At 65.8% G+C, this 57,671-nt stretch carries 49 protein-coding genes (1 of these 49 running past the window's edge); 32 read left to right on the top strand and 17 right to left on the bottom strand.

All coding sequences use genetic code 11. The features are described from left to right. Both yaaA and Q0P59_RS12585 read right to left on the bottom strand, forming a co-directional pair. Window positions 1–551, bottom strand: partial view of a peroxide stress protein YaaA gene (gene yaaA / locus Q0P59_RS12590; RefSeq protein ID WP_295006811.1) — the 5' portion only. The gene continues 223 nt to the left of window position 1, outside the view; 551 of the gene's 774 nt are visible here — the first part of the coding sequence; it begins with the start codon at window positions 549–551; the stop codon falls past the left edge of the window. Window positions 552–689: 138 nt separating this feature from the next. Next, window positions 690–1,055: a hypothetical protein gene (locus tag Q0P59_RS12585; protein WP_295006810.1), complete on the bottom strand. Its 366-nt coding sequence runs from the start codon at window positions 1,053–1,055 to the stop codon at window positions 690–692. Window positions 1,056–1,250: 195 nt separating this feature from the next. On the opposite strand from Q0P59_RS12585, the gene Q0P59_RS12580 reads away from it, so the two are divergent. From Q0P59_RS12580 to bioD, 9 genes are all read left to right on the top strand, one after another. Then, window positions 1,251–3,593 carry a fatty acid cis/trans isomerase gene (locus Q0P59_RS12580; protein WP_295006809.1) on the top strand — a complete coding sequence of 781 codons (2,343 nt, stop codon included), beginning with the start codon at window positions 1,251–1,253 and terminating at the stop codon, window positions 3,591–3,593. A 105-nt stretch (window positions 3,594–3,698) separates the two neighbouring features. Next, window positions 3,699–4,871 carry a DUF2863 family protein gene (locus Q0P59_RS12575; protein ID WP_295006808.1) on the top strand — a complete coding sequence of 391 codons (1,173 nt, stop codon included), beginning with the start codon at window positions 3,699–3,701 and terminating at the stop codon, window positions 4,869–4,871. Continuing rightward, window positions 4,871–6,217: an adenosylmethionine--8-amino-7-oxononanoate transaminase gene (gene bioA, locus Q0P59_RS12570; protein WP_295006807.1), complete on the top strand. Its 1,347-nt coding sequence runs from the start codon at window positions 4,871–4,873 to the stop codon at window positions 6,215–6,217. Before Q0P59_RS12575 ends, bioA begins: the two co-directional genes overlap by 1 nt. A gap of 134 nt (window positions 6,218–6,351) precedes the next feature. Then, window positions 6,352–6,615 carry a hypothetical protein gene (locus tag Q0P59_RS12565; protein ID WP_295006806.1) on the top strand — a complete coding sequence of 88 codons (264 nt, stop codon included), beginning with the start codon at window positions 6,352–6,354 and terminating at the stop codon, window positions 6,613–6,615. Continuing rightward, window positions 6,612–7,016 carry a PIN domain-containing protein gene (locus tag Q0P59_RS12560; protein ID WP_295006805.1) on the top strand — a complete coding sequence of 135 codons (405 nt, stop codon included), beginning with the start codon at window positions 6,612–6,614 and terminating at the stop codon, window positions 7,014–7,016. The genes Q0P59_RS12565 and Q0P59_RS12560 overlap by 4 nt, the downstream gene beginning before the upstream one ends. A gap of 1 nt (window position 7,017) precedes the next feature. Then, window positions 7,018–8,187, top strand: a complete 1,170-nt coding sequence (gene bioF / locus Q0P59_RS12555) for an 8-amino-7-oxononanoate synthase (protein ID WP_295006804.1) — start codon at window positions 7,018–7,020, stop codon at window positions 8,185–8,187. Further along, the gene (locus Q0P59_RS12550) at window positions 8,184–8,897 is read left to right on the top strand and encodes an alpha/beta fold hydrolase (protein ID WP_295006803.1); all 714 of its coding nucleotides are present in this window, start codon (window positions 8,184–8,186) and stop codon (window positions 8,895–8,897) included. Before bioF ends, Q0P59_RS12550 begins: the two co-directional genes overlap by 4 nt. Then, window positions 8,890–9,651 carry a malonyl-ACP O-methyltransferase BioC gene (gene bioC / locus Q0P59_RS12545; RefSeq protein ID WP_295006802.1) on the top strand — a complete coding sequence of 254 codons (762 nt, stop codon included), beginning with the start codon at window positions 8,890–8,892 and terminating at the stop codon, window positions 9,649–9,651. The genes Q0P59_RS12550 and bioC overlap by 8 nt, the downstream gene beginning before the upstream one ends. Next, entirely contained in the window at window positions 9,648–10,313 is a 666-nt protein-coding gene (bioD, locus tag Q0P59_RS12540) for a dethiobiotin synthase (RefSeq protein WP_295006801.1), read from the top strand. The genes bioC and bioD overlap by 4 nt, the downstream gene beginning before the upstream one ends. Here the strand turns inward: bioD and Q0P59_RS12535 are convergent. Together Q0P59_RS12535 and Q0P59_RS12530 are read right to left on the bottom strand one after the other, a co-directional pair. Beyond that, window positions 10,299–10,637, bottom strand: coding sequence for an Hpt domain-containing protein (locus Q0P59_RS12535; RefSeq protein ID WP_295006800.1), 339 nt, complete (start codon window positions 10,635–10,637; stop codon window positions 10,299–10,301). The genes bioD and Q0P59_RS12535 overlap by 15 nt on opposite strands. Before the next feature lie 46 nt (window positions 10,638–10,683). After that, window positions 10,684–11,736: an HD domain-containing phosphohydrolase gene (locus Q0P59_RS12530; RefSeq protein ID WP_295006799.1), complete on the bottom strand. Its 1,053-nt coding sequence runs from the start codon at window positions 11,734–11,736 to the stop codon at window positions 10,684–10,686. Between the two features lie 52 nt (window positions 11,737–11,788). On the opposite strand from Q0P59_RS12530, the gene Q0P59_RS12525 reads away from it, so the two are divergent. The 6 genes from Q0P59_RS12525 to nosD all read left to right on the top strand — a co-directional run bounded on the left by Q0P59_RS12525 (window position 11,789) and on the right by nosD (window position 16,488). Further along, the gene (locus Q0P59_RS12525; protein WP_295006798.1) at window positions 11,789–12,397 is read left to right on the top strand and encodes a septation protein A; all 609 of its coding nucleotides are present in this window, start codon (window positions 11,789–11,791) and stop codon (window positions 12,395–12,397) included. Next, window positions 12,397–12,699 (top strand): YciI family protein, encoded by a 303-nt coding sequence (locus tag Q0P59_RS12520; protein ID WP_295006797.1) that lies wholly within the window; start codon window positions 12,397–12,399, stop codon window positions 12,697–12,699. Before Q0P59_RS12525 ends, Q0P59_RS12520 begins: the two co-directional genes overlap by 1 nt. Continuing rightward, window positions 12,696–12,965 (top strand): BolA family protein, encoded by a 270-nt coding sequence (locus tag Q0P59_RS12515; RefSeq protein WP_295006796.1) that lies wholly within the window; start codon window positions 12,696–12,698, stop codon window positions 12,963–12,965. The genes Q0P59_RS12520 and Q0P59_RS12515 overlap by 4 nt, the downstream gene beginning before the upstream one ends. A gap of 34 nt (window positions 12,966–12,999) precedes the next feature. Then, window positions 13,000–13,791, top strand: a complete 792-nt coding sequence (locus Q0P59_RS12510) for a peptidyl-prolyl cis-trans isomerase (RefSeq protein ID WP_295006795.1) — start codon at window positions 13,000–13,002, stop codon at window positions 13,789–13,791. Window positions 13,792–13,881: 90 nt separating this feature from the next. Further along, a complete protein-coding gene (locus tag Q0P59_RS12505; protein WP_295006794.1) occupies window positions 13,882–15,210 on the top strand; it encodes an HDOD domain-containing protein in 1,329 nt (442 codons plus the stop codon). A gap of 69 nt (window positions 15,211–15,279) precedes the next feature. Further along, a complete protein-coding gene (gene nosD / locus Q0P59_RS12500) occupies window positions 15,280–16,488 on the top strand; it encodes a nitrous oxide reductase family maturation protein NosD (protein ID WP_295006793.1) in 1,209 nt (402 codons plus the stop codon). Between the two features lie 24 nt (window positions 16,489–16,512). Here nosD and Q0P59_RS12495 read toward each other — a convergent pair whose 3' ends face one another. Together Q0P59_RS12495 and Q0P59_RS12490 are read right to left on the bottom strand one after the other, a co-directional pair. Then, the gene (locus Q0P59_RS12495) at window positions 16,513–17,358 is read right to left on the bottom strand and encodes an HDOD domain-containing protein (protein ID WP_295006792.1); all 846 of its coding nucleotides are present in this window, start codon (window positions 17,356–17,358) and stop codon (window positions 16,513–16,515) included. Window positions 17,359–17,425: 67 nt separating this feature from the next. After that, window positions 17,426–18,367 carry a CysB family HTH-type transcriptional regulator gene (locus Q0P59_RS12490; RefSeq protein WP_295006791.1) on the bottom strand — a complete coding sequence of 314 codons (942 nt, stop codon included), beginning with the start codon at window positions 18,365–18,367 and terminating at the stop codon, window positions 17,426–17,428. A 137-nt stretch (window positions 18,368–18,504) separates the two neighbouring features. Between Q0P59_RS12490 and Q0P59_RS12485 the strand changes: the two genes are divergently transcribed. The 6 genes from Q0P59_RS12485 (at window position 18,505) to Q0P59_RS12460 (ending at window position 27,011) form a co-directional block, all read left to right on the top strand. Further along, entirely contained in the window at window positions 18,505–19,281 is a 777-nt protein-coding gene (locus Q0P59_RS12485; RefSeq protein WP_295006790.1) for a sulfite exporter TauE/SafE family protein, read from the top strand. Between the two features lie 18 nt (window positions 19,282–19,299). Next, a complete protein-coding gene (locus tag Q0P59_RS12480; protein WP_295006789.1) occupies window positions 19,300–20,973 on the top strand; it encodes a nitrite/sulfite reductase in 1,674 nt (557 codons plus the stop codon). Beyond that, on the top strand, window positions 20,973–21,479 hold the full coding sequence (locus Q0P59_RS12475) for a DUF934 domain-containing protein (protein ID WP_295006788.1): 507 nt from the start codon (window positions 20,973–20,975) through the stop codon (window positions 21,477–21,479). Before Q0P59_RS12480 ends, Q0P59_RS12475 begins: the two co-directional genes overlap by 1 nt. A gap of 16 nt (window positions 21,480–21,495) precedes the next feature. Continuing rightward, window positions 21,496–22,221 (top strand): phosphoadenylyl-sulfate reductase, encoded by a 726-nt coding sequence (locus Q0P59_RS12470; protein WP_295006787.1) that lies wholly within the window; start codon window positions 21,496–21,498, stop codon window positions 22,219–22,221. A gap of 272 nt (window positions 22,222–22,493) precedes the next feature. Then, window positions 22,494–25,523: a transglycosylase domain-containing protein gene (locus tag Q0P59_RS12465; protein WP_295006786.1), complete on the top strand. Its 3,030-nt coding sequence runs from the start codon at window positions 22,494–22,496 to the stop codon at window positions 25,521–25,523. 168 nt (window positions 25,524–25,691) lie between these two features. Further along, complete coding sequence (locus Q0P59_RS12460) at window positions 25,692–27,011, top strand: diguanylate cyclase (protein WP_295006785.1); 1,320 nt, start codon at window positions 25,692–25,694, stop codon at window positions 27,009–27,011. On the opposite strand, the gene Q0P59_RS12455 is transcribed toward Q0P59_RS12460, so the two are convergent. After that, window positions 27,008–30,112, bottom strand: a complete 3,105-nt coding sequence (locus Q0P59_RS12455) for a PAS domain S-box protein (protein WP_295006784.1) — start codon at window positions 30,110–30,112, stop codon at window positions 27,008–27,010. The two genes, Q0P59_RS12460 and Q0P59_RS12455, sit on opposite strands and share 4 nt — an antisense overlap. 229 nt (window positions 30,113–30,341) lie before the next feature. Here Q0P59_RS12455 and Q0P59_RS12450 point away from each other — a divergent pair, with 229 nt between their 5' ends. Further along, window positions 30,342–32,663, top strand: a complete 2,322-nt coding sequence (locus tag Q0P59_RS12450) for an acetate/propionate family kinase (RefSeq protein WP_295006783.1) — start codon at window positions 30,342–30,344, stop codon at window positions 32,661–32,663. Window positions 32,664–32,712: 49 nt separating this feature from the next. On the opposite strand, the gene Q0P59_RS12445 is transcribed toward Q0P59_RS12450, so the two are convergent. Together Q0P59_RS12445 and Q0P59_RS12440 are read right to left on the bottom strand one after the other, a co-directional pair. Continuing rightward, window positions 32,713–35,583 carry a PAS domain-containing protein gene (locus Q0P59_RS12445; protein WP_295006782.1) on the bottom strand — a complete coding sequence of 957 codons (2,871 nt, stop codon included), beginning with the start codon at window positions 35,581–35,583 and terminating at the stop codon, window positions 32,713–32,715. A gap of 141 nt (window positions 35,584–35,724) precedes the next feature. Continuing rightward, complete coding sequence (locus tag Q0P59_RS12440; RefSeq protein WP_295006781.1) at window positions 35,725–36,237, bottom strand: superoxide dismutase family protein; 513 nt, start codon at window positions 36,235–36,237, stop codon at window positions 35,725–35,727. Between the two features lie 189 nt (window positions 36,238–36,426). Here Q0P59_RS12440 and cysD point away from each other — a divergent pair, with 189 nt between their 5' ends. Then, a complete protein-coding gene (gene cysD / locus Q0P59_RS12435; protein WP_295006819.1) occupies window positions 36,427–37,377 on the top strand; it encodes a sulfate adenylyltransferase subunit CysD in 951 nt (316 codons plus the stop codon). Then, window positions 37,377–38,645, top strand: a complete 1,269-nt coding sequence (cysN, locus tag Q0P59_RS12430) for a sulfate adenylyltransferase subunit CysN (protein WP_295006780.1) — start codon at window positions 37,377–37,379, stop codon at window positions 38,643–38,645. The genes cysD and cysN overlap by 1 nt, the downstream gene beginning before the upstream one ends. 81 nt (window positions 38,646–38,726) lie before the next feature. Here cysN and Q0P59_RS12425 read toward each other — a convergent pair whose 3' ends face one another. Next, on the bottom strand, window positions 38,727–39,266 hold the full coding sequence (locus Q0P59_RS12425; RefSeq protein WP_295006779.1) for a YfiR family protein: 540 nt from the start codon (window positions 39,264–39,266) through the stop codon (window positions 38,727–38,729). Between the two features lie 8 nt (window positions 39,267–39,274). Next, complete coding sequence (locus Q0P59_RS12420) at window positions 39,275–41,233, bottom strand: TonB-dependent receptor (RefSeq protein ID WP_295006778.1); 1,959 nt, start codon at window positions 41,231–41,233, stop codon at window positions 39,275–39,277. Between the two features lie 337 nt (window positions 41,234–41,570). On the opposite strand from Q0P59_RS12420, the gene Q0P59_RS12415 reads away from it, so the two are divergent. The 4 genes from Q0P59_RS12415 to Q0P59_RS12400 all read left to right on the top strand — a co-directional run bounded on the left by Q0P59_RS12415 (window position 41,571) and on the right by Q0P59_RS12400 (window position 47,144). Next, complete coding sequence (locus Q0P59_RS12415; RefSeq protein ID WP_295006777.1) at window positions 41,571–42,728, top strand: efflux RND transporter periplasmic adaptor subunit; 1,158 nt, start codon at window positions 41,571–41,573, stop codon at window positions 42,726–42,728. A 9-nt stretch (window positions 42,729–42,737) separates the two neighbouring features. Beyond that, a complete protein-coding gene (locus tag Q0P59_RS12410) occupies window positions 42,738–45,839 on the top strand; it encodes an efflux RND transporter permease subunit (RefSeq protein WP_295006776.1) in 3,102 nt (1,033 codons plus the stop codon). 35 nt (window positions 45,840–45,874) lie between these two features. Then, complete coding sequence (locus tag Q0P59_RS12405; protein WP_295006775.1) at window positions 45,875–46,462, top strand: DUF4124 domain-containing protein; 588 nt, start codon at window positions 45,875–45,877, stop codon at window positions 46,460–46,462. 127 nt (window positions 46,463–46,589) lie between these two features. Then, the gene (locus Q0P59_RS12400; protein ID WP_295006774.1) at window positions 46,590–47,144 is read left to right on the top strand and encodes a response regulator; all 555 of its coding nucleotides are present in this window, start codon (window positions 46,590–46,592) and stop codon (window positions 47,142–47,144) included. Between the two features lie 41 nt (window positions 47,145–47,185). Here the strand turns inward: Q0P59_RS12400 and Q0P59_RS12395 are convergent, their stop codons facing one another. After that, window positions 47,186–47,503 (bottom strand): hypothetical protein, encoded by a 318-nt coding sequence (locus Q0P59_RS12395; protein WP_295006773.1) that lies wholly within the window; start codon window positions 47,501–47,503, stop codon window positions 47,186–47,188. A gap of 68 nt (window positions 47,504–47,571) precedes the next feature. Next, window positions 47,572–48,714, bottom strand: a complete 1,143-nt coding sequence (locus Q0P59_RS12390; protein WP_295006772.1) for a GGDEF domain-containing protein — start codon at window positions 48,712–48,714, stop codon at window positions 47,572–47,574. 145 nt (window positions 48,715–48,859) lie between these two features. Here Q0P59_RS12390 and Q0P59_RS12385 point away from each other — a divergent pair, with 145 nt between their 5' ends. The 3 genes from Q0P59_RS12385 to Q0P59_RS12375 are packed head-to-tail and all read left to right on the top strand — an operon-like array spanning window position 48,860 to window position 51,787. Then, on the top strand, window positions 48,860–49,552 hold the full coding sequence (locus tag Q0P59_RS12385) for a DUF599 domain-containing protein (protein WP_295006771.1): 693 nt from the start codon (window positions 48,860–48,862) through the stop codon (window positions 49,550–49,552). Window positions 49,553–49,556: 4 nt separating this feature from the next. Continuing rightward, window positions 49,557–50,444 (top strand): EamA family transporter RarD, encoded by an 888-nt coding sequence (gene rarD, locus Q0P59_RS12380; protein WP_295006770.1) that lies wholly within the window; start codon window positions 49,557–49,559, stop codon window positions 50,442–50,444. Next, window positions 50,444–51,787 (top strand): fused MFS/spermidine synthase, encoded by a 1,344-nt coding sequence (locus tag Q0P59_RS12375; RefSeq protein ID WP_295006769.1) that lies wholly within the window; start codon window positions 50,444–50,446, stop codon window positions 51,785–51,787. The genes rarD and Q0P59_RS12375 overlap by 1 nt, the downstream gene beginning before the upstream one ends. Here Q0P59_RS12375 and Q0P59_RS12370 read toward each other — a convergent pair. The 3 genes from Q0P59_RS12370 to Q0P59_RS12360 all read right to left on the bottom strand — a co-directional run bounded on the left by Q0P59_RS12370 (window position 51,784) and on the right by Q0P59_RS12360 (window position 54,042). Beyond that, the gene (locus Q0P59_RS12370) at window positions 51,784–52,662 is read right to left on the bottom strand and encodes a DMT family transporter (protein WP_295006768.1); all 879 of its coding nucleotides are present in this window, start codon (window positions 52,660–52,662) and stop codon (window positions 51,784–51,786) included. The genes Q0P59_RS12375 and Q0P59_RS12370 overlap by 4 nt on opposite strands. A gap of 3 nt (window positions 52,663–52,665) precedes the next feature. Further along, entirely contained in the window at window positions 52,666–53,397 is a 732-nt protein-coding gene (gene rlmB, locus Q0P59_RS12365) for a 23S rRNA (guanosine(2251)-2'-O)-methyltransferase RlmB (RefSeq protein ID WP_295006767.1), read from the bottom strand. 75 nt (window positions 53,398–53,472) lie between these two features. After that, window positions 53,473–54,042 (bottom strand): hemerythrin family protein, encoded by a 570-nt coding sequence (locus Q0P59_RS12360; RefSeq protein WP_295006766.1) that lies wholly within the window; start codon window positions 54,040–54,042, stop codon window positions 53,473–53,475. 200 nt (window positions 54,043–54,242) lie between these two features. Here Q0P59_RS12360 and Q0P59_RS12355 point away from each other — a divergent pair, with 200 nt between their 5' ends. Continuing rightward, entirely contained in the window at window positions 54,243–55,109 is an 867-nt protein-coding gene (locus Q0P59_RS12355) for an HDOD domain-containing protein (protein ID WP_295006765.1), read from the top strand. A 14-nt stretch (window positions 55,110–55,123) separates the two neighbouring features. On the opposite strand, the gene rnr is transcribed toward Q0P59_RS12355, so the two are convergent. Then, entirely contained in the window at window positions 55,124–57,601 is a 2,478-nt protein-coding gene (rnr, locus tag Q0P59_RS12350) for a ribonuclease R (RefSeq protein WP_295006764.1), read from the bottom strand. Window positions 57,602–57,671: the final 70 nt, after the last annotated feature.

Below are 57,671 nucleotides of genomic sequence, written 5' to 3'. Positions count from 1 at the left end.
ATCTTGCGGCCGACGGCCGCCTTGAAATACTCCTCCGACGCCAGATTGACCACCACCGGCCGCGGCATGGCCTCCAGTTCGGCATTGATCGCATCGAGCAGGGTCTCGCCCCAGAAAGCGTACAAGTCCTTGCCGGCCCGGTTGGCGAATTTCGTTCCCATCTCCAGGCGGTAGGGCTGGATCAGGTCGAGCGGCTTCAGGATGCCGTAGAGCCCGGACAGGATGCGCACATGCCGCTGGGCAAACGCCAGGTCGTCGGCGCTCAGGGTCTTCGCCGCCAACCCGTCGTACACGTCGCCATCGAAGGCGAGCACCGCCTGCTTGGCGTTTTCCGGCGAAAAGGGCAGCGACCAGTCGGCATAGCGGTTGAAATTGAGCAGCGCCAGCGGGTCGGAGAGGCTCATCAAGCCGGCGATGTCGGCCGGTGACAAGCGTCGCAGGCTGTCGATCAGGGTTTCCGAATGCGCCAGATAGGCTGGCTGCGTGAAGGCGTCGACATGCGCCGGCGTCTTGTAGTCGAGCGATTTGGCGGGGGAAAGGAAGATCAGCATGGAGGGCGGGCCATTGTTGGACAGCGCGACATTCTAACGCCCCCGTCGTGAGCCGACCGCAGGTGTTGCAGCCCCGGGACATGCGCCCGGAGGCCGGAAGCCGCCCCTTAGCCGGCTCCCGGAATCGCCTTCCGACGCTTACTGGACCGGGGTGATGGTCGCTTCCTCGATCAGCAGTGGGTAGCTGTAGCCCATGCCGAAATCGCGATTCAGCGTCACCTTGCCGGCGACCCTGACGGTCTGGCCGACGGCAGCGGTCTGCTTGCTGGTGGCGATCAGGTTGTTGGTCGACGCATCGCCCGTACCGTCCTGAACATGCACGAAGTTGCGCTGCATGATGCCGTTGTTCACCTTGACGACCTTGCCCTGAAAGGCGACTTCCTTGCCCGACAGCGCAGCCTTCTCCTTGTTGATCGACTCGACCGACTTGAGCGCAGGATCGGCGGCCAACGCGCTGCCCGCCACCAACAAGCCCGCCAAGGCCAGGGCAATGATCTTCTTCATGTGCATTCAACTCCCGTAGGCAAATGGGGGCGAGTGTCCTCCGCGCATCCCCGGGTGTCAATCGCCAATTGCGGCGCCACGCTCTCCCCCGGGCCTCGCTGCGCCGCCGATCGCGAGCAGGGCCCCGGATTTTGGTAGGATGCGCGCGTCGGTGTGCATGACAGGCACATCCCCCGTTGCTCCGCGGAGACTGCCTTGCGCTTCCTCACCCCACTGCTGCCCCTCTTTCTCGCGGCCTGCGCCACCGTGGCCACGCTGCGTCTCGACGACCGTTTCGGCCCGGCAGACCCAGCCCGTTTCGACCGTCTTCCGCCGGCATCGACCGCCGCCCCCGACTACTGGCGGGACGTCCGCCCGGTGCTCGACAGCCGCTGCGTCAGCTGCCATGCCTGCTACGACGCCCCCTGCCAGCTCAACCTCGCCAGCTACAGCGGCCTGACGCGCGGCGCCAGCACCAGCCGCGTGTTTGCCGACCGCCTGCTGGCCGGCGCGCCGACCCGCCTCGGCATCGATGCCCAAACCAACGCCCAATGGCGCGACATGGGCTTTTTCCCGGTCCTCAACGAACGCCAGCCGACGCCGCAGGCCAACCGCGAAGCGAGCGCGATGGCCCGCCTGCTCGCGCTCAAGCAGAGCCATCCCGGCCCGGACGGCGGGCCGCTGGACGACCCGGATCTCGACTTCTCCCTCAACCGCGCGCAAGTCTGCACGCCGGCCGAAGGACTGGACGAATACGCGCGCCGCCACCCGACGCGCGGCATGCCCTTCGGCCTGCCGCCGATCAGCGCCGACGAACACGCCACGCTGACCCGCTGGCTGGAAGCCGGCGCCCCCTACCGCCCGGCGTCACCGCTGCCGGCCGTCCTGCACCGCCAGCTTGCCGACTGGGAGGCGTTCTTCAACGCCGACGACGCCAAAAGCCGGCTCGCCGCCCGCTACATCTACGAACACTGGTTCATCGGCCAGCTGTGGTTCGCCGAACAGCCCGGCACCTATTTCGAGCTGGTGCGCAGCCGTACGCCGCCGGGCCAGCCCATCGACCTGATCGCCACCCGCCGCCCCTACGACGACCCCGGCGTCGACCGGGTCTGGTATCGCCTGCGCCGCATCGAATCCACCCCGGCCGCCAAGACCCACATGCCGATGCTGCTCGACGCCGCGCGCATGGAACGCCTGCGCGACTGGTTCCTGAAGCCCGACTACAGCGTGACGCGCCTGCCCGGCTACGATCCGGAAAGTGCCGCCAATCCCTTCGTCACCTTCCGCGAACTGCCGCTGGTCGCGCGCTACCGCCTGATGCTCGACGAAGCGCAGTTCACGCTGGCCGGCTTCATGAAAGGCCCTGTCTGCCGCGGCCAGTTCGCGCTCAACTCGATCAACGATCACTTCTGGGTCTACTTCGTCGCCCCCAACGACAAGGGTTCCCGATTCATGCAGGCGATCATCGACGCCGCCAGCCCGGTACTGCGCCTGCCGGCCGAGCGCGACAGCACGGCCGGCCTGCTGGCCTGGCAGGAATACTCCCGCCTGCAACGGAAATACACCGAGGAACGCAGCCGCATCACCGCCAAGTTCAAGTACGGCGACACCCGCCCGACGCTGAACGACATCTGGGACGGCGACGGCGGCAACCCCAACGTCGCGCTCACCGTCTTCCGCCACTTCGACAGCGCATCGGTGATCAAGGGTCTGGCCGGCGAACGGCCGCAAACCAGCTTCGTCATCGGCTACCCGGTGCTCGAGCGCATGCATTACCTGCTGGTCGCCGGCTTCGACGTCTACGGCAACATCGGCCACCAGCTGGCGACCCGCCTGTACATGGACTTCCTGCGCATGGAGAGCGAGCTGAATTTCCTCGCCCTGCTGCCGATCAAGGATCGTCAGCCCATCCTCGACCACTGGTATCGCCAGCGCAGCAAGCCGCACAACGACTACCTCGCCGATGCCGCGCGCTACTTCCCGGTGGAAACCGGCATCCGCTACCGCAGCAAGGACACGCTGAACGAACTCTACGAGCTGCTCGGCCAGCGCACCGCCAGATCCCGCGACCGATCTCGCGAGCTGGAGGCCGGCGGGCTGCCGGAAAGCGAGCTGGCCGCCCTGCGCCGGCTATCCGCCATCCGCGGCCTGGCCGCGGCGCAGATGCCGGAGGACAGCCTGATCGTCTATCAGCCGGCCGCCGGCAAACCCCGCATCTTTTCGCTGATCCGCAACAGCGCCCACACCAACGTCGCCGAAATCTTCAGCGAGGCCGACCGCCGGCTGCCGGAGGAAGACACACTGCTGGCCATGAGCGGCATCGTCGGCGCCTATCCGAACGCGATCTTCGCCATCGATCCGCAAAACGCCGGCCGCTTCGCCGACGCGGTCGCCGCCCTGCGCAGCGAGGCCGACCTGGTCCGCCTCACCGACAGCTACGGCATACGCCGCACCGACCGCCGCTTCTGGCCGACCAGCGATGCCATCCACGACGCCTACCGGGCGGCACGCCCGGTCGAATTCGGCATCCTCGACTACAGCAGGCTGGAGAACCATTGACCGGGACCGGCGTCTCGACGGGGAAGCATTCCCATGATGCCGATTGAGCCGCGCAAGCCGATACGCGGCTGGTAAAATCCTATTTTTGTATTTTCTGGATCACCGATGAAACGCACCCGCTTTGGTTCGCGCGACCGACTTTCCCGCGAAGCGGCAGAACTGCAACGCCTGGCCACCGGCCTTTCCGAATCCGGCGGCAAGCTGGAAGACAGCTACTGGGAAGCCCAACTGGCCGACACCGTCGATGGTCTGCTCAAGAACGGCGCCGAAGACGACATCAACACCGCCCTCGACCGCCTGTTCGAAGCCAACCCGCGTGCCCACGACGAACTGGCCGACATGGTCGAATCGCGCGCCGAAACGCATCGCGTGGAAGCCCATGGCCAGGAATTCGACATCCAGCTCTTCGCCGCCCCGGTCCTCGCCTGGTCGCGCTTCTCCATCCCCGCCAGCCCACTGTCCCCAAACACCCTGCAGGCCCTGGCCGTGCAGCTCGGCGCCCATGTCTTCGGCGGCCAGGCCAAGCTGGCGCTGGCCGATTTCCTGTTCAGCCCCGACCAGCTGCCGCGCAGCTTCTGCGACACCTGGCAGCTGACCAGGCAACTGGGCGAAGCCGCGCTGGCCGGCAGCCACCTTGGCATCGACGCCGCCGGCATGCCGGAAACCAACCGCTTCCTGTCCGACGTGCGCTACCTCGTCGGCACCATCGCCATCCCGCGCGGCAAGCCGCTGTTCCGCTGGAACGAAGCCGACGGCAACCGGGAAACGGCACTCAAGGAATGGCTCAAGCAGGGCAGCCCCAGCCTCGAGCCGCTGCTCACCGGCTGCGCCTGGCAACCGCTGCTGCCGGACGCCTACCACGCCGCCTGCCGCAATGCCGACCGCCTGTCGCGCCCCTACTCGGTGAAGGCCTCGGTCGCCTTCCTGCAGACCATGCTCGGCCTCATGCCCGCCGACATCCGCGCCGTCGTCGGCCCGTGCTACGACCGCCGCATGGAGGAATACCGCGTCAGCCTCGGCCCGACCACCGGCGACGAGGTCTATCACGGCATCGTCTGGCCGCTGCTCGGCGCCGAGGACGAAGCCACCGACGCGGCCGGCGAGATCGAGACCGTGCTGCGCGAAACCGGCGTCAAGGAAGTGCTCTTCCTCGATCACCATTTCCCGATGGAATTCTGCGACGACTGCGGCGCTCCGCTCTTCCCCAACCGCGAGGGCGAGCTGGTGCATGCCGAAATGCCCGAGCAGCCGGCCACCGGGTCGCAGATCCTGCACTGATGGGCATGTCGTCGAACGAAGACTGGCTGGCCCGCAGCCAGGCCGCCGTCTGGCACCCCTGCACGCAGATGCAGCACCACGCGCAGCCCGGCTCGCCGGCCTACCTGCCGCTGGTGCCGATTGCCCGCGGCCAGGGTGCCTGGCTGTTCGATTTCGACGGCAGGCGCTACCTCGACGGCATCAGCTCGTGGTGGACCAACCTGTTCGGCCACGCCAACCCGCGCATTAATGCGGCATTGAAGGAACAGCTGGAAACGCTGGAACACGTGATGCTCGCCGGCTTCACCCACCAGCCGGTGGTCGAGCTGTCCGAGCGCCTGTCGGCCCTGACCGGCGGCGCCCTCGGCCACGCCTTCTACGCCTCGGACGGCGCCTCGGCGACCGAGATCGCGCTGAAGATGAGCTTCCACTACTGGCGCAACGTCGGGCGCCCTGAAAAGAGCGAATTCCTGTGCCTGGCCGGCAGCTACCACGGCGAAACGGTCGGCGCGCTGGCCGTCACCGACGTCGCCATTTTCAAGGATGCCTACGCGCCACTGGTCCGCGCCGCGACGGTCGTGCCGTCGCCCGACTTCCGCCTCGCCGAAGCCGGCGAAACGCCGGCCGATGTCGCCCGGCGCGCCGCATCCGCCCTTGAGAAACACCTTGAACGGCACGGCGAGCGCATCGCCGCGCTGATCGTCGAGCCGCTGGTGCAGGGCGCTGCCGGCATGGCGATGTACGACCCGGAATACCTGCGCCTCGCCCGCCAGCTGTGCGACCGCCACGAGGTGCACCTGATCTGCGACGAGATCGCCGTCGGCTGCGGCCGTACCGGCACTTTCTTCGCCCATGAGCAGTCGGAGATTCGCCCCGACCTGATGTGCCTGTCGAAAGGCATTTCCGGCGGCTACCTGCCGCTGTCCATCGTGCTGTGCAGCGACACCCTCTACGCCGCCTTCCTCGACGACTCGGTGGCCCGCGCCTTCCTGCATTCGCACAGCTACACCGGCAACCCGCTGGCCTGCCGCGCCGCGCTGGCCACCCTCGACATCTTCGAGGAGGACGACGTGATCGCCGCCAACCGGAGCAAGGCGCAGCGCATCGGCGACGCCCTCGCGCCGCTGGCCGATCATCCGCAAGTCCGCCACCTGCGCCAGCGTGGCATGATCGCCGCCTTCGACATCGCCACCGACGACCCGCATTTCTCCCGCCGCTTCTACCGCGCCGCCCTGGCCCGCGAGGCGCTGATCCGCCCCATCGGCAACACGGTGTACCTGATGCCGCCGTACATCGTCGGCGACGACGAGATTGCCCGTCTCACCCAGGCCATCCAGGGCGCGCTGTGCGAAGCGCTCGGCCGCTAGTGGTCTGCTTCGTCATTGGCGGAACTGAATGAAAACGTCGACCGGATGCCGCCGTTCCACCCGGGCCATCCGGCAGGCTTGCCTTTCCATCGGGCATGTATTACCGTTAATACACGCTTAACGGGAGTTCGCCCATGACCACCACCGTCCGCATTCCTCCGCGCCTCGAACAGGCCTTGGCGCGCTATTGCGTCGAAACGCGGCGGAGCAAGTCCGAGGTCATCATCGAACTGCTGGAAAAGCATTTCATCGCCGAAGCCCCGCCCCGCACGCCGTACGAACTGGCCTGCGAAACCGGCTTCGTCGGCGCCCTGGAGCTCGACGAGCAGGCCGCGGAAAACAGCCGCCATGCCGTGCGCGCCGCCATCGCCCGCAAACACGGCCAGGTCGGCGAATGAACCTGCTGCTGGTCGACACCGGCCCGCTGGTCGCCCTGGCCAACCGGCGCGACAAGCACCATGCCGCGTGCACGGCCCGCCTCAAGCAGCACCGGGGGCGCCTGCTCACCACCTGGGCCGTGCTGACCGAGTTCGCCCACCTGACCGATACGGTGGGCGCCACGCTGCCGCTGTACCACTGGATCGAACGCGGCGGCCTCGAGCTGCTGCCGCTCGGCCGCGAGGAACTGGTCTCGGCCATCGACTGGATCGAACGCTATGCCGACCGCCCGATGGACCTGGCCGATGCCTCGCTGGTCGTCGCCGCGCTGAAAACCGGCTGTACCGATATCTGGACGCTCGACCGCGCCGATTTCGAAACCTACCGCCTGCCCGGGCGCAAACATTTCACACTGGCCTGACATGAGCGCATCCCACCTTGACACCCAACTCGGCGCAGAGCTGGCCGACATCGCCGCCGCCGGCCTGACCCGCCGCCGCCGCGTGCTGGATTCCCCGGCCGGGCGCATCGCCACGGTCGATGGCCGGCAGCTGCTCAATTTCGCCAGCAACGACTATCTCGGCCTGGCCGGCAATGCCGACATCGCCGCCGCCCTGGCCGCCGGGGCGACGCAATGGGGCGCCGGCAGCGGCGCCTCGCACCTGGTCAGCGGCCACCTGACGCCGCACCAGCAGCTGGAAGAGGAAATCGCCGCCTTCACCGGCTTTCCGCGCGCCCTGACCTTCTCCACCGGTTACCTGGCCAACCTCGCCGTCACCCCGACGCTGGCCGGCCGCGGCGACGCGGTGTTCGCCGACAAGCTCAACCACGCCTCGCTGATCGACGCCATGCAGCTGGCCAAGGCCAACGGCGCCGAGGTGCAGCGCTACCCGCACAACGACGTCGCCGCGCTGGAGCGCATGCTGGCCGCCAGCACGGCGAGGCGCAAGGTGATCGTCACCGATGCCGTGTTCAGCATGGACGGCGACCTCGCCCCGCTGCCGCTCATCTTCGATTTGGCCGAACGCCACGACGCCTGGCTGGTCATCGACGACGCCCACGGTTTCGGCGTGCTCGGCCGGCACGGCGAAGGCAGCCTGGCCCATTTCAACCTGCCGGCCTCGCCGCGCATCCTGCTCATGGGCACGCTGGGCAAGGCGGCAGGCGTCGGCGGCGCCTTTGTCGCCGGTTCGGACACGGCCATCGAATACCTGCTGCAGAAGGGGCGCAGCTACATCTTCACCACCGCCGCCCCGCCCGCCGTCGCCTGCGCGCTGTCGGCCAGCCTGCGCATCATCCGCGACGGCGACGCCCTGCGCGCCAAGCTGATGGCCCGCATCGCCCAGTTGCGCGACGGACTGGCCGGCAAGCCGCTGCTGCCCTCGGCCACCGCCATCCAGCCCTACATCGTCGGCGCCAACGAGCCCGCCGTCGCCCTGTCGAAAGCCCTGTGGGAGCGCGGCCTGTGGGTGCCCGCCATCCGCCCGCCGACGGTTCCCAAGGACACGGCGCGGCTGCGCATTTCCGTCTCGGCGGCGCATACCGCCGCCGATATCGACCAACTGCTGTCCGCCCTGAAGGAACTTGCATGAGCGCTCCCTTTGTCTTCCTGCCCGGCTGGTGCGTCGGTCGCACCCCGGTTGCCGCCGCCGTCAACGCCTTGGGCGGCAGCATCGTCGACCTGCCGGGCTACGGCAGCGCAGCGCCGATCGACGACTTCGACGCCGCCATCGACGCCTATGCGGCCCGCCTGCAACCCGGCACCACACTGGGCGGCTGGTCGCTCGGCGCGCAGATGGCGCTGGCCATTGCCGCCCGCCACCCGGACAAGGTCGGCAAGCTGCTGCTGGTCGCCGGCACCACCTCCTTCGTCCAGCGCGACGGCTGGCCGCACGCCATGCCGCCGGCCATGCTCGCCGAGTTCGCCGCCGGCATCGCGGCCGACGCCGAGGCCATGCTGCCGCGCTTCGTCGGCGGCTTCAACCGCGGCGACGCCCGCGCCAAGGCGGTGACCGCCGAACTGCTCGAACTGGCCGATCCCCGGCCATCCGGCGCCGTGCTGGCGAGCGGCCTGAACTGGCTGCGCGACGTCGATCTGCGCGCCGATGCCGCCAAGGTCGCCTGCCCGACCCTGCTCGTCCATGGCGCCGCCGACCCGCTGATGCCGCTGGCTGCCGCCGAAGCCCTGGCTGCCCTGATCCCCGGCGCGCAGCTCGCCCGCTTCGACGACTGCGCCCACGCCCCCTTCCTGTCCCGTCCGGACGATTTCCTGGCCCGGGCCCGCAGTTTCCTGAATGACTAAACCGAGCAAGGCGCGCATCCGGCAATCCTTCGAGCGGGCGGCCGGCACCTACGACAGCGCCGCCGCCGTCCAGCGCCGCATCTGCCACGACCTGGTCGACCGGCTGCCGCCCCGGCCGGTACTGCGCCTGCTCGACGCCGGCTGCGGCACCGGCTACGCCCTGCCGCTGCTGCGCCGGCGTTTCCCGCAGGCCCATGCCGTCGGGCTCGACCTGTCGCCGGCCATGCTGCGCCATGTCGCCGAACCGTGCTGTCGCGTCGCGGCCGACCTCGAACATCTGCCGCTGGCCGCTGCCAGCTGCGACCTGTTCTGGTCCAGCCTGGCCGTGCAGTGGTGCGACCTTGCGGCCACCCTGCGCGAGGCCCGGCGCATCCTGAAACCGGGCGGCACATTGGCGCTGGCCAGCCTCGGCCCGGCCACCTTCCATGAGTTGCGCCAGGCTTTCGCCGGCGTCGACGATTACCGGCACACGCTGGCCTTCCACGGCATCGATGATGTCCGCCGCATGGCCGACGACGCCGGGCTGCAGGCCGCGTCGCTCGAGCAATACCCGCAGGTCGCCTGCTACGCCGACTTCAAGTCGCTGCTGCGCGCCGTCAAGGCCATCGGCGCCAACCAGGTCGGCAGCGGCCGACGGACCAGCCTGATGAGCCGCAGCGCCTTCGAGAAAGCCGAAGCGGCCTACGAAACGCAGCGCACGCCCGACGGCCTGCCGCTGACCTACGACGTCATCACCCTGATCGCCCACGCATGAACCGAGCGTATTTCCTGACCGGCACCGATACCGAGATCGGCAAGACCTTCATCACCTGCGCCCTGCTCCACCTCGCCCGCCGCCACGGCCTGCGCGCCGCCGGCCTGAAGCCGATCGCCGCCGGCACCGATGCCGACGGCCGGAACGAGGATGTCGAAAACATCCGGGCGGCCAGCAACGTCGCGTTGGCCGACGAGTTGATCAATCCGTATTGCTTCGCGCCGCCGATCGCGCCGCACATCGCGGCGGCCGAAAGCGGCCTGGCCATCGATTTCCCGACGATAGAGCGGACGGTCGAGCAGGCCCGGCGACAGGCCGACCTGGTCATCGTCGAAGGGGCCGGCGGGTTCTGCGTGCCCCTGAGCGAGGACAGGGGCTTCGACGATCTCGCGGTCGGCCTCGGGCTTCCCGTCCTGCTGGTTGTCGGCATGCGCCTGGGCTGCATCAACCACGCCCTGCTGACCGCCGAAGCCATCGCCGCCCGCGGCCTGGCGCTGGCCGGCTGGGTGGCCAACCGGATCGACCCGGCAATGTCGCGCTTCGATGAAAACCTGGCAGCGCTGCAGGCCCGTCTGCAGGCCCCGCTGCTCGGCGTGGTCCCCCACGCCCCGGTGGGCGGCGCTGAGGGCGCCGCCGCTTACCTCAAGCTACCCGGCGCGTAGCGCGTTAGCCACTTCGCGCAAACGGCGCTGGAGATCGCCGACGGCGTCGCCCAGCCTGGCCAGGTCGCCGGCCCTGGCCTTCTTTTCCACAGCCAGCGCCTCGGCAGCCCCGTCGTCGTCGGAAAAAGTGGCCAGCAAACCCTTGATGGTGTGCGCCTCGCGCTGGACCACCGTCGCCTCGCCGGAGGCGAAGGCGCTAGCCAGCGCGGCGCTGTTGGCCTCCACGTCGTCGAGGAACATGTCGACCATCATCGAATAGATTTCCTCGTCCCCGCCCAGCCGGTCAAGAATGGATGCGCGATCAAGAACGAAAGGTCCCGCCATGTCTCCCTCCACTGAATTCTTTTTGTAGCTGCCGCCCCGGTCCGGATCAGATCTGGGGTATTTCCTCGTCGCGAAAACGCTGGCGCACCTCGATGACGTCTTCCCAGCCGGCGAGAAAAGCCTCGACGCACATCGGGTCGAAATGCTTGCCCCTCCCGTCTTCGAGAAAGCGGCAGGCATCGTCCAGGGACCAGGCGCGCTTGTAGGGGCGTTCCGACGTCAGCGCATCGAAGACATCGGCCACCGCCACAATGCGGCCGAACTGGGGAATCTGGCCGCCCTTCAAGCCTTGCGGATAGCCGGTGCCATCGTATTTCTCGTGGTGCGAAAGCGCCACCTCGGCGCCGGCCCGCAGGATTTCCGAGCCGCTGTCCTTGAGCAGCTCGTAGCCGATCCGGGCATGGCCCTTCATCACCTCGAACTCCTCGGGCGTCAGCTTGCCCGGCTTCAGGAGAATGTAGTCCGGGATGCCGATCTTGCCGACATCGTGCATCGGCGCCGCCTCGAGAATCAGCTTCTCCATGGCCGGGCCGAGATCCAGCCCGCGCGCGATGATCTGCGAGTAGTGCGCCATGCGCTGGATATGGGCGCCGGTTTCCGGGTCGCGGAACTCGGCGGCCCGCGACATGCGGAAGATCAGTTCCTTTTCCCGCTGGCGGATGTCGCTGGTTCGTTCATCGACCAGCTTTTCAAGATGCTTGGCGCGATCCGCCAGGAACTTCTGGCCGGTGCGCAGCGACAGCATGTTGCGGGCCCGCGCCGAAAACTCGACGCGGTCGATCGGCTTGGTCAGGAAATCGTTGGCGCCGCCGAGCAGCGCTTCGTAACGAACGTCCTTCTGGTCGTTGGCGGTGATCATCAGCACCGGGATCTCGTCCCGGCCGTGCAAGGCGCGGAAGGCGCCGATGAAACGGAGACCGTCCATCTCCGGCATCATGTAGTCGACAATGACCAGATCGGGCTCGTTTTCCCGACACCACTCGAGCGCCTTGAGCGGATTGTCGAAAAGCACCGGGCTGCACTCGCCAAGCTTGAGCACCAGAGCCTTGATCAGGGTCAGGTTGATGTCGCTGTCGTCGATGATCAAGACGGTGTGCATGGCAAATTCGGCTTGCAGGGGAGTAATCGCTGCGAGTATATAATGCCCCGCCATGAAACTGCTCTTCGATCTCTTCCCCGTCATCCTCTTTTTCGCGGCTTTCAAATACTCGGAAAAGAATCCGGAAACCGCCGCCAGCTGGGTCGCCACGCTGCTCGGATCGGCCCTGGTCGATGCCAAGCAGGCGCCGATCCTGCTCGCCACCGTCGTCGTCATCGCGGCCACCGTCGCCCAGATCGTCTGGGTGCACTTCCGCCACGGCAAGGTGGACAAGATGCTGTGGATCAGCCTTGGCCTGGTCGTCGTCTTCGGCGGCCTGACCCTGGCTTTCCAGAACGAAGCCTTCATCAAGTGGAAACCGACCATCCTCTACTGGGTGTTCGCCGTCAGCATGGGCTTCAGCGCGCTGGTCCTCCGGAAGAACCCGATGAAGGCGATGCTCGGCGAGCAACTGACCCTGCCCGACGCGGTCTGGGGCAAGGTCAACCTGTCGTGGATCGCCTTCTTCACAATCATGGGCGTGCTCAACCTGGTGATTGCCTTCAATTTCCCGACCGACACCTGGGTCAATTTCAAACTCTTCGGCGGCATGGGCCTGATGCTGGTCTTCGTGCTCGCCCAAGGCATGTTCCTGTCCAAATACATGGAGGAAGAAAAGTAATGCTCTACGTCATCATCGGTGAAGACCGCGCCGGCAGCCTCGATCAGCGCCTGGCCTCGCGCCCGGCCCATCTGGAGCGCCTGCAGGCCTTGCAGGCGGAAGCTCGCCTGATCCTGGCCGGCCCCTGCCCGGCCATCGACTCGCCGGACCCCGGCCCCGCCGGTTTCTCGGGCAGCATCATCATCGCCGAATTCGCCTCGCTCGATGCCGCCAAGGCCTGGGCCGACGCCGACCCCTACATCGCGGCCGGCGTATACGAGAAGGTCACCGTCAAACCGTTCAAGAAGGCCCTGCCGGCGTGAGCAGCGCGACGGTCGAACTGCTCCGCCAGCGCCTGAGCGTGCTGCAACCGGCATCCCTGGCCATCCGCGACGATTCGCACCTGCATGCCGGCCATGCCGGCGCCCGCGATGGCGGCGGCCATTACCATGTCGACATCGTCGCCATGGTTTTTGCCGGCAAAAACACCGTCGCCCGCCATCGCTTGATTTATGATGCTGCCGGTGATCTGATGCGCGGCCCGATCCATGCGCTCAGCATCTGCGCGGAAGTGCCCGGCGCAGTATAATTTTCAGGTTGTTCTCCACCCAAGGATAAGATACATGCATAAGCTCTCCCGTTTGGCCGCCCTGCTCGTCGCCGGCGCCATCGTTTCCGCCCCGGCACTGGCTGCCGAAAAGGGCAAGGCTTTCGCCACCGTCAACGGCCAGCCGATTTCGCAAACCGTCTTCAACGCCTTCACCGCCGAGCAGCAGGCCCAGGGCGCCCCGGATTCGCCGGAACTGAAGGACGCCATCAAGGAAGAACTGGTTCGCCGCGAAATCCTCGCCCAGGAAGCCAAGAAGAAGGGCCTGGACAAGAACCCGAACATTCAGGGGCAGATCGAACTGGCCAAGCAGGCCGTGCTCATCCGCGCCTTCCTCTCCGACTACGTCAAGGCCCACCCGATCAGCGAAGCCCAGCTCAAGGCCGAATACGAACTGATCAAGACCAACCTCGGCAGCACCGAGTACAAGTCCCGCCACGTCCTGGTCGAAAAGGAAGAGGACGCCAAGGCCATCATCGCCAAGCTCGACAAGGGCGAAAAGTTCTCCGAACTGGCCAAGCAGTCCAAGGACCCGGGTTCCAAGGACAAGGGCGGCGACCTCGGCTGGAGCTCCCCGGCCGCCTACGTCAAGCCGTTCGGCGAAGCGCTGACCAAGCTGAAGAAGGGTGAATACACCAAGGCTCCGGTCAAGTCCGACTTCGGCTATCACGTCATCCAGCTCGAAGACTCCCGTCCGGCCACGCCGCCGCCGTTCGACCAGGTCAAGCCGCAACTGCAGCAGCGCGCCAGCCAGCAGCAGATCGAGACCCTGGTCAAGGAACTGCGCGGCAAGGCGAAGGTCGACTAAAACCCGGCCCCGCGTGCGAAAATCGCCACACCCAGTGTGGTCCGGAAAATGCCCACCCTCGGTGGGCATTTTCTTTTGGGAGAGAAGATCGTGTTCAGCCGCCTGAAAAACCTGTTCGGCAAATCCGCCGACACCCGCAGCGACAACGAAACCGCCGACGGCGGCAACGGCGGGCCGGGCCTGGCCAGCCAGACGCCCTTCCTGCGCCGCGAAGCCGTGTTCGATCGCAACAACCGCCTGGCCGGCCACGTTTTCCGGCTGCAGCACGCCTCCACCGCGGCCGATGCCGCCGCCAGCCTGCAACGCGACCACGACGACGCCCTGCTCGCGGCGCTGCTCGCCAGCGACGAGGCGTGGAACAAGACCCTGGCCTACCTTCCGCTCAGCTCGGCCAGCCTCGACTCGCCCGTGCTCGAGAAGCTCGCCGGCAGCAACGTGATGCTGCTCATCCAGCTTGCCCCCGATGCGGAAGCCGACCTGGTTGCCGAGGCCATCGCCCGCCTGCGCGAACGCGACTACCGCTTCGGGCTGTTCCGGCAACCGAAGAATCCGGCCTTCACCAAGATCATCCAGAAAGTCGATTGCGCCGCCATCGACGTGGCCGGCAGCGAACCCGGCTCGATCCGCGACTTTTCGGCGGCGGTGCGGGCCGGTGTCCGGGAGAACGCCATCCACCTCCTGGCTTGCAACATCGATACCGACGACGACCTCCAGCTCTGCCTGCAATGGCATTTCGACGCCTGCCATGGGCGCTTCGCCGAACGCTCCGCCACCCGGCAGCAGGACCCCGGCGGCGACCCGCACAAGGCGCAATTGCTGAACCTGCTGCGTCTCGTCCAGGGCGATGCGGAAACCGCCGAGATCGCCGACGCGATGAAGCAGGACCCGGTACTCAGCTTTCGCGTCCTGCGCTATCTCAACTCGCCGATGCTCGGACTGACGCGGCGGATCGACTCGCTCGAGCAGGCCTTGATCATCCTCGGCCGGCAGCGCCTCACCCGCTGGCTGGCGGTGCTGCTGTTCTCGGTTCGCGAACCGCAGATGAGCGACTGGTTGCTGGTCGAGAACGCGCTGACCCGCGGCCGCCTGATGGAACTCCTGGCCGAACGCCTGGTGCCGGGGCAGGCGCACGATCCCTTCTTCCTGACCGGCATCTTCTCCTGCCTCGATCGCCTGCTGCACCGTCCGCTCGCCGACATTCTCGCCACCATGCCGATCGCCGACGAAATCCGCCAGGCGCTGCTCGAACGCAGCGGCCCCTACGCGTCGCTGCTGGCCGTCGCCGAACAATCGGAAGCGCTCGACCAGTCGGGCATGTCCGCCGCGGCGCAAGGCGCCGGGGTCGGCCCGGACATGGTCAACCGCGCCCTGCTCGCCGCCACGGCGTGGGCCAGCGAAGTGACCGAGTACTGGGAATGACCGGCCGATCGGCAGAAACTTGATTCAGATTGCGGCGAATCGCCGAGGCAAACGGCACAATCCCGCCCGATGCGCCTCCGATTCCTCCTGATTCTCCCGCTGCTCGGCCTGCCCCTGGCGGCAGCCGCCGAGCAGTCCCTGCAGACATGGCTGGACATGGCGCTGCCGGGCACTGTCCTGCGCCTGCCCGCCGGCCAGTACCGCGGCCCGGCGACGATCAGCAAGCCGCTGACCCTGGAAGCCCAGGGCAAGGTCGTCATCGACGGCGGCGGCAAAGGCACGGTGCTGACCATCAAATCCGACCGGGTCACCGTGCGCGGCCTCGTCATCCGCGGCAGCGGCGGCTCGCATGACAGCATCGACGGCGGCATCATGGCCGAAGGCAACGACCTGCTGATCGAGAACAACGTGGTCGAAGACGTGCTGTTCGGCATTTCGCTGCACAAAACCAAGGACAGCGTCGTGCGCGGCAACCGCATCCGCTCCCGCCCCGTCGATTCCGCCGACCGCGGCGACGGCATCCGCCTCTGGTACAGCACGGGAAACCGCATCGAGAACAACGACATCGCGCAGATCCGGGATGTCACCGTCAGCAATTCGCCGCGCAACCGCTACACCGGAAACACCATCCGCGACAGCCGGCGCGCCTTCAACTTCCTGTTCGCCCACCGCAGCCTGATCGAAGGCAACCTGCTCGAAAAGAACTCGACCGGCATCGTCGCCCTCAATTCCGACGGCCTGATCATCCGCAACAACCGCATCCTGCATGCCATGGATGCCTCGGGGGCCGGCGTCGCCCTCAAGGAAACCTCGGCTGCGCTGATCCAGGGCAACGAAATCGTGCATTGCGCGCACGGCATCATGGCCGACTCGCCGATGAACCCGATCAACCGCATCGTCTTCATCGACAACACCATCGCCCACAACATCACCGGCATCTATTTCTATGGCGCCAAGGGCGGCCACATCGCCATCAACAACACCTTCAAGAGCAATCTGTGGCCGGTCACCATCATCGGCGACGGCGACCCGATGAACGACACCTGGTGGGGCAACCGCTGGGACACCTACGAAGGCTTCGACCTCGATGGCGACGGTTTCGGCGACAAGCCGCACGAGTTGCACGCCTGGGCCGACCGCATCTGGATGGAAACGCCGAGCGCGACCTTCTTCCGGAATTCGCCGGTGCTGGAACTGCTCGACTTCCTTGAACGGCTGGCCCCCTTTTCGACGCCCAGCCTGATTCTCAGGGATACCGCCCCGCGCATGCGCAAGTAAGCGCGCGGCGCCGGGAAGGCGGACTCAATCGAGGCCGTCGAGAACGTCCTCGATCAGGTCGTCCACCGCGCCCAGCGACAAGTTGAAATAGGCGCACATCGCGGGAGCAGCCTTGTCCCACTCCCCGTCTCCGCCCCCGACGCCTTTGAGACGGCTGATATGTTCGGCCAGGACGCCCAGCCCGATCAAGGCGCGGGCGGTATCGCTCAGGCTGTCCGGCTTGGCAAGGGCGGCATAGTCGTGATGGTAGAGGACCGCTTCGGCGAGCACGTCGGCCAAATGCCAGCGTTTCGCCAGGAAATAGCCGACCACCGCGTGGTTGGTGCCCAATTCGCTGTCTTCGATATCCGTGAAGCGCCGCTCGTCGCAGCGATTGGCCTTGGCCAGCACGTCCTTGGTCTGGGGAAAACGCTTCATCAGCAGCGGAATGCCGCAATCGTGAAACAGCCCGAAGGTATAGGCAATGTCCGGCCGCGCGCAGCGCAGGCGCCGGGCAAGCTCGGCCGAAATCCGCGCGGTCAGGGCCGAGCTGTCCCAGAAACGTTCCATCGAAATGTCGTTACCGCTGGCCAGTGCAACCTGCAGCAAGTGTCCGACCACCATGCTGAACACGCTCTGCATGCCCAGCACCGTGATCGCCTGCGCGACGGAGGCCACCTTGCGCCCGGTCGAGAAGGCTGGCGAATTGGCGATCAGCATGACGTGACCGGAGAGGGCGACATCCTGGCTGATCAGGCGGACCACTTCGCGCTGATCCGGCACCTCCCTCTTCAGCTCGGCGTCGAGCGCGATCAGGATGGCCGGGCAGGGAGGAATATCGACCCCGTTCAACATGCTGGGCAACAACTTCTCTTCCGCGACGGCGTTCATGTGAGTCATTCTCCAAATCTGCAGCAGAGACTACCACTTACAGCATACTCGGAAAATATAACAAAAGTCATAGCTGGTATTCGTCACCGCCGCCCTGCATCGCCATTTCCACCACCCGCCTTGACAGATGCGGGGCAAACAAGCCAATCAGATCAAAGTCATAGCGCCGCAGGTAGGTTCCGCGGCGCAGCGCCAGGCGCGTCGTGTTGGATTCGAACAGGTGGCTGGCATCGAGCGCGACCAGGCCCGAATCGCGCTGGGGGTCGACCGCCAGCGCGGAGATGATCCCCAAACCCAGCCCGAGGCCGACATAGGTCTTGATCACGTCGGCATCCAGCGCGGTGAGCGCGACGTTCGGCTGCGTTCCGATGCGCTCGAAAGCCCGGTTGATGCGCGAGCGGCCGGTAAATGCCGTGTCGTAGGTGATCAGCGGCCAACGCGCCAGTTCGTTCAGCGACAAGGGCTGGCAGTCGAGAATCGGGTGATTCTCCGGCACGATCACGCAATGGCTCCATTGGCGCACCGGCAGGGTTATCAGTTGCGGGTACTGGTCGAGCGCTTCCGTGGCAATGCCGATATCGGCCTCGCCGGCCACCACCCATTCGGCAATCTGCGTCGGGCTGCCCTGGTGCATCTCGAGCTTGACCGACGGATGCTGGGCGACGAAATCCCGCACCACGATGGGCAAGGCGTAGCGCGCCTGGGTATGCGTCGCGGCCAGCACCAGCCGCCCGCTCTCCCCGGATGCGAACTCGGCGCTCGCCCGCTTCAGGTTTTCGGATTCGCGCAGGATGCGCTCGGCGATTTCCAGCACCACCTTGCCCGGCTCGGTGACCCCGGTGAAGCGTTTGCCGCTGCGCTCGAAGATGGCCACCCCCAATTCGTCCTCGAGCAGCTTGACTTGCTTGGAGATGCCGGGCTGCGAGGTATAGAGCGTCTCGGCCGCCTCGGAGACGTTCAGGCCCTGGCGCTGGATTTCGACGATGTAACGAAGTTGCTGGAGTTTCATGGCTGGTCGCTAGTCCCTAGTTGCTAGTTATTAGCCATGGCGTCGTCGCTGGAAACTATCGGCTAATAACTAATATTTATAACAATCTAACCCAATATTCTTTTTGATTCAAACCGGCGCTGCTACGATGCGCTCCCATGGATTATCTCTATACCCTTTCCGGCTTCGCGGTCGGTGCAATCGTCGGCCTGACCGGCGTTGGCGGCGGCTCGCTGATGACGCCGCTGCTCGTGCTGCTGTTCGGCGTGCATCCGGCCACGGCCGTCGGCACCGACCTGCTCTACGCGGCGATGACCAAGGCCGGCGGCACCGTGGCGCACGGCCGCAAGGGGCATATCGACTGGGGCATCACGCTGCGCCTGGCCGCCGGCAGTATCCCGGCCGCCGCCATCACCATCCTCGTCCTCTCCCAGCTGCCCAAGGGCAGCAACACCATCGGCGACATCATTTCCCACGGCCTGGGCTTCGCGCTGATGCTGACCGCCATCGCCATCACCTTCGGCCGCAAGCTGCGCGAGTACGCCGGCAAGCACGAAGACTCCCCGCTGCGCCAGTGCTGCCTGGGCAAGATCACCGTCGCCGTCGGCGCCATCCTCGGCGTGCTGGTCACCATTTCGTCGGTCGGAGCCGGCGCGCTGGGCGTTGCCGCGCTGTTTTTCCTCTACCCCAAACTTTCGCCCGTTAAAATTGTCGGATCGGATGTCGCCCATGCCGTGCCGCTGACCCTGGTCGCCGGCCTGGGCCACTGGATGCTCGGCGGCGTCGACTGGTCGCTGCTGGGCGCATTGCTGCTCGGTTCGCTGCCCGGCATCTGGGTCGGCAGCCATCTTTCCGCCAAGGTACCGGAGCACATCCTGCGCCGCATCCTGGCCTCCATGCTGGTGCTGATCGGCACCAAGCTGGTTTTTGCCTGATTTACCGAAGGACGTTTCATGTACAAATACGATGCCATCGACCGCCAACTGATCAACGAGCGCGTTGCCCAGTTCCGCGACCAGGTTCGCCGCTGGAAGGCCGGCGAGCTGGCCGATGACGAATTCCGCCCGCTGCGCCTGCAGAACGGCCTCTACATCCAGCGCCACGCGCCGATGTTCCGCATCGCCGTGCCCTACGGCATGCTGAACGCCGCCCAGCTGCGCGCCATGGCCTCGGTCGCCCGCAAGTACGACCGCGGCTACGGCCACTTCACGACCCGCCACAACCTGCAGCTGAACTGGCCGAAGGTCGAAGACGTGCCGGACATCCTCGCCGAGCTGGCCGAGGTCGAGGTGCACGCCATCCAGACGTCGGGCAACTGCCTGCGCAACATCACCACCGACCAGTTCGCCGGCGTCGCCGCCGACGAGATCATCGACCCGCGCCCGCTGGCCGAGATCATGCGCCAGTGGACCACCTTCCATCCGGAATTCGCCTTCCTGCCGCGCAAATTCAAGATCGCCATTTCCGGTACCCGCGAAGACCGCGCCGTCACCTGGTTCCACGACATCGGCCTGCACCTCAAGGTGGTCGACGGCCAGGTCGGTTTCACCGTCATCGTCGGCGGCGGCCTGGGCCGCACGCCGATCCGCGGCGAAGTGATCCGCGACTTCCTGCCCTGGCATGACATCCTCTCCTATTGCGAAGCCGTGCTCCGCGTCTACAACCGCTACGGCCGCCGCGACAACGCCTACAAGGCGCGCATCAAGATTCTTGTCCAGTCGCTCGGCATCGACGCCTTCCGCGAGCAGGTCGAGGCCGAATGGGCGCATGGCAAGGGCGGTCCGATGACCATCACCCAGGCCGAATACGACCGCGTCGCCGCCCACTTCACCGCGCCGGCCTACGAGCCGGTCGGCGACGTCGCGCTGCCGGACGAAAAAGCCTTCCTCAACTGGCTGGCGCGCAACACCCACCCCCACAAGGTGCCGGGCTATGCCGCCGTCACCCTGTCGCTGAAGAAGCACGGCATCGCGCCGGGCGACATCACCTCCGAGCAGATGGAAACCGTCGCCGACCTGGCCGACCGCTACAGCTTCGGCGAACTGCGCATCAGCCACGAGCAGAACATCATCCTCGCCGACGTCAAGCAGACCGAGCTCCACGAAGTCTGGCAAAAGGCCAAGGCGGCCGGCCTGGCGACGCCCAACGTCGGCCTGCTGACCGGCATGATCTGCTGCCCGGGCGGCGACTTCTGCGACCTGGCCAACGCCAAGTCCATCCCCATCGCCACCGCCATCCAGGCCCGTTTCGACAACCTCGACTACCTCTTCGACATCGGCGAGATCGACCTCAACATCTCCGGCTGCATGAACGCCTGCGGCCACCACCACGTCGGCCACATCGGCGTGCTCGGCGTGGACAAGAACGATGCCGAGTTCTACCAGGTCACGCTGGGCGGCCGCCAGGGCAACGATGCCAGGCTCGGCAAGGTGATCGGCCCGTCCTTCGCCGCCGACGAAATGCCGGACGCCGTCGAGAAGATCGTTCAGGTCTACCTGGAAAACCGCCACGAGGACGAGCGCTTCATCGACACCTTCGATCGCATCGGCATCGACCCGTTCAAGAACCGCGTTTACGAAGGCCGCGCCCACGGCAAGGCCAAGGCAGCACAGAAGGAGGCCGCATAATGTCCCAACTGATCAAAAACGGCGCTGCGGCGGCCGATAGCTGGAAAACGCTGGAAATCGGCGAAGGCGAAACGCCCGAAACCGTCGCCCTGCCCGCCGGCGACATCCTTTTCCCGCTCGCCGTCTGGCAGGCCCGCCAGGCGGAACTCGCCGGCCGCGAACGCCTCGGCCTGCTGCTGCAGCCGGACGACAAGGTCGAGGACGTGGCCGCCGATGTCGCCCGCTTCGCGCTGATCGCCGTCAACTTTCCCAAGTTCGTCGATGGCCGCGGCTACTCGACCGCTGCCCTGCTCCGCCAGCGCTACGGCTACACCGGCGAACTGCGCGCCGTCGGCAACGTGCTGCACGACCAGCTGTTCTTCATGAAGCGCGTCGGCTTCGACAGCCATGCGCTGACCGACGGCAAGAACCTGGCCTATGCCATCGAGCAGGGTTTCGCTCCGTTCAGCGACGGCTACCAGGGCGCGACCGACCAGCCGCAACCCTATTTCCGCCGCCGCGCCTGATCTTCCGGGAACAAACATGAATCCGAGCCTGCTCAACGTCACGCCCGAACTCGCCGCCAGCGTCGCCGCCAAGAGCGATGCGGCGCGCGCCCTGCTCGCCGACATCGCCGGCGAATGGGCGCCGGCCACCTTCGCCAACAGCCTGGGCGCCGAGGACATGGTGCTGACCGACCTGATCGTCAAGTCCGGCCTGCCCATCGAGATCTTCAGCCTCGACACCGGCCGCCTGCCGCTCGAAACCTACGACCTGATGGCCGCCGTGCACAAGCACTACGACCTCAAGCTCAAGGTCTATTTCCCGCAGGCCGAGGCCGTCGAGAACTACGTGCGCGCCCATGGCATCAACGCCTTCTACGACTCCATCGAGCTGCGTAAGGCCTGCTGCCATGCCCGCAAGGTCGAGCCGCTGCAACGCGCCCTCGCCGGCAAGAAGGCCTGGATCACCGGCCTGCGCGCCCAGCAGGCCGCCACCCGCGTCGGCCTGCCGACCCGCGAATACGACGAAGGCAACAAGCTGGAAAAATTCAACCCGCTTTCCGACTGGACGGAAAAGGAAGTCTGGACCTACATCAAGCAGAATGGCGTGCCCTACAACGCCCTGCACGACAAGTTCTACCCCAGCATCGGCTGTGCCCCCTGCACGCGCGCCATTTCGCTGGGCGAGGATGTGCGGGCCGGGCGCTGGTGGTGGGAAAATGCCGACACCAAGGAATGCGGCCTTCATTTGAAGGCCGGCTCGTAAATCGGCATTTCGTCGTAGGCTAACGTCGCGCAGCGAATGTTGAGCCGCAAAGCGGCGGCCGGAGACAAAACCCCGAATCGAAGGAATGCGGACTGCACGTCAAGAGCTGATCGCACTCGCCTCCCCCCGACAAGCCCGGCTTCACGCCGGGCTTTCTTTTTTCTGCGATGGTGCGCTCGCCGCCAAACCGATTTACCATGCGAAGCAGATGAACAAGCTCAGCGGCGCCCCTGCCGACAGAAGCCATACATAACACTGACGCAACCCCGACGATGTCCGGTATCACTCCCAACGACAAATCCCGGCCGCGCCGCTGGAAACTCTATCTTTCCCTGACCATCCTCGCCCTCGGCGCCGGTGCCGGCACGCTGGCCTGGATCGAGCTGCAGGAATCGAATTTCCAGGCGACGTATTTCAACCAGATGGCGCGGACATCGTCCTGGAAGCTGGAGCCCGGCGCAGACGCGAACATCTGGCTGCCGAGCACCGGACCCTACGACCAGCGGCTCGGTTACGCCCAGCTCAAGGCCTTCCTGCCCCGGATGACCGCGGCCGGCTTCACGGTGGCCGCCCAGGCGCGGCAATCCCAGGGCTTCCGCGATATCGTCGGACAAGGACATTTCCCGATCTACCGCGAGAAATCGCGGGCCGGCCTGACCATTCTCGACCGCCACGACCAGGCGCTGTACGACAGCCAGTACCCCCGCCTGCAGTACCCCGACTTCGACGCCATCCCGCCCGTGCTGGTGGAAGCCCTGCTGTTCATCGAGAACCGCGACCTGCTCGACCCGAATACGCCGAAACGCAACCCGGCCGTCGACTGGGGGCGCCTGACCCGCGTCGCGGCCGGACAGGCCATGCGCCAGGTCAACCTGGGCGGCAGCGGTCGCGCCGGCGGCAGCACCCTGGCGACGCAGATCGAGAAATTCCGCCACTCGCCGGGCGGCCGCACGCACGATACCGACGACAAGTTCCACCAGATGATGTCGGCCGCCCTGCGCGCCTACCAGGACAGCGAAGAGACCCTGCAGGCGCGCCGGCGCATCGTGCTCGACTTCATCAACTCGGTGCCGCTCGGCGGCATTCCCGGCTACGGCGAGGTCAATGGCCTGGGCGACGGCCTGTGGGCCTGGTACGGCCACGACTTCGCCAAGGTCAACCAGCTGCTGAACGACCCCGGCGCCGACCTGATCGAGCGCGCCCAGGCCTTCAAGCAGGCGCTGTCGCTGTTCGTCGCCCAGCGCCGCCCGTCCGGCCTGCTCGGCGACACCACCGGCCGCCTCAATGCGCTCACCGACAGCTACATCCGCCTGCTTGCCGAAGACCACCTGATTCCCGCCGATCTCCGCGAAGCGGCGCTCCGGGTGACCATCCACCCGGCCCGCCAGGCCCGCCCCGGCGAGGAGGTCTCCTTCGTCGAACGCAAGGCGGTCAACGACATCCGAAGCTCGCTCAGCGACCTGCTCGACGTCGAAAACCTCTACGCCCTCGACCGCTACGACCTGAACGTGCACACCACCCTGGACGGCCCCAGCCAGCAGGCGGTCACGCGTGTGCTGAACCGCCTGGCCGACCCGGCCTTCCTGGCCTGCGCCGGTTTCAAGGAGGCCCGCCTGCTGGCCAATGGCGATCCCCGGCAAGTCAATTACAGCCTCACGCTCTACGAACGCACGCCGACCGCCAATGTCCTGCGCATCCAGGCCGACAATCTCGACCAGCCGCTCGACATCAATGCCGGCACCAAGCTCGACCTCGGCTCCAGCGCCAAATTCCGCACCCTGGTCTCCTACTTGCTGGTCGTCGCCGACCTGCACAAGCGCTACGGCACCATGCCGGCGGAGGAGCTGGCCAAACTGCCGCGCCATCCGGCCGACCGCCTGAGCAACTGGGCCATCGACATCCTGCGCGCCAAGCCGGACACCGCGCTCGAAGCCCTGCTCGAGGCGGCCATGGAGCGCCGCTACCCGGCCAACCCCGGCGAAACCTTCTTCACCGGCGGCGGCATCCACCGCTTCGGCAACTTCAAGCACGAGGACGACGGCAAGAACCCGAGCGTCGCCGAAGCGCTGGAACAGTCGGTCAACCTCTCCTTCGTCCGCATCATGCAGGACGTCGTCCATTACCACGCCTACGAAGCCGCCGACGCCCCGGCGCGCGGCCTGCGCGACAAGGACGACGACGATACCCGCCAGGCTTTCCTCAACCGCTTCGCCGAGCGCGAGGGCCTGGGCTTCCTGCGCACCTACTGGCACAAGTACCGCGACGTGGCGCCGGAGGACCGCCAGGAAGTCCTCGCCGACTCCGTTCCCGGTCGCCCGGTGCCGCAGGCCGCGGCCTACCTGAGCGTGCGCCCGAAGAGCGACTTTGCCGAGTTCTCGGCCTTCATGCGCAAGCGACTCGGCGACAAGGCGGGCACCGATGCCGGCCTGCGCAAGCTGTTCGACACCCATGCCGCCCGCCAGTACAGCCTGGCCGACCAGGGCTACCTGGCCCGCGTGCATCCGCTGGAACTGTGGCTGGTCCGCCACCTGCAAGGCCAGCCGAAGGCGACCTTGAAAGATATCGTGCCGGCCAGCGTCGAAGCCCGCCGCGATGCCTCGAAATGGCTGTTCGCCCCCCGTTTCAAGCATGCCCAGCAGGTGCGCATCAACATCGTCGTCGAGGTCGCCGCCTTCGAGCGCATCGCCGAGGAGTGGCGGCGCCTGGGCTACCCGTTCGAGCACCTGGTGCCGTCGCTGGCCACCTCGATCGGCAGCTCCGCCGACCGCCCGGCCGCCCTCGCCGAACTGATGGGCATCGTCGTCAACGACGGCATCCGCCGGCCGACGGTGCGCATCGACCAGCTGCGTTTCGCCGCCGACACGCCCTTCGAAACCCGCCTCGAACGCCAGCCGGAAGCCGGCGAGCGCGTGATGCCGGCCGAAGTCGCCCAGGTCACCCGCCGCGCCCTGCTGCGCGTGGTCAATAGCGGCACCGCCCGGCGACTCAAGGACACCTACCGCGACGACGCGGAAAAGCCGCTTGCCGTGGGCGGCAAGACCGGAACGGGCGACCACCGCTCGAAGGTCATCGGTGCCGATGGCGGCGTGCGCAGCGCCAAGGTCATGAATCGCGCCGCCACCTTCGCCTTCTATATCGGCGACCGTTTCTACGGGGTGGTCACCGCCTTCGTACCGGGCGCCAAGGCGGCCGCCTACGATTTCACGTCGGCGCTTCCCGTGCAGATCCTCAAGGAAATGGAACCCGCCCTGCGGCCGCTGATCGCCGACCGGCCGCAGGCTACTGGCAAGTGCAAGGGCTGACCGGCCGAGCTTGCACCGTCGCCGCCGCGGGCACGAAGGAACGGCCCGATGGCGGATGCCGGCCCCGCACGGCATGACCGGCGGGTATTCAAAGCGAATGGATATCCGCCGAAAACAAGGCCACGCCGCCTTCCTTGACACAAAAAGCCGCTAGAATAGCCTGCTCACGTGTCATTTCCATCCGTCATGCCAGAGCGCGCCCCCCTCCCACCGAACGGCACCCTGCCCGATACGCTGACGCTGTTCGAACATCTGGCCGATGCGGTTTACCTGATCGACCCGGACACCTCGAACATCGTCTGGGCCAACCGCATCGCCTGGGAATGCCTCGGCCTGACGCGGGAAGACATCCTCAACCACAGCGTCCTCAGCCTGCAGAAGGATATCCACGGTCTGCCGCAGTGGTCGGAAATCGCCGGGATCATTCGCGCCAGCGACTGCTATCGTTTCCTCGGCCGGCATCGGCATCGCGATGGCCACGAGATTGAAGTAGAGGTGCTCACCACCTCGTTCGAGCATGCGGGCCGTCCCTATTTCCTCTCCGTCGCCCACAACCTGTCGCGCCAACTGGCGCAGCAGCAGGATCTCGAGGACAGGGAAAAGCAGCTCTGGTTCGCCTTGAACGAAGCCACCGACGGCCTGTGGGACTGGGAGGTGGCGACCGGCAAGCTGTATTTCAGCCCGCAGCTCAAGCGCATGCTGGGCTACGGCCCCGATGAAATGGCGCCGGTGCTGGATACCTGGAAGCTGAACGTTCATCCCGACGACGTCGCCGATGTGCTGGGCGTCCTGAGCGAACACATGCAGGGCAAGCGCGCCCGCTTCGATGTCATCTACCGGCTGCGCAACCGCAACGGCCACTATCTCTGGGTTCACGACCGCGGCCGCGTCTGCGCCTTCGGCCCCGACGGCGAGCCGGCCCGGGTCGTCGGCATGGTCCAGGACATCAGCGACCGCAAGCAGCTCGAGCTCCAGCTCCAGGAACTCGCGTCCTTCGACCCGCTGACCGGGCTCCCCAACCGCCGCGAGGCCAACGCCTTCCTCGACACCCAGGCGCAGTTCTGCCGGCGCATGGATCTGCCGCTCGGCATCGCCTTTCTCGACATCGACCATTTCAAGCAGATCAACGACCTGCATGGCCACCTCACGGGCGACCAGGTGTTGCGCCAGGTCGGCGTGGTGATCAAGAACACCGTGCGCGGCTCCGACATGGTCTGCCGCTGGGGCGGCGAGGAATTCCTGATCCTGGCGCCCAACACGGCCCTTCAGGACATGCACCGGGTCGCCGAGAAGGTACGCCAGGCGGTCGTCGACGCAACACCCGGGCTGCCCATGTCGATCACGCTCAGCGCCGGCGTCTCGGCCGCCCAAGGCCGGGCCATCGACATCAGGGCGCTCATCTCCGAAGCTGACTCGGCGCTCTACAAGGCCAAGTCGGAAGGGCGAAACCGGGTCGAATCCGCCCTTCCCGCCTGCCAGCCCGACTAGGCGCCCGGGTCTCTCAACCAGCGGGCGACCAGCTCGTACAAGCGGTCCGGATTGATCGGCTTGGCGATGAAATCGTTCATCCCGGCCGCCAGACAGCGCGCCCTGTCCTCGACGAAGGCGTTCGCCGTCATGGCCAGGATCGGCACCTGCCCGCGCTCGGCCATGCCCCGTATGCGCCGCGTCGCTTCGAGCCCGTCCATGCGCGGCATCTGCATGTCCATCAGGACGAGGTCGTAGGCGGTCTCTTCGACGCTGGCCACGCCGGCCACGCCGTCGCTGGCGAGATCGACCAGCAGACCGGCTTCCTCGAGCATCAGCTGGGCTATTTCCTGGTTGATCGGCTCGTCATCGACAATCAGGATGCGGCGCCCGGCAAAACGTCGCTGCAAGGCAGCGAAAACCGATTCGCCCTGGGTCGCGGCGACCCGCGCCGCCACGCCGGACTTGCGCAGGGACGCCGAGAACCAGAAGGTGCTGCCGTCGCCTTCGCGGCTGCTGACGCCGGCATCGCCCCCCATCAGGCGGGCCAGCTTCTGGGTGATGGCCAGCCCCAGCCCGGTGCCGCCATAGCGCCGCGTCGTCGAATTGTCGGCCTGCTCGAATGCCGAAAACAGGCGCCCGACCGCTTCCTGCGGGATGCCGATCCCGGTATCCACGACCTCGAAACGCAGTGTCGCCGTGGTCTCTTCCTCGCTGATCTTCCGGACGCGCACCGTGATCCGCCCCACCTCGGTAAACTTGATGGCATTGCCGACATAGTTCATCAAGGCCTGGCTCAGGCGGGTCGAATCCCCGAGCAGCGAACAGGCGAGGGCATCCGTTTCGACCAGGATCTCCAGCCCCTTCTCGACCGCCCGCTCGCGGAAAATGGCGACCACGCCGGATAGCAGGTCGGCCACATCCACGGTCTGCTCCTCCAGGATGAACTTGCCGGCCTCGATCTTCGACAGTTCGAGTATGGCGTTGATGATGTTCAGCAGGTGGCCGCTGGCCATCTCCAGCTTGTCCAGCTTCCGCTCCTGCTCGTCGCTCAGGCCTGTCCGCCTGATCAGGTGCGCCATGCCGGCGATGGCGTTGAGCGGGGTCCGGATCTCGTGGGACATGTTGGCCAGGAAGGCGCTCTTCGCCAGGCTCGCCTTTTCGGCGGCCTCCTTGGCTTCGGCCAGCTGGGCGGTGCGTTCCCGCACCTCGTTTTCCAGCTCGGCGTGATGATTGCGGAGAATCCGCTCGGCGCGCCGGCGTTCGGTGACGTCAATGACGAACCCGAGGATGCACAACTCGCCGTCCAGCTCGGTGACCTCGGCGGAAAGGCTGACCTGCCGGCGCGTGCCGTTCTTGTGCAGCCAGCGCGTCTCCCAGTCGATCAGGCGGCCTTCCTGGAGCAGGCGCTCGGCCCAGCGCTTGCGGTCCGCCTCGTCCGGCCACAATCCCAGCTCGGTCGAGGTGCGTCCGAGCAGATCGTCGGCCGTCCAGCCGAAATCGCGTTCGTAGTTGCGATTCACCTCGACGAAGCGGCCATCCCTGACCCTGACGATGGAGGCGGCAACCGGGCTGGCATGGAACATCGAGGCAAAGCGCTGCTGCGACAGCCTGAGCTTCTGCTCCGCCGCCATTTCCGTCGCCCGGCGCTGGGTGACGTCCTCGCCGACACCCACCGCGCCGATGACCACCCCGTTCGCATCGCGGATCGGACAGGCATGCCAGGCGATCAGGCGTTGTTCGCCATCCCGCGTCTGGATCGGGTATTCGAAATAATCCGTCCGGGTTTCCGCACCGAAAACCGCGCTATAAAACAGCTTGCTCCGCCCCTCGGGATTCCGGCTCTGGCGCAGGCAGGTTTCGAACCAGTCCTCGCCGACCAGCTCCTCCGGCCGGTAGCCGAGCACCTCGCCCGCCTTCCGGTTGATCGACATCACGCGCCCGTCGAGATCGAGGGCGATGATCATGGCTTCGACGGTTTCCAGGATGTTCCGGTGGTAATCGCGCTCCTGGCGCAGCGCCTCGCCCTGCTTCAGTTCCTCGGTGACGTCCAGGCTCAGGCCGACCAGGGCCAGCGGCGCCCCCGTTTCGTCGCGCTTGACGGCCTTGATCACGCGCAGGTCATGGATTTTCCCGTCGACAAAGGGCAGCCGCTCATGCGTGATGCTCGTCCCCTGGCTGGCCAGGGCCAGGGCATCGGAATCGAGGCATTGCTGCAGGAAGGGCTCGGGAATGAACTCGCGGTAGTGCTCGACGCCCTGAAAGCGCGTCTCGGGAATCCCGACCGACTGGCAGAAGGCGTTGTTGACGTACTTGATCCTTCCCCCGCCGTTCTGCAGCCAGATGCCGATCGGCGCATGGTCGAGGATCAGCTTGAGGTTCTCGCGCTCGCGAGCCAATTCCTGCTCGGCGTTGACCTTGTCGGTGATATCCCGCGCCACGCCGAACAGGCCGACGATCTCCCCGGCATCGTCGCGGATCGGATACTTGCGGTTGTCGACCCAGCCCGTGCGGCCATCGGCGTGCAGATAGGCCTGCACCTCCTGCACCGGCTTGCCCGTGGCAAACACCTGCTTCTCGAGCCGGTAGTAGATGTCGGCATAGTCTTCCGGGAAGAGGTCGTAATCGGTCTTGCCCAACAGGTCGCGCCAGTGTCCGGTCTGGTGCGTGATGGCGACCAGCGTCTGGCTGGCGCCGGTCAGAACGTGGTTGCGGTCCTTGAAAAAGATGAAATCGTCGGTGTTTTCCATCATGGCCACGAAATTGGCCATCATCGGCTCGGATGCCTGCCTGCCCCACAGGCTTCCCGCCGCCTCCAGGCGCAGCTCGAGCGTCGCCTGGCCGGAGCCCGCGGAATTTTTCCGGTATTCGCCGCGGACGCAGAGGATTTTTCCCGACGCATGCCGCATGCGGGCATTGAAGCAGCCCTCCGCATCGCCAGCCGAGTTCTCGAACAGCGCGGCAACGATATCGGCATCGTCGGCGTGGAAGCAGGCGGGCAGCGCAACCCGGCCGCTGGCGAAGTCGTGCGCCGTGAAGCCGAGCAAGTCCACGCAGCCTTCGTCGGCGGAAAGCACCACCGGCCGATCGCCAAGCTGAACCCGAAAAGCTATGCCGGACATCGCGCCTCCGAATATGACGTTTAGCCTAATCCGCTATCTTAACGACGAACGGGCGACTGTGCCGAAAATGCGTCCGTATTTCTTTCCGCCCTTTTCCGTCCGCCCCCACCATCGCCTCGTCATAAGCGCTGTTAACGGCAATTGAAGGCGGATTGCAAAAACTTTGCTGCAGCGCAACAAAATGGTAGTCTTGAAGCCATAAAATAACGCCATCAAAGCGAGAAACAGCATGAGCGAAATCGATCTGAAACGTTTTTTCCTCGAGCAGGTGAAACTGTTCGAAAACTTCCCGGCCGACAAGGTCGAGGAAATCGTCATCAAGTCGCGCCTGGCGACCTACGAAGGCAATGAAGCCATCCTCGAAACCGGCGACGAAGGCCACGCCATCGGCGTCGTCATCTCGGGCCACGCCGAGATTTCGATGACCGACAACACCGGCACCCGCTCGGTGATCGCCCAGCTCGAAGCCGGCGATGTCTTCGGCGTGATGTCCCTGCTCACCGGCGACCGCATCGTCGCCGACGTGATCGCCGGCAACCGCTGCTTCGTGCTGATGATCCCGCAGGAAGTGTTCAACAGCCACATCCTGACCAACCCCAAGGCCGTCGGCTACCTCTCCCGCCTGCTCGCCGACCGCACGCGCGCCATGTCGGTCGACCTCGTCGCCGCCCAGGCCCGCGCCGTCAGCAAGTCGGACGATCCCTACGCGCTGTCGATGCACACCAACGCACCGGGCAAGGTCGTCGCCCTCAACGTCGGCATCAGCCAGATCCACTTCGGCATCTACGACACCCGGGAAAGCGGCGCCGACATCCACGGCATCATCGACAACGCCGACAAGCAGTTCGCCCACATCACGGTCAGCGTCGGAACCCAGAAGAAGACCCTGGAACACGCGCCGTTCAAGCTTTCCGACCTGTTCTCGGTGATGAGCGAAGCGACCGCCCTGCTCGGCAAGGCCTTTACCTTCCATCCGGAAGACGTCACCGCCATCGGCCACCGCGTCGTGCATGGCGGCAACCGCTTCTCCAGCTCGGCCGTCATCACCCCGGCGGTGATCGCCGACATCGAGGAACTCGCGGTTTTCGCGCCGCTGCACAACCCGGTCAACGTCGCCGGCATCCGCGTCGCCCTCAAGCATTTCCCGAACGTGCCGCAGGTCGCCGTGTTCGACACCGCCTTCCACCAGACGCTGGCGCCCTACGCCTACCTCTACGGCCTGCCCTACGACCTCTACAAGCAGCACGGCATCCGCCGCTACGGCTTCCACGGCACCTCGCACCGCTACGTCTCGATGAAGGCCGCCGAAGTGCTCAAGCGCCCGCTCGGCGAACTGGAGATCGTCTCCTGCCACCTCGGCATCGGCGCCTCGCTGTGCGCCATCGACCATGGCCGCTCGATCGACACGACGATGGGCATGACGCCGTCCGACGGCCTGATCATGCCCAGCCGCTCGGGCAGCATCGACCCGGCGGTGATGATCCACCTGATGGAACAGCACCAGATGACGGCGGAGCAGCTGTCGGCGCTGATCAATACCGAGAGCGGCCTCAAGGGCATCTCCGGCATTTCCAACGACATCCACGAAATCGAGGCGCAGGCCGCCGACGGCCACCACCGCGCGCTGCTCGCCCACAAGGCCTTCTGCTACCAGGTGCGCAAGAACATCGGCGCCTATGTCGCGGCGATGGGCGGCATCGACGTCCTGGTGTTCACCGGCGACATCGGCGAAACCAGCGCCACCGTGCGCAGCCTGGCCTGCCAGGGCCTCGGCTACATGGGCATCAAGCTCGACGAGGAAAAGAACCGCAACCTGTCGGCCATCGGCTCGCACGCGGTCGTGTCCACCGACGATTCGCCGGTCACCATCCTCGTCATCACCAACGACGACGAACGCCTCGTCGCCTGGGAAGCCCTGCGCGCCATCGAGCGCAACCAGTTGCTGCAGGAAGCCAAGGCCGACGAACCGCCGGCGATCCCGGTCGAAATCTCCGCCCACCACGTGCACCTGGCGCAAGCCGACGTCGAGGCGCTGTTCGGCCCCGGCCACCAGCTGACGCCGATGCACGAACTGTCGCAGCCGGGCCAGTATGCCTGCGAGGAAAAGGTGCATCTGGTCGGCCCCAAGGGCCGCATCGCCAATGTCCGCGTCCTCGGCCCGACACGCAAGGAAACCCAGGTCGAGATCGCCATGACCGAGCAGTTCAAGCTCGGCGTGCAGCCGCCGATCCGCCAGTCGGGCGACCTTGCCGGCACCCCCGGCCTGACGCTGGAAGGGCCGTACGGCAGCTCGCAGATCGAGCGCGGCGTGATCTGCGCCCAGCGCCACATCCACATGTCGCCGGAAGACGCCATGCGCTTCCGGGTGCGCGACAACTACGTCGTCCGCGTCCGTGTCGAGGGCGAGCGCGAGCTGATTTTCGGCGACGTCGTCGTCCGCGTGAACCCGGCCTTCCGCCTGGCCATGCACATCGATACCGACGAGGGCAATGCCGGCAACCTGAAGACCGGCACGCTGGGCTACATCGAGGAAATCCAGAGCCGCGCCTGAGGCGCCGCCGGCCAGCACCTTTCCGCCACGGCGGAAAGGTGCTGCGCGCTCATTCCGCGGGCTTGGCCAGCCACCGGAGCAGCGTGGCATAGAAGGTTTCGTGGCGCACCGGCTTGGCGATGAAATCGTTCATCCCGGCCTGCAGGCAGCGCTCCTTGTCGTCGGCGAAGGCGTTGGCCGTCATGGCCAGGATAGGGACCGGCGCGGCCCGCGGCATGGCGCGCAGGCGAAGCGTGGCGGCCAGGCCATCCAGCCTCGGCATCTGCATGTCCATCAGGATCAGGTCGTAGTCGTTCGCTTCGACCTTGTCCAGCGCGACCAGTCCGTCCTCGGCGATGTCGGCGACCAGGCCGATGGCGCCGAGCATGGCGAGCGTGATTTCCCGATTGATCGGCTCGTCCTCCACCAGCAGGATGCGACTGCCGGCAAAATCCTTGCTCAAGACGATATCCGCCGCCTCTTCCTGACCGATTTCCGTTCTCGCCTCGTTCGTTCCGGACGAGCGCTTCAAGCGCGCCGTCAGCCAGAAGGTGCTTCCCGCGCCCGGCACGCTGTCCGCCCCGGCCTCGCCCCCCATCGCATGGGCCAGTTTCCGGGTGATCGCCAGGCCCAGGCCGGTGCCGCCGTAACGGCGGGTAATCGAATTGTCCGCCTGCTCGAAGGCGGCGAACAGGCGGGGCAACTGCTCGGGCTGGATGCCGATGCCCGTGTCCTGGATCTCGAAACGCAGCAGGATGCCCTGCTCGTTTTCGTCGAGACGGGTCAGGCGCAGGGTGATCGTTCCGGTTTCCGTAAACTTGATGGCATTGGTGGCGTAGTTGAGCAACGCCTGCTGCAACCGCGTGGCGTCCCCCGCCAGCAGGGGAAGCGCCTCGCCGCAGTCGACGACCAGCTGGAGGTGCTTGGCCTGCGCGCGGTCGCCGAGGATGGCGACGATATTCGCGAGTAGCCGCTCGGGCTGCACCGGCGATTCGTCGAGCACGAATTTTCCGGCCTCGATCTTGGACAGGTCGAGGATGGCGTTGATGATCTCCAGCAGGTGCTCCGAAGCCAGCTCGAGCCTGCCCAGCCGGGCTTCCTGCTCGGGCAGGAGCCCGGCACGGCGGATCAGGTGGGCCATGCCGGTGATGGCATTGAGCGGCGTCCGTATTTCATGCGACATGTTGGCCAGGAAAGCGCTCTTGGCGATGCTGGCCGACTCCGCCGCCGCCTTGGCATGCGCCAGTTCGGCCGTGCGCCGGGCGACCTGCTTTTCGAGGTCCTGGCGATGCTCATGCAGTTCCGCCTCGTATTGCATGCGATCGGAAATGTCGTGGCTGATACCGAACACCCCCACCACTTGCTGGCTTTCGTCGAACAGCGGCCATTTGCTGGTCTGCACGTGCCGCTCGTCGCCATGGGCATCGCGATAGGACTCGATGACGCCCAGAATGGGCTTTCCTTCGCGGAGGACGACGCGGTCGGATGCTGCGTAGCGGACGGCGACTTCCGGGCTGAAGACATCCGCATCGCGCTTGCCGACCATCTCCCGCCAGCTCACGCGATTCGCCATGACGGCCATGGTCTGGCTGCAGAAGCGGATGCAGCCATCGGCATCCTTGAAATAGATGAAGTCGATCGTCTCGTTCAGAAACGCTTCGAAATCCCGATTGAAATCGGCGAGCTGCCTGGCCGTGTGCTTGCGCTCGGTAATATCGACATCCATGCAGACGACGATGGGTTCCGCCTTGTTGTCGCCGGGAATGGCGAACTTGGTCGCCTCGACCCAGATGATCTCCCCGTCCCGATTGCGCGCCATGTACTCCAGCGGGCCGACCGGCTGCCCGCTCGCCATGACCTGCTCCGAGGCGCGCTGGGCCTCGGCCGTCTCGGCGGGACTCAGGATCAGCTGATCGAGGGTCTTGCCCAGCGCCTCTTCCGCCGACCAGCCGTACAGGTGTTCCGAGGCCTTGTTCCAGTAGATGATCTTTCCCGTCCGGTCATACCACTGGACGGCCACGTTGGGCGTGCTTTCCAGCGTTGCCGACAATTGCTGACGCGACGCCTCGACACGTTCCCCGGCCTGCGCCAGAAGCCCCCACGCCCGGATCAGTGCCAGGAAGGAGCCGAGGACCAGGGCGGAAACCATCAGCAGGCCGCCGCGCAACAGCCAGACGTTGTCCGGCGTGCTTTGCCAGCCGCCCCGGGGAATCGCCGCCAACTGCCAGGAACCCGTCGGCAGATAGATGTCCGCCAGCACGGGATTCATGGCGAAGACATCGGGCCGTCCAAAAAAGGCGGCGCCCTTCGCGCCTTCGCCATCCTTCCCGCGAATCGCAATCTCGACCGACAGCTTGTCGTCACGCAAGCCGCTGGCGGCAAACAATTTCTCGGAATCGATCAAGGCACTGACGATGCCCCAGAAATACTCGCGCCCGCCGCTGTCCGTCAGATATACCGGCAAGCGGGCGGCCAGCCCCTCGCCCCCTTGCACCAGCCTGAACGGCCCGGCGAGGACGATCTGGCGACTCTGGCGCGCCCGTTCCACCGACCGGAACTGCTCCGGAATACCGCGGTATTCCAGCCCCAGGGCCTTCTCGTTGCCGGCCACCGGATAAACCATGCGAATGACCATGTCCGGCGCCAGGGCCAGGCTGCGCAGCTGCGAACGCCCGTCGAACAGGGGTTTGGCCGCCACATTCAAACGCTCCTGGTCGATGTTCGGGGTCAGCGCCACCAGGCTGGTCAGGCCGCGAACCAGCTGGATATCGGCGTTCAGGTGTCCCTCGAGCGAATCGCGCACCCGCCCGAGCTCGTTATGAACGAAGGCCCGTATCGCCGTTTCGTGCCGGGACTGGTTGATCCGTTCGGCAAAGTAGGCCGCCAGCGCCAATCCACAGGCCAGAAGGCCGGTGACGAAAAAAAGTATACGGCGGCTCACGCGCTCTCCAATCACCCAATGCACTAATCCAATGGGTGGATTGTATGCATTAAGTAATAGATTTAGCAAAAACCGCAGGCATCAATCGGCGCTTTTTCCGGGGGAAGCGACATCCGCCTCCCCTCTCCCCGAAGTGCGCTGCTAGCGGGCGACAATCGTGCCGCAGGCAATCCGCTTGCCGGAATTGCCGGCGGGTTGGGACTTGTAGTCGTCCGGATCGGCGTGGATGACGATGCTGCGCCCGACGACGCCGTTCGTTCCGCTCAGGCCGAGACCTTCGATATCCCCGGAAAAACGGGCCTCGCCGGCTGCGTTGGCGACCAGGTTGGGCATGTCGCCGCCGTGCCGCTCGCTCCCGGCATGATGGCCATGGGTCTTGCCGGCCGGATTGAAATGCCCCTTCGCGGAACTGGCATCGGGCGCGCTGCAATCCCCTGCCTCATGAACGTGAAAGCCATGCTCTCCCGGCGTCAGGCCGGCAACCTGCGCCTCGACCCGCAAACGGCCGTTCAGCTCGGTCAATGTCACCTTGCCGCTCACCGCACTCCCCGAACGGGCCTGCAGGTCGGCGCTGGCCATCGGCCCCGCTGGCGTCGTGGCACAGGCGCCCAGCAGGCTGGCCGCAATGGCGCTCATGATAAAACCGGCACGCATGATCATCTTTATCTCCTCTTTGTCATTAATTTATGAAATGTCACCCCGAGTCGGGTAACAGAACGGACCCGATAGTTTGCCGAACGTTCAAAGTCGACGATCAATTATTTATAACAATTCGAAATAACAAGATGCTCACTCGTTCTTAATTGAGCATTAAGCATTTGCTACAATGCCGTCCATTCGACAATCCACGCGGATTACCCAGCAATGACACAACGTTCCACCCTCTCCCACCTGGACTGGCTCGAAGCCGAAGCCATCCACATCATGCGCGAAGTGGCCGGCCAGTGCGCCAACCCGGTGCTGCTCTTCTCCGGCGGCAAGGACTCGATCTGCATGCTGCGCATCGCCGAAAAGGCCTTCCGCCCGGGCAAGTTCCCCTTCCCGCTGATGCACATCGACACCGGCCACAACTACCGGGAAGTCGTCGCCTTCCGCGACAAGCGCGCCGCCGAACTCGGCGAGCGCCTGATCGTCCGCTCGGTCGAGGATTCGATGAAGCGCGGCACGGTGGTCCTCAAGCATGAAGGCGAATCGCGCAACAAGCACCAGTCGGTGACCCTGCTCGAAGCCATCGAGGAATTCGGCTTCGACGCCTGCATCGGCGGCGCCCGCCGCGACGAGGAAAAGGCCCGCGCCAAGGAACGCATCATGAGCTTCCGCGACGAGTTCGGCCAATGGGACCCGAAGAACCAGCGCCCGGAGCTGTGGAACCTCTACAACGCCCGCAGCCACAAGGGCGAGAACATCCGCGCCTTCCCCATCTCGAACTGGACGGAAATGGACGTCTGGCAATACATCGAGCGCGAAGGCCTGGAACTGCCGTCGATCTACTTCGCCCACACCCGCCCGGTGGTCATCCGCCAGGGCGCCATCGTGCCGGTCAACGTGCCGCTGGTTTCCGGCGAGCTGACCAACGTCGCCAAGCCGGGTGAAGAGATCGTCGACCTGCAGGTGCGCTTCCGCACCGTCGGCGACATTTCCTGCACGGCACCGGTCGAGTCGGCTGCCGACGACGTCGCCAAGATCGTCCTCGAGACCGCCACCACCACCATCACCGAGCGCGGCGCGACGCGTCTGGACGACCAGACCAGCGAAGCCTCCATGGAACAACGCAAGAAAGAGGGTTACTTCTAATGACCGCCCACGTTGAAGATCACGGCCTGCTGCGCTTCCTGACCTGCGGCAGCGTCGATGACGGCAAGAGCACGCTGATCGGCCGCCTGCTGTTCGACACCAAGACCATCCTCGCCGACACGCTGAACGCCATCGAGAAAACCTCGCAGAAGCGCGGCATGGGCGCGGTCGACCTGTCGTTGCTCACCGACGGCCTGCAGGCCGAGCGCGAACAGGGCATCACCATCGACGTCGCCTACCGCTACTTCTCGACCGGCACGCGCAAGTACATCATCGCCGACGCGCCGGGCCACGAGCAGTACACCCGCAACATGGTGACCGCCGCGTCGACCGCCAACCTGGCCATCATCCTGATCGACGCGCGCAAGGGCGTGCTGACCCAGACCCGCCGCCACTCCAAGCTGGCTTCGCTGGTCGGCATCCCGCACCTGGTCGTCGCCATCAACAAGATGGACCTGGTCGATTACTCGCAGGAAACCTACGAGAAGATCAAGGCCGACTACCTCGAATTCGCCGCCAAGGTCGGCATCGAGGACATCCGCTTCCTGCCGATGTCGGCGCTCAACGGCGACATGATCGTGGATCGCGGCGACTCGCTGAACTGGTACGAAGGCCCGACCCTGCTCGAGATTCTCGAAGCCGCGCCGGCCGCCCACACCGAGCACGACGAGCCCTTCCGCTTCCCGGTCCAGTACGTCTGCCGCCCGCAGGATTCGGCCAACCCGGACCTGCACGACTACCGCGGCTTCATGGGCCGCGTCGAATCCGGCTCGATCAAGGTCGGCGACAAGGTCACCGTGCTGCCGAACGGCCTCGAATCGACCGTCAAGTCGGTGCAACTGGGCGGCGTCGAGATCGGTTCCGCCTTTACCGAGCAGTCGGTCACCCTGCTGCTGGCCGACGAGATCGACACCTCGCGCGGCGACATGATCGTCAAGACCGACGAAGCCCCGGCCGCCGTCAAGGAAATCCGCGCCACCGTCTGCTGGCTGGCCGAAACCCCGCTCGACCGCGCCCGCACCTACCTGATCCGCCACACGACGCGTGACTCCAAGGCCAAGCTGACCGGCATCGACCACCGTCTCGACGTCAATACGCTGGAAAAGGTCGCCGCCGACAAGCTGGCGATGAACGACATTGCCGAAGTGAGCTTCAAGCTTGCCCAGCCGCTGTTCGTCGATCCTTACCTGGAAAACCGCGGCACCGGCGCCTTCATCGTCATCGACGAAAGCAACAACAACACCGTCGGCGCCGGGATGATCCTCTGATTCCACCCGGGTATCGGCCAACAAAAACGCTTCCCCCGGGAAGCGTTTTTTCTGGCACCGACGATTGCCCCACCCTTTCGGCTAGCGCGAAACGGCATTCCCTTTCGCTTCGCCGTCGGCCGGCTTGCGCACCAGGCGCGCCAGGCCGAGCACGGTCTGCCTGGCCTTGAGATTGGCGCGCTCGCAATGTTCGAGATTGACATCGAACATCAGGTGCTGGTTTTCCAGCGCCAGCGCCACCGCCACCGACTGCAGCGGCACCTTGTCGGCAACGGTCAGGGTCGGCTGCCCGCCCAGCATCGAGCGGATTTTCGGCAGGTTGCCCACTTCGGCGGCCCCGACGTAGAGGATGTCGCACAGGCGGATGGGCGTCGTCGTGCTCAGCCGGGCGATGACCATGCGCTGGCCGTTGACCCGCTTTTCGTCGTATCCCTGCATCGCCGCCCCCACCTCCTCGTCGCCCAGGATGCAGATGTGGAAGTTGGCCCGCCGCGATTCCGGCCATTCGAAAAGGTGGGCGAAGTTGTACAGGTAAGCGGCCTTCATGTCGTGTTCGGACACGACCTGGGCGCTGGCCGCCAGGCTGATTCCGAATCCGAGCAGGAGAAGAAGGGCGCGCATGACCGGGCTCAGAGATCGTAGTTGATCTGGAACCAGTACGACCGGCCATCCATGCGCAAGGCATCGATGCCGGTTCCCGGCGCCCAGGTGAAGGGCGAGACGACCTCGTAGTCGCGGTCGAACAGGTTGCGAATGCTGAACGAGGCCGACATGCCGTGCCATTTCCGTTCGCTGGAGAACGTCAGGTTGGCCAGCGCGACGCCGCCCAGGCGGCGGCGTTCGTCGGTCAGGCGGGAGCCGAGGTATTGCGCCTCGAGGCCGGCACGCACCGCGTTGCCGGGCAATGGCGCGGAAACCTGCAACTTGCCCAGCACGTTGGGTGAATTCACCGCATCCAGGCCAGTGGCGTCGGACGAGTTCTGCCAGGCGCCGCTGCTGCGCGCGCGCAGGCCGTTATCCCAGCGCGCCTCGAACTCCAGCTCCAGGCCGCGCGCCAGGCTGTTGCCGATCGGCGCGTAGTGCCCCGGCGTGCCGAGATAGACCTGCTGCTTGCTGCGCCGGTATTCGTAGAGCGTGCCGGTCAACCGCATCTGCCTGTCCAGGTCGTGCTGAACGACAAACTCCTTGGCCGCCACGTATTCGGGAGCCGCGCCCGCGTGATAGAACGAGCGGTCGTCGGCGTTGGGCATGCGGAAAGCCTCGCTATAGCTGGCCTTCAGCGTGGTCCGGAAGCTTGGCTGATAAATCAGCGCCAGGCGCGGACTCCAGTTGCCCTCCAGGTCGCTGGCCTTGTCGTAGCGCGCGCCGACATTGAGCCGCCAGCGCTCGTGGAAGCGGTATTCGTCGGCCAGGTACAGGCTGGCGGTGTTGCGCGAGTAGCTGTCCTTGACGCTGCTCGCCGCATCGATCCGCCCATCGGGGTAGAAATACGAGCGACTCAGATACTGGCTGTAGTCGTTCCGGTACTCCATGCCGAACATGATCGAATGATTGGCGAACCACTTGCCGATGAACTTCTGGTCGACACCCCACCATTCCGCCCGATGCTTGCGCTGGGCATTGGAGGCCGGATCGTTGATGGTCCGCTGGCTGTCATAGGCATAGCGACCGAAATAAAAGCGCGACGCGGCATACAGGTGCAGCCCGAGATCGGTCTCGTAGCTGGCGTTCAGATAGCTGTTCTCGTCGTCGATGACGAAGGGCGTATTGAAGACGGCGAGCCTCATCGGCTTGGTCGGCACCGTTTTCCGGCGCTCGACATGCGCCGCCTCGACCGTGAATCCATCGTAGGAGAACTTGCCGAAAAGGCGCCGGTTCCTTTCGTCGTCGATGCCGTTGGCCCAGCCATGGTTGTTGGCCGGCGTGTCGTAGGCCGGGAAATGGAGATTCTGGCCCTGCGACTGCAGCGACGACGCCGACAGCAGGAGGTCGGCGCCGTTGTCGAAACGCTTGCCGAAAGTCGCGCGCTGGCGATAGGTATCGTGGCTGCCGGCTTCGCCGGACAGCTGCAGCGTGTTGAAATCGCTGCCCTTGCGGGTGACGATGTTGATGATGCCGAGCATGGCATTGTTGCCGTAGGTCACCGAGCCGGTGCCCGGGACGTATTCGACGCGCTCGACCAGCGCCAGGTCGATCAATCCGGACTCTTCGATATAGGCCTGGTTGAACAGGCTGTCCTGCGTGACGTAGCCGTCGATCAGGACCATGATCCGGCCGGTGTAGTCACCCGGCGCGCCGAAGCCGCGCCCCCCCATGTAGGTGTAGCGGCGATCCGAGGTCGTATACAGCCCCCGCATGCTGCCGATCACCTCGGCAATGGTCCGGTAGCCGTAGGCACGAATGTCGTCGGCGGTGACGATCGCCACCGCCGACGGCGAATCGCTGATCTGCCGCGCCAGCTGCGACCCGGACGTGACTTCGCGGCGCACCAGCTGCTCGAAGGGCAGCGCTCCCAGATCGTCGCCGCTCCCCGCCCACGACGGATTGCACGACAGGGCCAGACAGAGCGCCAGGCACGCTGGCCGCATGCCAAAAAGCGGCGAACGACGCGCCCGGCCACCCGACTTCATTCGAATCTGAATCGACATCTATTCTTCATTGTTCCGAAACGCCTGCCGAGCGGCAGCCCGGCATGGAGTCCGGGAAGACTGGGCAGGATTCGCACCGCGAACGGGCATGTCAAAGGAATGGATTCTGCCAGTCTTCCGGGCATCCGTTAACCAAACCTCGAAAAAAATGCGGCGAAAAGCCTCTCCTGCGCCCAAACAGGCCGTTCATGCCCCCTGCGCATCGGTGGTAGCATTCATTTTTCGGCCATTTGGCCGCCAATACCCTGCCTCGCCGGCCCAAACACGATTCCCTCCCATGAACAGATCGAAAAGAGTACCCGTCGCCATCGGCATCATCGCGCTTATCGGCATCGGGTTCTGGGGCTGGAACAGCACGAGAACGCCCGGCGCACCGGCAGCCAAGGCCAGCGCGCCGGTGCCGGTCATCGTCGCCAAGGCGCAAAGCGGCAGCATGCCGATCTACCTCAACGCGGTCGGGCGGGCCGAAGCCTACGAGGGCGTCACGGTGAAGTCCCGCGTCGATGGACAGGTCCTCTCGGTCAACTACGCCGAAGGCCAGTTCGTGAAGCAGGGCGAGGTCCTGGTCCAGCTCGACCCGGGCGATTTCAACGCCAGGCTGGCCCAGGCCGACGCCGTCGTCGGCAAGGACGAGGCCCAGCTCGCCAAGGCCCAGGCCGACCTCGAGCGCTACCAGGGCTTGAAGGCCCGCGGCTTCGTCTCCGACGAGAAGGTCAATGAAGTGCGAACCAACGCGGCGGCGGCCGCCGCGACGCTGAAGGCGGACCAGGCGACACGCGAACTGGCGCGCCTGCAGCTCTCCTACGCCGCGATTCGCGCCCCGATTTCCGGCGTCGTCGGCGCCCGGCTCGTCTTCCCCGGCTCGACGGTCAAGATCAACGACACCGCGCTGGCCGTGGTCAATCGGGTCGATCCCCTGTATGTCGCCTTCGCGGTCCCCGAGCGCCACCTGCAAGCGCTGCGCCGCGCCCTCAGCCAGGGCCCGCTCGGCGTCCAGGTCTCGCTGCCCGGCGGCAAGGATGCCGTCTTCGAGGGCAAGGCCAGGTTCATCGACAACGCGGTCGACGCCGCGACGGGAACGATCCAGGTCAAGGCGCTGCTCGACAACCGCTCCGCCCGCCTGACGCCGGGGCAGTTCCTCAACGTCAGCATGGTCCTCGACCGGCTCGACGATGCCGTCCTCGTTCCCAACGAGGCGATCCAGCAAGGGGCCGACGGCAATTTCCTCTATGCGGTGAAGGCGGACGACACCGTCGAGCTGCGCAAGCTGGAGATCGTCGCCAGCCACAGTGGCATGACGGCCATCGGCAAGGGCGTCGCCGCCGGCGAAACGGTGGTTACCGACGGTCAGCTGCGACTGACCCCCGGCGCCGCGGTACACAGCAAGCAGCCGCCCGGCGCGGAAGCCCCGCCTGCCCAAACCGCCGCAAAATAGGGAGCAGGCATGACGCTACCCGAGCTTTGCATCCGCCGGCCGGTGATGACCACCCTGATGATGGTGGCGCTGCTCATCTTCGGCATCATCGGCTACCGTTCGCTGCCGGTTTCCGAGTTGCCGGCCGTCGATTTCCCGACCATTTCGGTCAGCGCCAGCCTGCCCGGCGCCTCGCCGGAAACCATGGCCGCCGCTGTCGCCACGCCGCTCGAAGGCCAGTTCTCGACCATCGCCGGGCTGGATTCGATGACATCGACCAGCGCCCAGGGCTCGACCACCATCACGCTGCAGTTCGCCCTCGACCGCAATATTGACGCCGCCGCACAGGACGTACAGTCGGCCATTTCCGCCGCGCAGCGCAAGCTGCCGCCGAACATGCCGACGCCGCCGTCGTTCCGCAAGGTCAATCCGGCCGATTCGCCGATCTTCTACATCGCGATGTCGTCGCCCACCCTGCCCCTGTCGCTCGTCCACGAATACGCTGAAACCCAGCTGGCGCAACGGCTGTCGACCATCCCCGGGGTTGCCCAGGTGCAGATTTACGGCTCGCAGAAATACGCCGTGCGCGTCCAGGCCAACCCGGATCAGCTGGCGGCGCGCGGCATCGGCATCGACGAGCTGCAGCAGGCCATCGCCCAGGGCAACGTCAACCAGCCGGTCGGCCAGCTCGACGGCAGCCGCCAGACCTTCGCGCTGAAGGACAACGGCCAGCTCGGCAACGCCGCCGCCTACCGGCCGCTCATCGTCAGCTGGCGCAATGGCGCGCCGGTGCGCCTGGAAGACGTGGCGACGCCGGTCGACAGCGTCGAGAACATCCGCATCGCCAGCTGGAACGTGGACAAGCGCGCCATCGTGCTCGCCGTGCAGCGCCAGCCGGGCGCCAACACCATCGAGACGGTCGATGCCATCAAGCGCATCCTGCCCTCCTTCCAGGCCAAGCTGCCGGCGGCGGTGAACATGAACATCCTGTTCGACCGCAGCCACTCGATCCGCCATGCCATCGACGACGTGCAATTCACGCTGGTCCTGTCGGCCGTGCTGGTCATCCTGGTCATCCTGCTCTTCCTGCGCAACCTGTCGGCCACCGTCATCCCCAGCCTGGCGCTGCCCATCTCGGTGGTCGGCACCTTCGCCGCCATGTCGGTGCTCGGCTACAGCCTGGACAACCTGTCGCTGCTGGCGCTGACGCTGTCGGTCGGCTTCGTCGTGGACGACGCCATCGTCATGCTGGAGAACATCGTCCGCCACGTCGAGGCCGGCGAGCCGCCCTTCCAGGCGGCGATCAAGGGAGCGAAGGAGATCGGCTTCACGATCATCTCGATGACCATCTCGCTGATCGCCGTGTTCATCCCGGTGCTCTTCATGCAGGGCATCGTCGGCCGCCTGCTGCACGAATTCGCCGTCACCATCTGCGTCGCCATCCTGGTTTCCGGCTTCGTCTCGCTGACCCTGACGCCGATGCTGTGCAGCCGCTACGTCCGCCACGCCGAGCCGGACTCGCACGGCCGCGTCTTCCAGCTGTTCGAGCGTTTCTTCGCCGCCCTGCTCGCCGGCTACGAAAAAACGCTGAAGCTGGCCATGAGCCACCCGCGCACCGTCCTGGCCAGCTTCGTCGCCACCCTGCTGCTCACCGGATACCTGTTCACCCAGGTACCGAAAGACTTCATCCCGAGCGGCGATTCCGGGCAGATCGTCGCCTTCACCGAAGGCGCGCAGGATGCCTCGTTCGCCTCGATGGTCGCCCACCAGCGCGCCGTCGCCCGGATCGTCGCCGAGGAGCCGGACATCGCCTCCTTCATGTCCTCGGTCGGCGCCGGCGGCATCCGGCCGACCGCCAATACCGGCACGGTGTTCATGATCCTCAAGCCGGCCAGCGAGCGAAAATCGACGCCGGACCAGATCATCCAGCGCCTGCGCCCCAAGCTGGCCGAGGTGCCCGGCATCAAGGTGTACATGCAGAACCCGCCGGTGATCCGCATCGGCGGCCAGATCACCGCCGCGCAGTACCAATACACCCTGCAGGACACCGACCTCGCCGAACTGTACGAGTGGACCGCGACGCTGACCCAGAAGATCCGCCAGCTGCCCGGTTTCGTCGATGTCACCAACAACCTGAGCAACCTCAGCCCGGTCGTCGGCATCGACATCGACCGCGACAAGCTGTCCGCGCTCGGCCTCAGCTTCGGCCAGGTCGAGGACGCGCTGCAGAGCGCCTTCAGCGCCCGCCAGGTGTCGACCATCTACGGCTCGACCGCGCAGTACCAGGTCATCCTCGAAGTCGCCCCCGAATACCAGGCCGACCCGCAGGCCCTGTCGCGCGTCTACGTGCGCGGCAGCGGCAAGCTGATCCCGCTCGACACCGTCGCCCGCTTCACGCGCAAGACGCAGGCGCTGACCGTCAACCATCAGGGCCAGCTGCCGTCGGTCACCATCTCCTTCAACCTGCAGCCCGGCGTCTCGCTGGGCGACGCCGTCGACCGCATCAAGGCGCTGGAGCGGGAAATCCGCGTCCCGGTCTCGCTGAGCACCAGCCTGCAGGGCACGGCGCAGGCCTTCCAGTCGTCGCTGCAAGGCCTCGGCATCCTGCTGCTGGTCGCCGTGCTGGTCGTCTACCTGGTCCTCGGCGTGCTGTACGAGAGCTTCATCCACCCGCTGACCATCCTCTCCGGCCTGCCCTCGGCCGGCCTCGGCGCGCTGATCACCCTCCTTGTCTTCAAGGTCGATCTCAGCCTCTACGCCTTCGTCGGCGTCATCATGCTGATCGGCATCGTCAAGAAGAACGCCATCATGATGATCGACTTCGCCCTGGAAAAGCAGCGCAAGGAGGGCGCAGCGCCAGGCGAGGCCATCTTCCAGGCCAGCCTGGTCCGCTTCCGGCCGATCATGATGACCACCATGGCCGCCCTGGTCGGCACCCTGCCCATCGCGCTGGGCATCGGCGCCGGCGCCGAGGTGCGCCAGCCGCTCGGCCTGGCCGTGGTCGGCGGCCTGATGGTGTCGCAACTGCTGACGCTGTACCTGACGCCGGTCGTCTACCTCTACCTCGACCGCTACACCGACAAATCCGGCCCGGAACCGGCCATCGAGGCAGCGGAAAACCCGGTCAACTGAGTTGTCTCGTGCGGCGTTTAAGCTATAACGAAACCATGTACCGGATACTCCTGCCCCTTCTTGCCGGCCTGCTGCTCATCCAGCCGGCTGGCGCCGACATCTACAAATGCCGCCAGGCGGACGGCAAGACCGTCATTTCCAATTCGCCTTGCCCGGGCGGCAGCGGCACGCTGGCCGTGCGCCCCGACGAGACGGTATCCGAGACCAATCGCCAGCAGGCCGAACGCGACGTCGAACGCATGCGCAATTATGTCGACAAGCGCGAAAGCGCCCAGCGCGCCGACCTGGCCGCCGAGCGACAGGCCCAGAGCCAGAAGCAGGCCGCCACGGCCAACCCGGCACGCAGCTACGGCGACCCCGATGCCTGCCTGCGCGATATCGCCCAGCGCGCGCTCGAAGCCGGCCAGCGGGCACAGCTGGAGGCCGAGTGCCGCAACCTGGTGCGCCCGCCCGAGCCGCCCCAGACGGTTTATGTCCCGGTCTATGGCGCGCCGCCGGTCTATCCCCACTATCCGCGCCCCCAGCCCCAACCGCGGCCGCCGGCACCCCAGGCGCCGGTGACGGCGCCATCGGGCGGCCAGGGCATGGTGATCTGCGCCCCGGGCAAGCCCTGCATTCGCTGAGCACTTGCCGGCCCGCCCGACAAACCGGCATTTTTTCCGACCATGCCTTCCGGAAGGCCATGATTCGATCATAAAATGCTGCCTGTTCGGTCAGCCATCGGGCGACCGGACTTCACGGGGGAACAGGGTGGGCATACTTGACCAGATCCGGGCCTTGCTCGGACAAAGCGAAGCGAAGGAGACGACGCTTCCGAACGTCTCGGAGAGCGTTGTGGAGCGGCGCAAGCGAGCCCGCGTCAATGCCCGCGAGGGCACCCGGGTTCTCATCGTCGACGACTCAAAAACCATCGTGACGGCGCTCAGGAAATTCCTGCGCTCGGCCGGCTACGAAACCCTGGAAGCGCTGGATGCCGAATCCGGGCTGGAGCAGCTGCGCGAACACAAGCCGGACCTGATCTTCCTCGATATCGTGCTGCCCGGCATGAATGGCTTCGCCGCGCTGCGCGCCATTCGCCGCGACCCGGCGACACGCGACATTCCGGTCATCATGATGAGCGGCAACGAACAGGCCATGGAGCAATTCTTCGGCACCCGCATCGGGGCCGACGACTTCATGAAAAAACCGTTCTCGCGTTACGAGATTTTCTTCCGCATCGAGCGCCTGCTCGACGACAACCAGGTGCCTCGCCGCGCCATTGCGGCGGGCGAGCAGCGCGCCGCCGAAGTCGCCGGAACGCACTGAGCGCGGCGGGCCTTCGGCGCGCGCCGAAAGCCCTTACAACCTCACTCAGCGGTTTCGTGCTGGCTGCCGTCCTTGCTCTGGCTGCCCAGCATCAGTTCGGTGTTCTCGCTGAGCGCGAAGAAAAAGGCTTCGACCGCCTTGGGATCGCCGGAAGCGGCGAACGTGGTGTGGCCGCACTCGCACTGGCCGACCCAGATCGCCTCGAGGCCGCGCAGACCGCGCGTGCTGACCGGATTGATCTGCGTCACGTCGGCGCTGCAATGGTTGCAGACCAGCTTTTCCGGGCGTGTCGCCTCGATCTTGGCCTGCGCCTGTTCGACCCGCTGCGCCAGCGTGCCACGCTGTTTGGCTTGTCCCATGTTCATCTCCCCTGTCGATCAAAGGCGAGCAGGATACAGGAGTTTCCCGCGGCCGACGTCGCGCCCGCTCACGCCAGCATTTCGGCGAAGCGGTGGCAACGCCTGCCATCCGCCTTGGCCTGATACATGGCCAGGTCGGCGCTGCGAATGATGCTGTCCGGCGTGTTGGCCAGCCCGGCTCGCGGAAAAAGGCAGATGCCGATGCTGGCGCTCAGTTCGTGGCGCCCCGGCAGCTCGGGAATCGGTTGCTCGATCACCGCGATCAGTTTCTCGGCCAGATGCGCGGCGCTGTCGCAGGAGCCGATATCCTGAATGAGGACGAAAAACTCGTCGCCGCCAATGCGCGAAATGGTATCCGTCTCGCGCATCACCGATTCGAGCCGACGGGCGACGCTACGCAGGACGATGTCGCCATGGTCGTGGCCCAGGCGGTCGTTGATGTTCTTGAAGCCGTCCAGATCGACGAAAAACCCGGCATGGCGCGCCTGGTCGCGCCGCGCCAGCGCCAGCGCCTGGTTGATGCGGTCGTCGAGCAGATCGCGATTGGGCAGGCCGGTCAGGCGATCATGCAGCGAGCGGTTGAGGTGCAACTGACGTTCGTCGTCGAGCTGCACTTCGCGCAAGAACAGCTGCCGACGGTGGAACTCGGCCAGATAGCCGGCAGCCCCGCCGATCAGGTTGGCCGAGATCAGGAAGAAATTCTGGCTGAGCAGCACTGCTTCGGGAAACTCCCGGACGACGCCGAACAAGACGTTATAGAGCAGCAGCACCGCGACATTGATCAGCAGGGCATGGATGAAGCGGGTACCGAGCAGGTTGTAGGTATAAAACGTCGCCAGCATCATGCCCGGAAAGCAGTAGGCGGCGCTCTCGAGCGGCAGGTACCACAGCATGGCGATCAGGCCCAGCGCCGCCGACAGGCCGACCAGCCCGAGCGGCAGCTGATTGTGCCGGGCGAACCACGGCAGGTAGCTAAGGATCAGCACGCCAAGCGGGACGATCAGCGCCAGCACGCGCACCAGCCACACCTGGCCGAGCAGATTCGCCGGCACGAACAGGTGATCCACCGCACCGTAAAGGAAATAGACGACGGCCCCCAGGATGATCGCCGCCCGGCCCTGCAGGCGCAGTCGCGGCAAGATATGGCGAACGAAGGCCAGCTCCGTGGCGGAGTCGTGGAATCCGAGCGTCAGCAGGTGCATTCTCGTCATTATCGACGCGTCCAGATCGGTCTCTTGTCGGGTGCTTTCGCCGGCCAGGCCAGGCGATACGTGGCCCAGAATAGCACTATGACCGACCGGAACAGCGCGGGTTTCCCCAATATCGCAAGCCCCGCCGATGTGGCAATATGCAGGAATGCATGCCTTGCCCCATCTTGCCGCGGTCGATTGGCTGGCGCTGATCGCCTTCTTTGCCTGCTGGGCAGGCTACGCCTGGTTTTCCGAACATAGCCGCCGGGGCGCCCGCGGACTGATCGGCACCAGCCAGCAGTACCGCCTGCTCTGGGCCTACCGCATGCTGGAACGCGACGTCCGGGTGATGGATTCCACGCTGATCGGCAACCTGGTCAATTCGGTCTCCTTCTACGCCAACACCACCATCTACATCATCGCCGGCCTGGTCGCGGCACTGGGCGCCGCGGACAAGCTCCTCAGCGTCACCGCCGACCTGCCTTTCGGCGGCGCCGGCAACCGCGAGCTGCTCGAGGTCAAGCTGATGCTGCTGCTCGCCAGCTTCGTCTTTGCCTATTTCAAGTTCACCTGGTCCCTGCGCCAGTTCAACCTGCTTTCCATCCTCGTCGGCGCCGCGCCGACCGGCAAGGCGGGCGAAGCCGGCATCGATGGCTATGCGCGGCGGGTGGCGGGCGCCAACAACCTGGCCGGCGACGATTTCAACCGGGGCATCCGCGCCTATTACTTCGGCCTGGCCGCCTCGGGCTGGCTGCTCAGCCCGATGGTGCTTGCCGCGCTCGCCTTGCTCGTGCTCGTCGTGCTTTATCGGCGCGACTACCAGTCGGCGACGCTGGCCATGCTCAGCGCCCCGGACTGAGGCCGTGCGCGCATCGTTCTCGGCGGCCGGCATCGGCTACGGCCTGCTGGCCTACGGCATCTGGGGATTCTTCCCGCTCTACTTCCGGCAGCTGTCGCACGTTCCGCCGATGGATGTGCTGTCGCATCGCGCCGTCTGGGCCTGCGTCTTCGTCGGCCTGCTGCTCACGCTGCGCGGCCGCTGGACCAAGGTTTCCGCCATTCTCAAAACGCCACAACAGCTGGGCATGCTGGCCCTTGCCGCCCTCCTGGTCGGCAGCAACTGGCTGGTCTTCCTGTGGGCCGTGGCCAACCAGCAGGTCGTCGCCTCCAGCCTCGGCTACTTCCTGACGCCGCTGGTCAATATCCTCCTCGGCCTGCTGGTGCTCAAGGAAAGACTCAACCGCCTCGAATGGATATCGGTCGCGCTGGCCGTCGCCGCCATCGGCAACGAGGTGGCGACGCTGGGCAGCCTGCCCTGGGTATCCCTCTTTCTCGCCGGCACCTTCGGCACCTACGGGCTGGTACGCAAGCAGGTGCCGGTCGATGCGCTGTCCGGCCTGTGGCTGGAAACGCTCTGCATGCTGCCGGTGTGCGGCCTCTACGCCCTGTGGATGGCGCAGGCCGGCCATGCCGTCTTTGCCGTCCCTTCCGTAGCGACGGCAGGCTGGCTGGTCGGCGCCGGCATACTGACCGCCCTGCCCTTGATGGCCTTCGCCGCCGCCACGCAACGCCTCGACCTGGCGACCGTCGGCATGCTGATGTACATCAACCCGACCATGCAGTTCCTGACGGCCATCTACCTGTTCGACGAACCGCTGCAAACGGCCCGCCTGATCAGCTTCGGCCTGATCTGGGCCGGCCTCTTCGTCTTCAGCTGGAGCACCTGGCAAAAGTACCGGGCCGCCGCCTGATGTCGCGCGCCCTCCTGTACGCCATCGTCTTCATCGAAGGCTTCTGCTCGCTCGGCGCCGAAGTCATCGCCCTCCGCCGCCTGGTGCCGCATGTCGGCAGTTCCATCGTCGTCACCGCGCCGACCATCGGCTTCTTCCTGCTCGCCCTGGCGCTCGGCTACGCTGCCGGCGCCCGGGTGGCCGCCGACTACCGCCGCATCGTCGCCCGCAATTTCCTGATCGCGGCCCTGCTGGCCGGCGTGGGGCTGGCCGGCGCCAGCGTCGACGGCCTGTTTGCCCACCTGCAGCCGACCTGGTTCGCCTACCTGTGCTTCATCGCCGTTATTCTCTGCCCCCTGGCCTGGCTCCTCGGCCAGACCGTGCCCATCCTGACCAACCTGATGCAGACCGAGCGCAGCGGCGAGGCCAGCGGCATGGCGCTCTACTGGTCGACGCTGGGTTCATTCCTCGGTTCGCTGTCGCTGTCCTTGCTGGTCATGCAGTGGCTGGGGGTTGCCGCGGCGATTCTCGCCTGCTGCGGCGGCCTGCTCGTCGGCGTCCTGCTGCTCGCCGGCCGGCAAGCCGGGATGGCGGCGCTGTCGCTGGCCACCCTGGTCGCGGCCGGTGCGCTGAATATCCGGCAAACGCTGACGGCGGACACCGCCTACGCCGAATACGAAGTCAGCAGCGTGGTGCTCGACGGACAGCTGAATCCGCGCGCCTTCATGGTCAACAAGTCCCTCGCCTCGCTGATCGACGACAGCGAGCCGCCCCGCTACACGCGCTACATCCAGCACCTGCGCAAGATCCTGCTCGACGATCTCGGCTACCGCGAGCGGGACATCCTGGTCCTGGGGGCAGGCGGCTTCACCCTGTCGCACCGGGAGCCGTCCAACCGCTACACCTATGTCGACATCGATCCGAAAATCCGCGATATCGCCGAACGGCATTTCCTGCGGGATACCGTGCGCGGCGAGTTCATCGCCGACGATGCCCGGCGCTTCGTCGCCACCACGGAGCGGCGTTTCGATGCCGTGGTCGTCGATGTCTACAGCTCGCACACCTCGATCCCCAGCCACCTGGTGACCCTCGAATTCTGGGCCGACGCCCGCAAGGTGCTGAAACCGGACGGCGTTCTGCTCGCCAACCTGATCCTCGACGGCAAGCTGGAAACGCCCTACGCCCGCAACCTGCTGAACACCATGGAGCGCGTATTCGGGCGTTGCGCCGTCGATGTGCTGCACAAGGGCAAGCCGCTGGCCAACGTCGAAGTCGCCTGCTTCGCCAGCAGCCGACCGGGCAGCGGCCTGGTCTATAGCGACGAGACGAACCGCGCCGACGTGGATCGCGCGCGCTCTCGCTAAGCCGCGGCTGCCTGACGGCGCCTGAAACCCAGCAGTTCGTTCGCGGCCAGCGCCGAGAGAACCAGCAGGCCACCGCTCAGAACCTGTGACGACGGCGTTTCGCCCCCCCACAGCCAGGCCCAGGTGACGCCGAAGACGACCTCCAGAAGCCCGAGCAGGGCGATCTCGGCAGCCGGCAGTTCGCGGCTCAAGCGCACGACCAGCAGGCATGGCAGCGCCAGTTGCACCACCCCGAGCAAGGCCAGCAAACCGACATCGTGCAACGAAGCCGTCACCGGCCAGGCCAACGGCAAGCTACTCAGCGCCGACAGGCATGCCCCGATCAGCACCGCCGGCATCATGTCGACACGCCGGCGCTGCCCGGCCCCCTGCAGCAGCGTCCAGTTGGCCGCGCCGGCCAGCGCCACGCAGCCGGCGACCAGCGCACCGGCCGGCGAAAAGCCCGGGCCGGCCTCGCCGGCAAACATCCACGCCACCCCGCAACTGGCCAGCATGATGGCCACCCAGGTTGCTCCGGGCAGGTCATAACCCAGGAAGATCCGGGAGAACAAGGCCGTCACCAGCGGCCCCAGAGCCATCACCACCAGCACGTTGGCCACGCTGGTCAGGGTCAGCGCCAGCATGAAGGCGGAGAACATCACGGCCCAGCACACGCCCGACATCCACAACCAGCGATCGCCTTGCCGCAAGCTGTTCCAGAGGCCGTGGCCCTTGGCGGCAAGCAAGCCGGGCAGCAGGCAAAGGGCCGTGAAGAAACTGCGCCAGAAGGTGACCTCGAAGCCGCGTGCCGCCTCGAGATGGCGCGTGACGACGCCGGCAATGCTCCACAGGAGCGTCACCAGCACCATCAGCAACATGGCCCGGCGGTGCGTCATCGCTCAGGACAGGCGGCGTCTGGCCTCGAACAGGCAGACGCCCGCCGCCACCGAGACATTGAGACTCTCGACACTGCCATGCATGGGAATCTTGACCAGCTGGTCGCAATTTTCGCGGGTCAGGCGGCGCATGCCTTCGCCCTCGGCCCCCATCACCCAGGCGGTCGCCTTGGGCCATTCGGCGGCATAGAGATCGCTTTGCGCTTCGCCGGCGGTGCCGATGACCCAGATGTCGCGCTCCTGCAACTCGCGCAGCGTACGCGCCAGGTTGGTGACCATCACGTAGGGAACCGTCTCGGCGGCCCCGCAGGCCGTCTTGGCAGCCACATCGGTCAGGCCGACGGCGCGATCCTTGGGCGCGATGACGGCATGGACGCCGGCGGCATCGGCCACGCGCAGGCAGGCGCCGAGGTTGCGCGGATCGGTGATGCCGTCGAGAACGAGCAGGAAGGCCGGCTCCTCCAGGGTATCGAGCACATCGTCGAGATGGGCCACCTTGCGCCCGCCCTCAATGCGCGCCACCACGCCCTGGTGCTTGCCGTCCGGCGCCATGCCGTCAAGCCGCTTGCCGTCGGTGGCAATGACGCGAATGCCCTGCAACTCGGCATGCTGGAGCAGGTCGCGGGCGCGGGCATCCTGGCGCGTCGCATCAACCATGATTTCCTTGATCGAACCCGGATCATGGCGAAGTTTGGAAATGACGGCGTGAAAGCCGTAGATCAGGCGGGAAGTCATGGCTGCTTTCGAAATTCGGGATGGCGGATTCTACCGCGCCGGAGACCCGGCCCGGAAACCGCAAGCGGCTGACGGTCAGCGGTCGTTCGGCTGGAGCTGCGGTTCGTAGCGGGCAATCCAGCGCAACAGCAACATGTCGTGCAGGGCGATGTGATTGGTCACCCAGCGCGCCAGCAGGACATCGAGTTCGCGGATGCGGCGCACCACATGCCGCGTGTCGAGCGTCGAAACGATCTGCTGCACCTTGGCCGCGATTTCCGCATGATCCTCGATATGCGCCTCGCAAACCGCCCGGTCGATGACCAGCAACATCGAATTGCGAATGATTTCCTCTTCGCTCCTGAAATGATCCAGGATGAAGGCAAACACATCCCCCAACAGGCCAACCAGATTGTTTTCGCAACGTGCCTGCTGCACATGACCGCAGCCATGGCAGTCCTCGAAATCCGTCACGTTCTTGCAAACGCGCTGCAGATTCGCGATGGCATCGATCAGAAAGCGGTGCTCCATGTCGATCAGCCGGTGGCCGGTAACCAGCTGGGGCGGCAGAACGCCCGTGCTCCGCCAGTACGCGATGATGTCCGGAAGCTCGCCGACGCTCGCCCCTTCCCCGGATGGGAGTGGAGCCGTTCGTTGCTTCGTCATCGCAGTCCCTCTCATTGCAAACGTTACATTGTATGCACAATTGCCCGGTGGCAATGTAAAGAAGTGTCAATCGACGAGATCCCCGAGCGACCTGCCCCGGCCCGCCAGCGCCGCGTGACGAAGCCGACGGTGGCAAGCGGAAACTCAGGTTTTGGGCGATACTGCCGATAATGATCCATCGGCATGGAACAGGAGATCAGGTGCTTCCGGAAAACCAGAAACGCTGGGGTGTCGATCAATGGGCTGCCTATTTGAGCAACCATGACCTGCCCTGCATGCCGCGCTCCAAAACGCGTCTGATCGAACTGGAGGCCGCGCAGGGCGAAAAGCTGGCAGCGCGAGACCTGGCCGACATTGCCGCCGCCGACCCCTTCCTGTGCCTGAGACTCCTGCGCGAAGCCGAAGCCCATCGCGTGCAACGGCTCGGACACGACACCACCACGCCGCTCGCCGCCGTCATGCAACTGGGAACGGATACCTTTCACAAACTGTTGCTGAACTGTCCGGAGACCGACGAGTCGGCATCCGGGCTGGCCGAATGCGAGGCACGCTCCCACCTCGCCAGCCGTCTCGCCCTGCGCTGGGGAGCGGCGCGTGCCGACATCTCTCCCGACGAAATCGCGATGGCGGCCCTGCTCTCCGAGACGGGCGAACTGCTGCTCTGGTCCTTTGCGCCGGATGTTCCGAAAAACGCCCTGGCCGCGCTGCACTCCGGGCAGTCGCCGCGTTCCATCCAGGCCCAGCTCGACACCTGCGGCTTCCGCTTCAAGGACCTGACCCTGAAATGCGCCACCATCTGGCACCTTCCATCCCTGCTGACCCAGCTGATCCGCGGCATCGACAATACCCGATCCAACCTGTCGCGGCTGTGCGTCGACACCGCCCGGCACCTCCTGGCCGAAGGCAGCACCAGTCCGGCGCTCCCCTCGGACATCGCCGAAGCCAAGCACATCATCCCCGGCGCCACCCTTGAATGGCTGGCCGAACAGCTGCCGGGCATCGACGAAACACAAATTCCCCACATCGTCGCCAAGGCGGCGGACCTGCTCGATCCGACCCACCATTGACGACGCAGCGGCGTTCAGCGCCGCTTCGCCGGCGCCTTGGCGGACGTCTTACGGGAGGCCGGCTTGGCTTTCGGAGCCGCAGCCTTCTTCGCCCCGGCCTTGGGAGTTGCCTTGGGAGTTGCCTTGGGAGTTGCCTTGGGAGTTGCCTTGGGAGTTGCCTTGGGGACTGCCTTGGGGACTGCCTTGGGCGCGGCCTTGACGGCCACCTTGCGGGGCTTTGCCTTGGCTGCCGGCTTGTCCTCGACCCGGCGCGGCGTCGCCGCAGCCTTCGGCGCGGCAGTTTTGCCCGCCGGCTTCTTCGCTAGCGCCCCACGCAGCTCCTGGGCAAGCACGAAATCGATACGGTTCGACTCCAGATCGGCCCGGACCAGCTTCACCCGCACCCGGTCGCCCAGGCGGAAGCGCTGCCCGGTCCGCTCGCCCAGCATCTGGTGCTTGATGTTGTCGAACTGGAAGTAATCCGAGCCGAGTTCGGACACATGGACCAGGCCTTCGATGTAGATGGCGTCGAGCGCCACGAAGATGCCGAAGGCGGTCACCGCCGAGATCGTGCCGTCGAACTCCTCGCCGATGCGTTCCTTCATGAAGAAGCACTTCAGCCAGTTCTCGACGTCGCGCGTCGCCTCATCGGCGCGGCGCTCGGTGGCCGAGCACTGCAGGCCGATATCGTCCCATTCGCGCTCCGGAACGTATTGCTCGCCGGCCAGCGCGGCCTTGATGGCGCGATGGACCAGCAGGTCGGGATAGCGCCGGATGGGCGAGGTGAAATGGGTGTAGTGCTCGTAGGCCAGGCCGAAATGGCCGACGTTGTCCGGGCTGTACATGGCCTGCTTCAGCGAACGCAGCATGACCGTCTGCAGCAGCTGGAAATCCGGACGCTGCTTGACCTTTTCGAGCAGGATGCCGTAGTCCTTGGCGCGCGGATCGTCGCCGCCGCCCAGGGCGAGGCCGAATTCGCCAAGGAAGGCGCGCAGGTTCTGCAGCTTGTCCTCCGACGGCCCTTCGTGGATGCGATACAGGCAGGTCTGCTTGTGCTTCTCGAGGAAGGCCGAGGCGCAGACGTTGGCGGCCAGCATGCACTCCTCGATGATGCGGTGCGCGTCGTTGCGCACGACCGGCACGATGTTCTCGATCTTGCTCTGGTCGTCGAACAGCATCATCGTCTCGGTCGTCTCGAAATCGATGGCGCCGCGCTCGGCCCGCGCCTTGTGCAGGGCGCCGAACAGCTTGTACAGGTTCTGCACGTGCGGCAGGACGGCCTGGTGCGCCTCGCTTTCCGGCTTCTTCTCGCCGGACAGCCAGGACCACACCAGGTTGTAGGTCAGCCGGGCATGCGAGCGGAACACCGCCGGGTAGAAACGGTACTTGCCGATCTTGCCCGCCGCGCTGATCTCCATGTCGCACACCATGGCCATCCGCTCGACATCGGGGTTCAGCGAACAGATGCCGTTCGACAGCTTCTCCGGCAGCATGGGGATGACCCGGCGCGGGAAATACACCGAATTGCCGCGCTCCAGCGCCTCGCGGTCGAGCGCCATGCCCGGCTTGACGTAATGCGACACGTCGGCGATCGCCACCACCAGGCGCCAGCCGCGACCCTTCTTCTCGCAGAACACGGCGTCGTCGAAGTCGCGTGCCGTCTCGCCGTCGATGGTCACCAGCGGCAGCTCGCGCAGATCCTCGCGCCCCTTCAGGTCGAGCTTGCGCACCTTGTCCGGCAGCTTCTTGTTCTCGTCCAGCGCGGCCTTCGAAAACTCGAAGGGCAGGTCGTGCTTGCGCAGCGCGATCTCGATCTCCATGCCCGGATCGGCATAGTTGCCGAGCACCTCGATGATCCTGCCGATCGGCTGCGAGAACTTGCTCGGCTGCTCGATGATCTCGACCATCACCACCTGCCCGGACTGCGGCTTGTCCTTGGCCTTCTTCTCGGGCGGCACCAGGATGTCCTGCGAAATGCGCTTGTTCTCCGGCACCACGACGACCACGCCGTGCTCGACGAAGACCCGGCCGACCACCCGCGTATTCACCCGCTCGGTCACCTCGACGATGCTGCCCTCCGGGCGCCCCTTGCGGTCGATGCCGACGACCCGGACCAGGGCCCGGTCGCCGTGCAGCACCTTGCCCATCTGGTGCTGGTCGAGAAAGATGTCGGCACTGCCGTCGTCGGGAATCAGGAAGCCGAAGCCATCGGGATGCCCCTGGATCTTGCCCGGCGTCAGGCTGGCCCGCTCGGGCAGGATGTAGCCGCCCTTGCGGTTGCGCATCAGCTGCCCTTCCCGCTCCATGGCGCCCAGCCGGCGCTGGAACATGTCGCGCTCGCTGCCGGCGATGTCGAGCAATTCGGTCAATTCGACGAAACTGAGCGGCCGCCCCTCGTCGGCGAGCATCTGCGAAACATACTCGCGCGACGGCAGCGGAAAATCATAGCGCGCCGACTCGCGCTCGAAAAAGGGATCGGCCCGGCGGACCTTGGACAGCTTCTTTCTTGACATTAACGGTATTTCCTCTAAAATGCGCGCTCTTCGCATCTGTGCCCAGGTGGCGGAATTGGTAGACGCACTA

The sequence above is a fragment of the uncultured Dechloromonas sp. genome, from assembly GCF_945957265.1.
Classification (GTDB): domain Bacteria; phylum Pseudomonadota; class Gammaproteobacteria; order Burkholderiales; family Rhodocyclaceae; genus Azonexus.
Note: the sequence above shows the minus strand (reverse complement) of the source record. Positions and strands in the feature narration are given on the sequence as shown.

Bases quoted from the DNA above. Each gene is read 5' to 3' on its own strand.
- Q0P59_RS12560 (WP_295006805.1), top strand. From the start codon at position 6,612: ATGAACCTGCTGCTGGTCGACACCGGCCCGCTGGTCGCCCTGGCCAAC.
- Q0P59_RS12450 (WP_295006783.1), top strand. From the start codon at position 30,342: ATGAGCGAAATCGATCTGAAACGTTTTTTCCTCGAGCAGGTGAAACTG.
- Q0P59_RS12470 (WP_295006787.1), top strand. From the start codon at position 21,496: ATGAATCCGAGCCTGCTCAACGTCACGCCCGAACTCGCCGCCAGCGTC.
- Q0P59_RS12390 (WP_295006772.1), bottom strand. From the start codon at position 48,714: ATGACGAGAATGCACCTGCTGACGCTCGGATTCCACGACTCCGCCACG.
- bioC (WP_295006802.1), top strand. From the start codon at position 8,890: ATGACTAAACCGAGCAAGGCGCGCATCCGGCAATCCTTCGAGCGGGCG.
- Q0P59_RS12440 (WP_295006781.1), bottom strand. From the start codon at position 36,237: ATGCGTGCCGGTTTTATCATGAGCGCCATTGCGGCCAGCCTGCTGGGC.
- Q0P59_RS12480 (WP_295006789.1), top strand. From the start codon at position 19,300: ATGTACAAATACGATGCCATCGACCGCCAACTGATCAACGAGCGCGTT.
- bioF (WP_295006804.1), top strand. From the start codon at position 7,018: ATGAGCGCATCCCACCTTGACACCCAACTCGGCGCAGAGCTGGCCGAC.
- Q0P59_RS12405 (WP_295006775.1), top strand. From the start codon at position 45,875: ATGTACCGGATACTCCTGCCCCTTCTTGCCGGCCTGCTGCTCATCCAG.
- Q0P59_RS12415 (WP_295006777.1), top strand. From the start codon at position 41,571: ATGAACAGATCGAAAAGAGTACCCGTCGCCATCGGCATCATCGCGCTT.
- Q0P59_RS12410 (WP_295006776.1), top strand. From the start codon at position 42,738: ATGACGCTACCCGAGCTTTGCATCCGCCGGCCGGTGATGACCACCCTG.
- Q0P59_RS12530 (WP_295006799.1), bottom strand. From the start codon at position 11,736: ATGCACACCGTCTTGATCATCGACGACAGCGACATCAACCTGACCCTG.
- Q0P59_RS12575 (WP_295006808.1), top strand. From the start codon at position 3,699: ATGAAACGCACCCGCTTTGGTTCGCGCGACCGACTTTCCCGCGAAGCG.
- rnr (WP_295006764.1), bottom strand. From the start codon at position 57,601: ATGTCAAGAAAGAAGCTGTCCAAGGTCCGCCGGGCCGATCCCTTTTTC.
- Q0P59_RS12585 (WP_295006810.1), bottom strand. From the start codon at position 1,055: ATGAAGAAGATCATTGCCCTGGCCTTGGCGGGCTTGTTGGTGGCGGGC.
- bioA (WP_295006807.1), top strand. From the start codon at position 4,871: ATGGGCATGTCGTCGAACGAAGACTGGCTGGCCCGCAGCCAGGCCGCC.
- Q0P59_RS12520 (WP_295006797.1), top strand. From the start codon at position 12,397: ATGCTCTACGTCATCATCGGTGAAGACCGCGCCGGCAGCCTCGATCAG.
- Q0P59_RS12385 (WP_295006771.1), top strand. From the start codon at position 48,860: ATGCATGCCTTGCCCCATCTTGCCGCGGTCGATTGGCTGGCGCTGATC.
- cysN (WP_295006780.1), top strand. From the start codon at position 37,377: ATGACCGCCCACGTTGAAGATCACGGCCTGCTGCGCTTCCTGACCTGC.
- Q0P59_RS12475 (WP_295006788.1), top strand. From the start codon at position 20,973: ATGTCCCAACTGATCAAAAACGGCGCTGCGGCGGCCGATAGCTGGAAA.
- Q0P59_RS12535 (WP_295006800.1), bottom strand. From the start codon at position 10,637: ATGGCGGGACCTTTCGTTCTTGATCGCGCATCCATTCTTGACCGGCTG.
- Q0P59_RS12495 (WP_295006792.1), bottom strand. From the start codon at position 17,358: ATGAACGCCGTCGCGGAAGAGAAGTTGTTGCCCAGCATGTTGAACGGG.
- Q0P59_RS12485 (WP_295006790.1), top strand. From the start codon at position 18,505: ATGGATTATCTCTATACCCTTTCCGGCTTCGCGGTCGGTGCAATCGTC.
- Q0P59_RS12370 (WP_295006768.1), bottom strand. From the start codon at position 52,662: ATGACGCACCGCCGGGCCATGTTGCTGATGGTGCTGGTGACGCTCCTG.
- Q0P59_RS12465 (WP_295006786.1), top strand. From the start codon at position 22,494: ATGTCCGGTATCACTCCCAACGACAAATCCCGGCCGCGCCGCTGGAAA.
- Q0P59_RS12455 (WP_295006784.1), bottom strand. From the start codon at position 30,112: ATGTCCGGCATAGCTTTTCGGGTTCAGCTTGGCGATCGGCCGGTGGTG.
- Q0P59_RS12360 (WP_295006766.1), bottom strand. From the start codon at position 54,042: ATGACGAAGCAACGAACGGCTCCACTCCCATCCGGGGAAGGGGCGAGC.
- nosD (WP_295006793.1), top strand. From the start codon at position 15,280: ATGCGCCTCCGATTCCTCCTGATTCTCCCGCTGCTCGGCCTGCCCCTG.
- Q0P59_RS12565 (WP_295006806.1), top strand. From the start codon at position 6,352: ATGACCACCACCGTCCGCATTCCTCCGCGCCTCGAACAGGCCTTGGCG.
- Q0P59_RS12490 (WP_295006791.1), bottom strand. From the start codon at position 18,367: ATGAAACTCCAGCAACTTCGTTACATCGTCGAAATCCAGCGCCAGGGC.
- Q0P59_RS12525 (WP_295006798.1), top strand. From the start codon at position 11,789: ATGAAACTGCTCTTCGATCTCTTCCCCGTCATCCTCTTTTTCGCGGCT.
- Q0P59_RS12395 (WP_295006773.1), bottom strand. From the start codon at position 47,503: ATGGGACAAGCCAAACAGCGTGGCACGCTGGCGCAGCGGGTCGAACAG.
- Q0P59_RS12425 (WP_295006779.1), bottom strand. From the start codon at position 39,266: ATGCGCGCCCTTCTTCTCCTGCTCGGATTCGGAATCAGCCTGGCGGCC.
- Q0P59_RS12375 (WP_295006769.1), top strand. From the start codon at position 50,444: ATGTCGCGCGCCCTCCTGTACGCCATCGTCTTCATCGAAGGCTTCTGC.
- Q0P59_RS12510 (WP_295006795.1), top strand. From the start codon at position 13,000: ATGCATAAGCTCTCCCGTTTGGCCGCCCTGCTCGTCGCCGGCGCCATC.
- rlmB (WP_295006767.1), bottom strand. From the start codon at position 53,397: ATGACTTCCCGCCTGATCTACGGCTTTCACGCCGTCATTTCCAAACTT.
- bioD (WP_295006801.1), top strand. From the start codon at position 9,648: ATGAACCGAGCGTATTTCCTGACCGGCACCGATACCGAGATCGGCAAG.
- Q0P59_RS12550 (WP_295006803.1), top strand. From the start codon at position 8,184: ATGAGCGCTCCCTTTGTCTTCCTGCCCGGCTGGTGCGTCGGTCGCACC.
- Q0P59_RS12420 (WP_295006778.1), bottom strand. From the start codon at position 41,233: ATGCGGCCAGCGTGCCTGGCGCTCTGTCTGGCCCTGTCGTGCAATCCG.